Origin of the sequence: Corallococcus sp. NCSPR001, from assembly GCF_017309135.1 — a bacterium.
In the GTDB taxonomy this organism is placed as follows: domain Bacteria; phylum Myxococcota; class Myxococcia; order Myxococcales; family Myxococcaceae; genus Corallococcus.
Window position 1 is genome coordinate 5,133,509 of record NZ_JAFIMS010000002.1, and the last position, 56,315, is coordinate 5,189,823.

The window sequence follows — 56,315 nt, forward strand, 5'->3', positions numbered from 1 at the left end:
AAGGTCAACCTCCTGTCGGAGGTGTGCCAGGCGCCCGTGGAGACGCGGCTGGTCCTCACGCACATGGACACGCTGGACGGCTACGCGGACTTCGCGCAGCTCTTGCGCAAGAACGGCGTGCCGCTGGAGCTGGAGGTGCCGCCGCCCGGCAGGGAAGGGGAGCTGGGCGAGGCGCTCCAGCCCATGGAGAAGTACCTGGCGCTGGGGCTCACCTCGCTGTCTCCGGACGCGTTCGAGCGGCTGGCGTCGTTCTATTCGCGCGGCGGTGAGGCCTTCGCGGCGCTGGGGCGCTTCGTGTCCACGCTGCTGGAGGGCGGCTCGCTGGCGTACCCGCTGAAACTCCGGCGCGTGTACCTGTCCTCGGGCGGCACGGACGCCCAGCCCACGGGCGCGCTGGCGGTGCAGGCGGATCAACCCGCGGAGCTGCTCGTCCGGGACTACCGCTGGACGCACCTGCGCCGGTGCGCGGCCATCCTCGCGGTGGGGTGCCTGCCGGTGCTGCTGGCGTACGCGCACTTCTACCGGCTGCTGTTGCGCGCGCAGGACAAGCTGGACGCGTTCCAGGTGACGGTGCAGCGGCTGGAGGAGCGCAACCAGAGCGTGTCCGGCTCCGTGGTGGAGTCCCAGACGAACGACGCGGTGCGGGCCATGGAGGACCTCTGGGGCGCCACGCGCTACTGGCCGCCCCTGACCCACAGCTTCACGGACGAGTGGGCGGAGCTGCGCTCGCGGCTCGCGCGCAGCATCCGGTTGTCCTACCTGAAGCCGATGCTGGAGAAGTGCCAGGACCAGTGCCGGCGCTGCGCGAGCCAGATTCCCGGCTGCCAGCCCGCGCCCGTGTTCACCGGCCGCGGCACCCGCGCCCTGCCGCTGGTCGCCCCGGCGGCCCCGGTGGATGACGGCTGCCACATGGAGACGCTGTGCCGGCCGGAGGAGGTGCTCTACACGCTGGGAGTGCTCTACTCCTCGCGCAACGAGGACCTGGGCCAGTTCGTGCTGCGCAGCGTGCACGGCACGCACAAGAAGCAGCTGGGATGGACGGCGGAGGCCTTCGGGTTGAGCCTGGCGGGAGATGACCAGGCGCCAAACTGGCTGAACGCGATGGGCCTGGCGGAGCCGATGGTCGCCAACTACGTCATCGCCAGCGACAAGCCCTTCGACGAGAACGTCCCCTGGACGCGCTGGCCGTACTCCTGGCTCACCCTGGACGGGCTGTTGGGCCCGTGGCGCGAGCACTTCACGCAGCTCCAGGACACGCTGGCCGCGAAGGAGCTGGACCTGGCCCGCTGGCGCGCGCTGGCGGACGACCGGGCGCGCCTGCGCGCCACGCTGGCGGAGAGCGCGCCGTACAGCTCCGCCCGCAGGGTGATGGACCTCATCAACGCGTCGGACGCGGAGCCGGACGCAAGCCAGCTCAAGGGCGTGGGCAGCCTGCTGGACTCGCTGGACTGGATGCGCCAGAACCGCCAGACGCTGGAGGCCATCCTGCGCATGGAGGACGAAACCGACGCCGCCCTGCGCGCCGCCGCCCGCATGACGCCCGCGGAGCTGCTCACCCGCGCGGACGGCCTCTTCGCCCCCAGCGACGGTGACGCGCGCTACCAGGTGGAGGTCCTCCGGCGCGACTTCGAGTTCCGTCCCATGGACGTGTCGCGGCAGCTGCTGGACAAGGTGCTGCGCTCGCTGAAGGAGACGGGCCGCACGCCGTTCGACAGCAACTCGCTCAACCCGCGCACGGGGGAGACGACGTCGGAGGTCGCCACCGAAGGGGTGGGGGACGACGAAACGGAGTTCGCCAGCGGGACGGCCCCGGTGGTGGGCAAGGTGCTGGGCAAGGCCGCCTTCGAGGCGCAGCTGAGCCCGCTGGTGGACGAGTTCACGGAGCGGCTCGCCAAGTCCAGCCTGTCGCGCGAGGAGGCCGTGGAGCGCGCCACCTTCGTGCAGGGCAAGGTGCAGACCTTCGCGAAGCGCTACGGTCAGGACCTCTACGCGACATACCGGGGCTACCGCTTCCGCACCACGCCGCGAGGCTCGCTGGCCAGCGACCTGTCCGTGCTGCTGCAGCCGTCCTCGCCGCTGGAGGCGATGCTGCGCGACGTGGCCACCCGCGCTGGCGTGGGCCCGCTGGAGAGCGAGTACTACGCGCCCATGCGCGACGCGGTAGCGCCCTTCAAGCCGGTGGTGCAGCTGATGACGCCGGACAAGAGCGGCGTGCTCGTGGAGCTGGCGGCCTACACCACGCTGGTGTCGCAGCTTCAGCAGGAGCTGTCCGGGATGAAGCCCGCGGCCGCGAAGCCCGCCGCGCCCGCCACTCCGGCGGCGCCCGGGGCCGCGGGCGCGACGGCGTCCTCGGCGGGCTCGCAGCTGGCGGAGATGCTGTCGCCGGTGGGGCGCGTGGCGCTGGGCATGCTGCTGGAGGAGGAGGACTCGTACCTGCGCCGGGTGGACGCGTGGCTGGATCAGCACGGCCTGGTGGGCGAGTTCCGGCAGCCCTTCCGCCAGCCCTTCATCATCGTGCGCAACCGGGGCCGCGCGGAGCTGGAGCGCGTCATCGCGGAGCAGTGGACCTACCAGGCCCGCCGCACGCTGGACCCGCTGGTGAAGCGCTATCCGTTCAACCCCAGCGCTTCGCAGGAAGTGGACCCGGTGGAGCTGGAGGTGCTGCGCCGCAAGGACGGGGCCTTCTGGGGCTTCGTCACGCAGGTGCTGGCGCCCATCGTGGAGGAGCGCGGGACGGACTGGACGCTGCGCTATCCGCTGAAGTCCCGGCTGCTCCTGCCGCCGCGCATGCTCGGCGCGCTGGGCCAGCTGGGCCGCCTGTCGAAGATGTTGTGGGACGACGAGGGCAAGCCCCGTCCCATCCCCATGCAGGTGCGCCCGCTGCCGCTGCCGACCGCGCCCACGCCGGACAGCTTCGTCACGCTGTCGTACCTGAAGTGCGGCGGGGCGGCGTCGTTCGGCTTCAACCAGCGGCCGGCGTGGGGTGAGTTCCCCTTGAGCTGGTGGAGCCCGCAGCCGTCGTCCATCGGCGTGGAGCTGCGCTCGCCTCAGCGGGATGGGAAGCGCTACCGCTCCATGGAGATGTCGGAGTCGTCGTGGAACTGCTTCCGCCTGCTGGAGTCCGCGACGCTGACGGATCAGTCCAACGTGGTGTGGGTGCTGCCGGGCCGCGGGCTGGCGGCGAACGAGAAGGTCCTGGAGATCAGCTTCGGGTTGCGCGGCGAGCCTTGGGCGCCATTCCGTGGGGTGGTGCCATGAAGGGCAGGAGCGTGAGGCTGGCGGCGGGGCTGGTGACGGCGGTGGTGGCGGGCAGCTGCGCGGCGCCCAGCCTGACGGTGAACGTCAAGGCCCCGGCGGGCACCAACCAGGGCCGGCCGCTGTACATGCTCATCCGCACGGTGTCGAAGACGTCGATGACGGAGGGCTACGCGGACGTCGCGGCCAAGGTCATCAGCCCGGACGAGTCCGTGCTCCAGACGGTGGTCATCTACCCGAGCCGCACGAAGCAGGTGAAGATCCCCCTGCCGCCGGAGCAGGCGGTGGCGGTGAGCTTCCTCTTCACCACGCCCAACGGCGCGTGGCAGGCGCTGCTGGACGTGCCGGTGCCCAAGACGGTGGACATCGAGCTGCAGGAGAGCCGCATCCGCACGGACCTGCCCAAGGGCGTGCCGGCCCAGGAGTCCACGCCGGCCGCGCCCGAAGCGCCCAAGGCCCCGGATGCCCCCAAGGCGCCCGAGCCCAAGATGTCCCTGGCCTCGCCCCTGTAGGAGCGGCGGCTCAGGACGCGAGCGCGTCCAGCTTCGGCCCCAGCGCGTTGAGCGCGGACGTCACCCGGCCGTTCGCCGCCGTCACCGGCTTCGCGAAGGCGCCTCCCTGGAGCTGGGTGCCAATCGCGTCGAGAGGGGAGAGGAGCTGCGGCTTCTGCCCCGTGGCCTGCGTGGAGACGGAGTCCACCTGCGTCTGGGCGCCCGACTTCAGGCCCTCCGCGCGCTGCTCAAAGGCCGCGAGCGCCTGATCCGCCTGGGACGCGAGCGACGTCTCCGCGCTGGCGCGGGCCGTCTCCAGTGACGTCAGACCGGCCGTCACGGACGACTGGGTGGTGCCCAGGTGCGAATCCAGCCTGCCCTTCGCGGACGTCACCTGGCCCTCCGCCGAGTCGCGCGCGGTCTGCATGGCCTGCACCGCCGCGTCGATGCCAGAGCCCACCTGCGCGTCCAGGGCCTCCAGGCGCTGGGGCACCTGCGTGTCCAGCGGCGTCACCCGGGCGGCGACCTGCTGCTTCATGGCCTCAATTTGCTGCACGCCCTGGTCCTTCACGGTGCCGATCTGCGTGACGGCCGCGGCGACGATCTGGCCCACCTGCGCGGTGGCCTGCTCGATGCCCTGGAGGACGGACTGGGTGAGCGTGCCCATCTGCGTCACGGCCTGCGTGGTGGCCGTGTCGATCTGCGTCTGCGCCTGCGTCTGCACCGTCTCCACCTGCGAGATGATGGTGCTCTGCACCGCCTGGAGCTGCGTGCCGACTTGAGACGACAGGGTGCCCAGCTGCGTGGTGATCTGCCCCACCACCTGGCTGATGCCCTGCACCGCGGGGCTCACCAGCGGCTTGGGCAGGTCCGCGGCCGGGATGGCGTCCAACAGGCCCATGGCCCGCTCCAGCAGCGACTCCAACGAGCCGACGATCTGCTGGAACAGGGTCTGGAGCTGCTCCAGCAATTGCGGCAGCGACTCGAACAGCGCCATCACCTGCTGCTTGAGGGCGCTGATGGTCGCGACCAGGGTGTCCAGCGTGGTGAAGGCCGCCTCCAGCGTGGCCTTCAGCGGCGCCTTGACGGTCTCCACCGCCGTGAGCGCGCCCTGGACCACTCCGTCGATGGTGCCGCTCACCGTGGTGATGGCCGTCTCCACCTGCTTCTGCACCTGGTCGATGAGCTGCTCCACCGCCGTGAGCTGCGCGGTGACGCTGGCCACCTGGCCGGCGATGGTCTTGCCCAGCGTGTCCAGCGCCCCGTCCGCCTGCGTCTTGCCCGCGGTTAGCGACGGGGCGACCTGGGTGTCCAGCGGATCCACGATGGCGGCCGACGCAGCCGCAGCGGCCATCAGCTGATCCACCAGCGTCTTGCGCTGGCCCTCTAGCGCGGACTGCTGCTGATGGTGGGTGTCCTTTGCCGTTGCGCCCGCGCCCAGGATCTCCTGGTGCAGCGTCTTCAGCGCGCTCACGGGGTTCTTCACCGCCCCATCCAGCGTGGAGGTGAGCTGGGTGCTCCGGCCCGTCGCCGCGTCGCGCGAGGTGGTCAGCCGCACCAGCACCGCCGCCAGCGCCGCCGCGATGGTGGACCCCACGCCCGTGAGGTCCTGCGTGAGCTGCGAGCGGGTCTGCTCGATCAGCGCATGGCCCTGCGCGCGGCGGGCCTCCGTCTCCTCCTTGGACCCCTTGCGCTTCGCGAGCTTCGCGTCGAAGGACTTCTTGTCCGCGTCGCACTGCTGGGCCACCTGCTGCTGGAGCGCGGTGAGCTGGCCCTGCGACGCCTCCGCGGACGACTTCGCCTGGGCCTCCAGCCCCTGGCTCTTCGCCTTCGCCTCCTGACCCAGCGACTCCGCGTTCGTGCGCGCCGTGGTGCTGGAGGCGGTCAGCGCCTGCTGGTGACCCTCCACCTCCGAGGCCAGCGCGTCGAAGCGGGGGGAGGGGTCCGCCAGCGTCACGTTCGCCGCGTTCGCCTGCGTGAGCAACGCCCCCAGCGACGCGCTGATGGAGGGGCGCAGCGCGACGACCTGTTCCACGACGCCCTGGGCCAGGGTCTCCACCTCGCCCTTCGCGGTGGCGAGGCGCGGCGTGATGCCGGAGCCGAAGCCCTCCACGGTTGCCTTGTGCTTCGCCACGGTGGCGCGCAGGTCGTTCATTTCAGCCCCGCGAGCGCGGCCTTGGCTTCAGCGGCGGCGCCGGAGAGCGCGCCCGTCTGGCCATCCACGCCGTTGAGCGCGCCGGTGAGTTGGGCGCGGGATTCGGCGGCCTTGCCCTTCACCTGGGCCTCCGCGGCGGCGAGGGCCGCGCCCGTCTCCTCCGTGGCCGCGTTCAGCTTCGAGTTCACCGCCGCCGAGGACTCCTTGTACGCCGCCGTCGCGTCGCTCACCGCGCCTTCCACGCCCGCGGTGAGGTCGCCCTTCGCCGTCTCCACCTGCGGCGTCACGTCGTACGTGGGCGTGGTGGCGGCGGCGCCGGGGTTCTCCTTCGTCTGGATGAGGAGGTGCCCTTCCGACAGGCGGATGACCTCCGTGTCGTTGGAGTTCACCCGCCCCAGGTTCCACACCGGCTTGTTGTCCTGGAAGTCGTGCGTGAGCGCGGTCTGGTTCGTGCCGTTCTTGCCGAAGAGGAGCTGATCGCCCTGGCTGTCCTGGGGCATGCGCACGCCCTCGCCCCAGTCCAGGAAGCGGTGCAGCGCCGCGTGGTCGAAGTGCAACGCCACCAGCACCCGCTCGTTCTTGTACGGCGGGAAGTAGAACGTCCCCGGGAACTCACCGGGCTCCGCTGGCACGCTCACCGTCTTGTTCCACAGGGGGATCGCCACCCGGTAGTTCGTCACGGACGTCTTCTGATCATCCACCTGGAGATAGATGCGGTCCGTGGCCTCGCCGCCGGGGCTGTGCATCTTGCCCTCGACGTAGATGGGGTAGCGGGGCGGCCGGTACGCGGGCAGCTCCGGCACCGGATCCGACTTCTGCTCCAGCAGCACGGACAGGGAGACCGTGTAGCCCTGCATCGTCTCCTGCTGCCCGTCGTGCGGACCGGCCTGGAGCCCCACGCCGTCGAAGGCCAGCTCCGCGACGCGATGGTCCTCTCCCAGGCCCGTGAGGTCCGGGCTCCAGCGGCCTCCGTCCAGTTTGATCAACGCCCCCGGGTGCAGCGCGATGGGCGGCATGTCCAGGAACGACAGCCGCAGCCGCCGCTTGCGCACGCGCAGGCGGCCCTTCTCCAGCGACTGGCGCTGCTCCGCCTCCGCCGCGATGGGCGTGCGCACCAGCATGTCGTGCTGGATGCCCGCCACCGCCTGGGACTGCTCCAGCGCCACCGTGGTCGCCCCGGCCCCGAAGCCGTTGAGCACCCGCGTGCTGTGACGGATGACGGGCGGCAGCTCCACGTCCACGCGCGACACGTGCTTGCCGCTGAGGCCGGTGACGGTGCCCGTGGCCGGCTTCTTCGCGGAGAAGGTGTACGTGTCCTTGGGGCTGTCGTAGGTGAGCACGCCGCCGCGCGTGTCCACGAACCAGAGGACGAAGTCGTAGAAGCTCGCGGCCGCGTGGTCGTCGCCGATGCCCAGGCACACCATCGCGTGCTTCTCCTCCAGCGCGTCCCAGTCGTACGTGAGCAGCAGGCCGCCGGGCTTGTGCGCGTCCAGCAGCTCCGACAGCTTCTTCGCCGTGTGCAGCTCCACCGGGCGGTGCTGCTTCCAGAGCACGCGCGCGGGGTCCTCGAAGGTGACGGTGTACTGGCGGAAGGCCACCGCCACGCTGTCCTTGTTGCCGTGCGCGGTGCCTGCGACGCGCTTCTCCGTGACGATGCCCTGCACCACCAGCGGCGTGGACGGAGGGTCGAAGACGCCGGACAGCGCCAGCCGCACCCGCACCAGGTCCGGCTTGCTGAACGCGGTGAACAGCGCCGCGTCCGCCTTCTCCAGCGCGGTCCAGAACGTCAGCTCGCAGCGGAAGCCGGTGGGCGTCATCCGCAGGGAGAAGTCCCGCACCTGGCCGCCCGGGATGGCGAACGCCTGCTCGCCCGCGGTGACGGTCAGCTCCAGCTTCAGCTTTTCGGAGAAGGGGAGCGCCATGCCGTGTTCACCGGGCCTTCGCCTGGACCTCCTCGCGGGTCAACGCGCCCCGGGCCTCCAGCGCGTCCATCATCGCGCGCATCACGCGCGCCTGCTGCGCCACCATGCGCTCCAGGTCCGCCACCTGCTGCGTGAGCGCCTCCACCTTCGACGCCAGCTCCACGTCGCGCACCACCGGCGGCGGCGTGGGGGGGCGCGGCGGCGCGGGGGCCTCCGCCTGCTGCGGCGGGGCCAGCTCGAAGGTGGCCTCGTCCATGCCGAAGGAGAGCGGCGTGGCGGCCGTGGAGGTGATTTCGCCGTGGTAGTGGTGCCGGATGGCGCGCTCGATGGAGGACGCCGTCGCCACCACGACCTGGAGCTTCTGGCCGGAGTGGAAGGCCAGCTCCTGGAGCGACTCCACGTTGGTCGGATCCGAAGTGGCCACGGTGAGCGTCTTGGTGGCGGCGTCGTAGGCGATGGGGAAGACGGTGTAGCGCTCGGCGATGTCCACGCGCAGCGCCTGGAGGGCGTTCGGTACGGGGACGTGCGTGTCCAGGTCCACGGTGGGGATGGCCAGCTGCCGGGACAGGGCGTGCACCATGGAGCTCTCGTCCACGACGCCCATCTGCACCAGGGTGAGGCCCAGCCGGCCGCCCCACTTGCGCTGCTCGGCGAGCGCCGTCCGCAGCTGGGTTTCGGTGAGCAGACCGGCGTCCATGAGGATCTCGCCCAGCCGCCGCTTGCGGTTGGGGCCCGGGCCGGGGGGAACAGAAGGGGGAGGAGTCACGGCCGGGCAGCATATCAGCGCCGGACACTCCCCAGGCCTTCGGTGGGTCACAAACAGGCCAGGGGGGCGGGGATGGGATAGCCTTCCCCCCATGGTGCGAAGCCGAAGCGTCCTATTCGCCGCAGTCCTCGTCGCCTTCACCGCCGGGTGTGCCTCCCAGCGCCTGTCCGGCGCGGACCTGGACCGGGTCCAGCGGCCCGCCTTCATCTCCCGCATCGAGGATGGCGCGGGGCCCAAGAGCAAGGTGTTCCAGGAGGACAGCGCGTACTCCGACAAGCTCAAGAAGCTGGAGCCCAAGGAGGCGGATCGCCGGCTCACCGTGAAGCTCCAGCAGGCCGTGACGCGCTTCGAGCTCTCCGAGCGCCTGCGCGTCACCACCCTGTCGCGCCTGCCGGAAGAGGCGCCCTGGACGGACGCGGTGGACCCCGCCCGGGTGGCCTCCGCGCTGGAGAGCTTCCTGGTGGAGGAGGTCCCCGCCAACGCCCCGGACTACGACTTGATGGCCCCGCTGGGCGCGGACACCATCGTGGAGTTCGTCATCCAGGACTACGGCATGCGCAGCGATGACGGGCACGCCGGGGCCTACCTCAAGGGGTACGGGCGCATGTTCCGGCTGGACGGGCGCTCGGAGCTGTGGCGCCGGCCGTTCGACCTGGACGCGGTGGAGCAGGGCGCGCAGCACCTGGATCCGTTCAAGGTCGGCAAGGAGCCGGAGCTGTTCCGCCTGGCCATGACGGACCTGCTGGACAAGGTGGCGGACATGTTCGTGAAGGACCTGACGCCCAAGAACCGCAAGGGCGCGGCCCCCTCGGGCAGCACCGCGCCGGACACCGTGCCCTCCGCCGTCACCCCGTCGCCGGCTCCCGCGCCCACGCCGCCCGAGCAGCAGCTTCCGCCGGGCGAGCTGCCGGATCCGGACGCCTAGAAGAGGGCGTGCTCGGCCAGCAGCACGCCCAGCCCCACCGCGAAGCTGATCAGCGTCACGGGCACCCCCACGCGCAGGTAGTCCACGAAGCCCATGCGGACCTTGCCGCGCGCGGCCTCGAAGACGATGAGGTTGGCCACGCTGCCCACCAGCGTGAGGTTGCCCGCGAGCGTGGAGCCCAGCGCGAGCACGTGCCACGCCAGCTCCGGCTCCTGCATGGCCGGCACCCACGCGCGCGCGAGCATCACGAAGGGCACGTTGCTGAAGAGGTTGGACGCCACGAGCGTCAGGAACGCGAAGCCCAGCGTCTCGCGCCAGGGCGGCCCGGCCATCAGCGGGGCGAACAGATGGCGGATCTCCTCCGCCCAGCCCGCCTTGTTCACCCCGTGCACGACGACGAAGAGGCTGGCGAAGAAGAGCAGCAGCACCCAGTCCACGCGCTCCAGGGCCTCGCGCGGCTCGTGCCCGGACAGGGACATCACCAGCACGCCGCCCGCGAGCGCGCTCCAGCTCATGGGCAGCCCGGCGAAGAACGCCACCACCACGCCCAGCAGGCCTCCCAGCCCCAGCGCGAGCAGCCGGCGGTCCACCTCCAGCGGGGGCGGGTGCGTGTCGAAGCGCGCGGTCGGCAGCGCCTTGCGGAACATGTAGAGCAGCGCCACGGCGACGACGGCGGTGGAGAGCACCGCGGGCAGCGCCATGTACGCGGCGAACCGCGCGTAGCCCAGGCCGGACGCGCCTTGAATCAGCATGTTCTGCGGGTTGCCGGTGAAGGTGGCCACGGAGCCGCTGTTGCTGCCCATGCACACCGCCAGCAGGTACGGCGCGGGCGGCAGGCGCGCGTCCGCCACCACCACCAGCACCAGCGGCGTGAGGAACAGACACACGGTGTCGTTGACGAGGAACGCGGACAGGAACGCGCTCACGAACGTCACGGCCACCAGGAGCAGCCGCGGCGTGTGCGCGACCTTGAGGGCCTTGGCCCCGGCGGCGCGGAAGAAGTTCGCCTGCGCCAGGTACACGGCCAGCAGCATCATCCCCAGCAGCAGGACGAGCGTGTCCATGTCGATGGCCTGCTGGCCCCGGTCCGCGCTGTGGCCGAAGACCTCCGCGGGCGTGACGACCCCGGCGACGACCATCAGCGTGGCGCCCAGCAGCGCGCCTCCGGGACGGTCCAGCTTGATGAAGGGCAGCCTCGCCCCGGCGATGAAGATGTACGTGAACAGGAAGATCGCGAGCGCCACGGGCGCGGGACACTAGGGTTCGCGACGCAAGCGCGTCGAGGTCCCCCGGGCCCGCCTGTCCAGCAGGGAATCGGGCCGGCTACTGTCGGGTGCGAATGTGGGTGATGGGCCCCCAAAAGACCGACGCGGGAGGTCCTGACGCGCGTTGTCCTTCCGGGTACACGTCTGTACAGTGGCCGGCCCTATGAAGCCCGAGAAGGAAACCGAGGCCTTCTCCGGCCCGCGCCGCACGCCGTGGTCGGGGGCTCGCGGGCTGGACGCCGTCCTCCAGGGATGGCGGACGGACCGGCAGGTGTGGCCGAACATCGTCCACGACGCAGTGACGCCTGCGCGCTCCGGCGTGTTCGCGCCGCTGCCGGAGGGGCTGTCCCCCCAGGTCCGGGACGCGCTCAAGCGCCGCGGTGTCGAGCAGCTCTTCTCCCACCAGGCCGAAGCCTTCGAGCGCGCCCGCGACGGGGAGAGCCTGGTCATCGCCACGCCCACCGCGTCCGGAAAGAGCCTCTGCTACAACCTGCCGCTGCTGGACCGCTTCGCGCGCGAGCCGGAAGCGCGCGCGCTCTACCTGTTCCCCACCAAGGCCCTGTCGCGCGACCAGGAAGAGTCGCTGCGCGCGTTCATGCGCGAGGCGGGCCTGGGCCACGGCGCCATCACCTTCGACGGTGACACGCCGGGGGACGCGCGCCGGGCGGCCCGGGAGCGCGCGGGCGTGGTGCTCACCAACCCGGACATGCTGCACACGGGCATCCTGCCGCACCACGCGAACTGGGCGCGGCTGTTCTCGAACCTGCGCTACGTCGTCATCGACGAGCTGCACACGTACCGGGGCGTCTTCGGTTCGCACCTGGCGAACGTGCTGCGGCGGTTGCAGCGGGTGGCGCGGTTCCATGGGGCTTCGCCCACGTTCATCCTGGCGTCGGCGACCATCGGCAATCCGAAGGCGCACGCGGAGCGGATGCTGGGGCGTGAAGTGGCGCTCGTGTCGGAGAGCGGGGCGCCGTCCGGTGAGCGCCGGGTGATGGTCTACAACCCGCCGGTGGTGAACGCGGAGCTGGGCATCCGCGCCAGCTATCTCAAGAGCGCTGTGCGGCTCACGTCGGACCTGGTGCGCGCGGGCGTGTCCACGCTGCTGTTCGGCCAGTCGCGCAACAACGTGGAGGTGATGCTCAAGTACCTCCGCGACCGGTTCGTGGAGGAGAAGCTGGATCCGTCGCTCATCCAGGGCTACCGGGGCGGCTATCTGCCGGGCACCCGGCGCGCGACGGAGGCCGCGATGCGCGCGGGCGAGGTGCGCTGCGTGGTGGCCACCAACGCGCTGGAGCTGGGCATCGACATCGGGTCGCTGGACGCCGTCGTGTGCGCGGGCTACCCGGGCTCGGTGGCGGCGCTGGCGCAGCGCTTCGGCCGGGCGGGCCGGCGCGGCATGGGGAGCCTGGCGCTGCTGGTGACGTCCAGCTCTCCGTTGGATCAATACTTCGCGGCGGATCCGCGCGCGCTCACGGGAGCACCGGTGGAGCACGCGCGGATTGATCCGGACAACGTGGAGATATTGGTCCAGCACCTGAAGTGCGCGGCGTTCGAGCTGCCCTTCGAGGAAGGGGACTCCTTCGGCGACGTGCCTGTGGAGAACACCACGGAGGCGCTGGATTTCCTCACGCAGCACCAGGTGGTGCACCCGTCACAGGCGCCGGAGGGCGGGCGGCGGATGTTCCACTGGTCTTCGGACGCGTATCCGGCGCACCACGTGTCCTTGCGCAGCGTGGGCTGGGACAACGTGGTGGTCATCGAGCGCGGCACGGACAAGACGCTGGCGGAGATGGACTTCCGCTCGGCGCACACGCAGCTGCACGAGCAGGCCATCTACCAGCACGACTCCGAGCAGTACCAGGTGGAGCTGCTGGACCTGGAGAACCACAAGGCCTTCGTGCGCAAGGTGGCGCCGGACTACTTCACGGACGCGATGACGAACGTGCGCGTGAGCGTCATCCAGGAGGACCAGGGCGCGCCGCTGGGGCCCTCGCTGCACGCGGGGCTGGGCGAGGTGTCCGTCATCGAGAAGGTGGTCGGCTACAAGAAGATCAAGTTCCACACGCACGAGAACGTGGGCTACGGCGACGTGCGGCTGCCGGAGATGCAGATGCACACGTCGGCGCTGTGGCTGACGGTGCCGGAGGCGGTGGTGCGAACGATGGACGCTCCGAGGCCCGCGGTCATCGACGCGCTGCGAGGCCTGGGGTCCGCGCTGCGCACGGTGGCGTGCGTGGGGTTGATGAGCGACCCGCGCGACCTGGGACGGACGCTGGGCAGCAAGGACGAGCCGGACGGTCCGCCGCGCAAGGAAGGCGGCGTGGGCTTCGATCCCACGCTGTTCCTCTACGACAACGTGCCCGGCGGCGTGGGGCTGGCGGCGCGGCTGTACGATCAGCGCGAGGAGTTGCTCCTGCGAGGGCGCAAGTTGCTGGAATCGTGCCCGTGCGAGGACGGGTGTCCGGCGTGCATCGGGCCGGCGGCGGGTGGGCAGCCGGGGAGCGCGCCGTCGGGGTCGCATCCGCGCAAGCGGCTGGCATTGGACCTGCTGGCGGCGCTCGGCGTCGCCGGGGTGCAGTGAGGAGCACGGGCGCGGCATGGACCTGAAGCGCAAGCTGTCCCGACTCACCAACGCGGGCCCCGGCAGTCAGGCCCGGGCGCCCGTGAACACCGTGGCGGTGGCTCCGGTGGTGGAGGCGCGCGCGCAGGACGCGGCGGCCGAGGCGAGCTCCCCGTCGGCCGTGGTGACCCGGGCGCACGAGGACGGCGCCGCGGCGGTAACGCACCTGGAAGAAGCGGGGACGACCACCATCGCGGAGGTGCTGGTCCAGGCGCTGCGCAAGCGCTTGTCGATGGACGGGGAGGGTGAGCCCGCCCTCGACGTGGAAGCGACGGACGGAGGCCGGGCGCCCGAGGCTGCGTTGGAGAACGTGCTCACCGCGCGGACGGAAATCTCCGACCGCGAGGCCACTCGGGCGGAAGGCCTCGTGGACCTGCGCGAGGAGGCGCGGCGGCGGTTCGCGGCGAAGCGGGGCGGCGCGGTGGACGGCCCCGCGGATGCACGGGTGGAAGCGCTGCGCCAGATGCTGTCGTTCTGGGCGGAGCGTCAGGGCACGGCGTCCGCTCGGAAGGCGGTGGCGCCGGTTCCCGAGCCGCGCGCATTGCCGGTGGAGGCACGGGCGACGCCGCACGGCACGGTGCACGTGGCCGAGCAGGTGTATTCGCCGGACCACCGCCACGGCACCGCGCCCGTGGCGGCGGCGCTCGACGTGGAGGCGCGGCTGGTGGCGGGGCTGGCGCTGCATCCGGAGCTGGAGTCGGTGGACTTCACGCGGATGCTGATGCTGGACACGGAGACGACGGGGCTCGCGGGCGGCACGGGCACGGTGCCATTCCTGGTGGGCCTGGGCTGGTTCGAAGGCCGCTCGATGCGTGTGCAGCAGCTCTTCCTGAGGCGCATGGGAGAAGAGGCGCCCATGCTGCGCCTGCTGGCCGAGCGCATGGCCTCGTCGTCCTGCCTCGTCACATACAACGGCAAGAGCTTCGACTGGCCACTGCTTCGCACGCGCTTCGTGCTGAACCGGGTGCCGGTGCCGAAGGAGCTGCCGCACCTGGACCTGCTGCACTGCGCGCGGCGCGTCTTCAAGCACCGGGGCGAGGGCGCGCGGCTGGTGCACCTGGAGTCCAAGGTGCTGGGGCATCACCGGATTGGGGACGTGGACGGTTCGCAGATCCCGGAGCTGTACTTCCGCTTCCTGCGAGGCACGGACGGTTCGGAGCTGGTGCCGGTGCTGGAGCACAACCAGAAGGACATCCTGCTGCTGGCGGCGTTGATGGGCGACCTCGTGCGCCGCTTCCAGTCGGAAGGCACGGAGCAGCAGGACCCCCGCGACCTGTTGGGCTTTGCGCAGGTGGCGGAGAGGGCAGGGGACGCGGCGCGGGCGCTGACGTTCGCGAAGGCCGCGGCGGAGAGCGGAGGCCCGGTGGGAATTGAAGCGCTGACGCTGGCCTCGCGCCTCTGCCGCCGCTCGGGGGACTGCGAGACGGCGGTGGCGCACTTGCAGCGGGCGCTCACGTTCGCGAAGCCCGGGCAGGGAGCGGTGCTGCACCTGTCCCTGACGAAGCTCTACGAGCACTCCCTCAAGGACCTGCCCCGGGCCCTGTACCACGCCAGGCTCGCCGCCCCCGTGGAGTTGCCCGAGGACCACCAGCTCCGCATGGAACGCCTGGAGCGCCGCCTGTCGCGTCAGGGCGCCTGAGCGTCAGGCGTTCCCGTGTCGAGCAGGGCTCCGGCGTCTCGGGAGTCCATGAAGGGCAGGGGATGCGGACGGTCCGGGTCGAAGGACGGCGAGACGCCGGGGTCGGCCTTCTCCATGACGCCGCCGTCCGCGACAGGGACGTACGGCTCCATTCCATCCAGGAGCCGGCGCAGGATGCGGCCATCACGGCTGATGGCATACCGCCCCCCTGAGTCGAGTCCCGGCCGGGACCCGACGCATGCCAACGGGTCCACATCAATGCGAACGAAGACAATGTCTTCACTCTGGATGACCCTGAAGACATGCGAAGTGCGCCGTTCGGTGCAGGGCATGTCAGGCCGGTCCGGAGGCAGATAGTCGTCCGCCGCCAGGGTCAGGGCGCGGAGTACGGCTCCATCCAACACGACGGGCTGGTCGGCAGTGCCGACCTGGAGCGGCGCCTGTTCGAAGAACTGCGGGAAGACAATCGAACGGTCATCCTCCACCGGGTCCGTGCCCGCCACGAACGCACGTGCACACCCAGCGGCGACGAGTCCCAGCAGCAACAATGACGCGCTTCGCTTCATCTTCCGCGCTCCTTCATTTCGCGCTGGATGCGATACCGCTCGCCGTCCAGCCACTCCACGCGGCCGATGATCTGCCGACCCCATCCATCATCGCCCCGCAGCCATCGCAACAACTCTCCGGTTGCGGGGATGTACTGGAAGAACCCATCACACGGAGGGTGCTCCAAGCCATCGGACAAGGAGAAGAAAGCGACGATGGAAAGGGGAATCTCGCCCGCGTGCGTCTTCACGGACACACCATGCTCGATCGCCATGTCGACGATGAACCGGATGTCGCGGTCCGACAACACGTTGTCGTAGGGGTGGTTGTGGAGGACGAAGACGTAGCCCAGGCTGTTCGGGGCATAGCGCGCGTCGTCTACGCTCGACGGGAGGTCGCAGGTGCGCTTCTGGGGATCGTCGTGCATCGCTCCCGCGGCGAGCATGCTCATCTCGTACTTCCGGTCCGGCGTGTAATACAGCCATGCGCAGTACTCGCGAGAGAGGCGCCAACGCAGCTGGAAGTTCTGCCCGGTCGGTCTACCCGCGGTGGCTTGCGGCTTGCCGAGGATCAGGGGACACGCGGCTTGCAGTGCGTCCGAGAACGAATCGAATGGTCCGAAGGCGGGCAGGGGGCCCGGGATGCTCGCAAGCGGAGCCCCGTTGGAGGCCTGAACGACGCCCGGGATGGGACGTGGGCCTCCGCAGCCCAGCGCAGGGATTGAGAGCAGCGCGACAAGGGCCGCCTCACGGCAGCGCATCACGCAGGCGCGGGAACCACGAGACGAGCAGCCGCTGCGTGCCCAGCTTCACCGTGGCCCGGCCCCATTCGCCGTCGATGAAGACGCGCTTCTTGCCGTCACGCTCGTAGGTGCGTGACGGCACTCGCGCCCGGACCAGCACCGCCCCGTCCGGATACGCCCCGGCCCGCCGCTGCGCCTTCGCGAACTGGAGTGACGCCTCCGGACCTTCCACCTGCTCGATGACCGCCTCCAGCGGTTGGGGCATGTCCGGCATCTGGAACTCCAGCGTCATCCCCGGCGCCAGCTCCGGCCGGTAGTCCTCCGTAAACAGCACGTGGAGTGAGGGCAGGACCCTCCGGTTCAGCAACGCCGCCACGGGCTGCCCGGCCTCCATCTGGGCCCCCTTCGTCACCGCCACCCGGCCCACCAGCGCCTCCATCGGCGCTACCACCTCGGTCGCCCCCGACGCCGTCTCCAGCCGTGCCAGCACCTGCCCGGCCTTGACCTGCTCGCTCAGCCCCACGTCCACCGACACCACCCGCCCCGCGGTCGGGGCCGGAACGTCCACCCATTCCCCCTGCTGGAGCATCACCGGGCCTCGCGCCGTCCGGTCCACCCGCACCATCCCCGCGAACACCCCCAGCGTCACCACCGCTCCCACCGCGCTCAAGGCCCACGCCCGCCGTGAAAAGCGGGACTCCGGCTTGGGGGAGGAGGGGACAGGTGACGGAGGGGATTCGGGCCGTGGATCCATGCGCGCAACAGGATGATCCATCCCGGCCTCTCCGCGCCAGGACTGGTTGGAACGAGGGATTCACCGCCAGGCCTTCAACCGGATCCCCGAAACTTGACGGACCTGCACGCCTGCTCGCCCTACAGGGATGTATCCCTGCATCGTCCCGGGGCGCCTTGTGCCATGCTGTGCGCGCCTCGTGGATTCCTCCTTCCTCAAATTCGGGTCCCTGGTCCTCGCCGGCCTCCTCGCCCCGGGCGCGTTCGCGGCTGAAACGACGCGCGAGGAACAGGTGCGCGCGGAGCTGGAACGCCAGCTGCGCGACATGGTCCCCGAGTCCCCCTCCGAAGTGCAGGTGCTCTTCGCGGGCTTCAAGCCAGAAGACGGCTACCGGCTCGTGGAGACCGACTTCCTCCTGGATGGTGAACCGCTCGCCGTCCCGGGGCTGGACGAGCTCAACGCGCCCGGCGTCCACCGGCTCGCGAACCTGAAGGTCGAACCCGGCGAGCACACGCTCGTCTCGCGCGTCACGTACACCAACGGCTCCTGGAGCCTGTTCAGCGAGACCAACGGCTTCCTCTGGAAGATCACCGCCTCCGTCGGCTTCCAGACCCAGCGCGGCCTGCGCGTCGTGGTGAAGGCGTCCCCCAGCGTCGTGCCCAACGCGCCGGATCCGCGCCTCAAGCTCAAGCTCACCCACGCCGTCACCGCGGAGATGATCCAGCCGCTGAAGGACGAGCCCGCCGTCGTCACCGCGACCCCGCCCGTGAAGCCCGCGCCCGTGGATGCCGGCGCCCCGGTGAAGGTCGCCCAGCCCACGCCGCCGCCGGACGCGGGCGTGAAGCCCACGACGACCGTCGTCTCCGTGACGCCGCCCGTGGAGCGCCCGCCGGTGGCCGCCAGCCGCCTGCGCCTCCAGGTGACGTCGAAGAAGCCCACCCACGCCACCGCCTTCGTGCGCGGCCCGGGCGAGCCCCTGAAGCTCACCGTGCCCGGCAAGAAGCCGCAGGACGTGCCCCTGTCCGCGGGCGAGTACACCGTGGACCTCATCGCGGATGGCTTCCTCGCGCAGACGCGCCAGGTCGTGCTGGCCGCCGGGGCGGACACGTCGCTCGCCTTCGCGCTGGTGCCCGCGCCCAAGGCCGCCAAGGCCGCCAAGGTGCAGGAGGGCCGCATCGAGCTGCCCCAGCCCCTGAGCTTCGAAGAGAAGAAGCCCATGCCCGCCAAGGCCGCGCTCACCGGGCTGGAGCTGGCGGTGGACCTGCTCGTGCGCGACCCGAAGGCCCGCCTGCGCGTCGAGGGCCACACCGACTCGCGCGAGGTCCCTGAGCCCGCGCGCCAGAGCCTCTCCGACGCCCGCGCCCGCGCCGTGGCGGACATGCTGATCCGCGCCGGCGTGGCCCCGTCCCGCGTGGAGGCCGTGGGCCTGGGCGACCGCAGCCCCAAGGCCCCCAACCTGATTCCCCGCGGCCGTGAGCTCAACCGCCGCGTGGAGCTGGTGCTGCTGCGCCCCTGAGCCTTGAGGTTGCTTCAGGGCTCCTCTAGCGTCCCGGGCGTTCTTCGCCAAAGGGACGCGCGATGCCTCGCTACGAGTTCACGGAAGGCAGCTCCAGCAAGTTCTGGGAGATCACCCTGGAGGGCACCACGCTGACCAAGCGCTGGGGCCGCATCGGCACCGACGGCCAGGAGAAGGTCGAGGAGTTCGACTCCAAGGCCGAGGCGAAGAAGGCCTACGACTCACAGATCCGCGAAAAAGAAGGCAAGGGCTACGCGCTCGCCGACGGCGGAGAGGCCACCGCCGAGTCCGCCGTCAACCCGGACCTGGAGGCCGCCATCCTCGCGAAGCCCGACGACGTGAAGGGCTATCTCGCGTACGCCGAGTGGCTCAAGGGCGAGGGAGACCCGCGCGCCGAGCTGATCCTCCTCCAGCACTCCTCGCTGGAGGCGCCCGCGGCCACGCGCAAGAAGGTGGCGAAGCTCATCGAGGACCACGCCAACGAGCTGCTGGGCGAGTCGCTGATGGAGGCCGTCTCCGACGAGACCCTCAAGCTGGAGTGGCACCTGGGCTTCATCCGCGAGGCCCGCCTGGGCCAGGTGGACTACGACTCCTCGGCGAACATCCCGGACCTGCTGGCCGAGCTGCTGGCCCACCCGTCCGCGCGGTTCCTGAGCCGGCTGACCCTGGGCATGGCCAACTTCGACGGCGAGAACGATTACGACGAAACGCTCGAAGTGCTGGCGAAGGCGAAGCCCGCGCCGCCGCTGCGCTCGCTGTTCATTGGCGACTTCGAGTTCCCGGACGAGACGGAGATCTCCTGGACGCAGGTGGGCGACCTCAAGGCGCTCTACAAGGTCTACCCCCAGCTCCAGGAGCTGCGCGTGCGCGGCGGGGAGATCGGCTTCGGGAAGATCGACCTGCCGGAGCTGCGCTCGTTCACCGTGGAGACCGGTGGCCTCCACCAGGGCGCGGTGAAGGAGATCGTGAAGGCGAAGTGGCCGAAGCTGGAGTCGCTGGAGGTCTGGTTCGGCCAGGAGAACTACGGCGCGAGCGGCGGGGTGAAGGACCTCAAGCCGCTGCTCGACGCGGAGGGCGTGCCGGCGCTGCGCAAGCTGGCGCTGCGCAACTCCGAGTTCACGGACGAGCTGTGCGCGGCGCTGCCCAAGTCGAAGATCCTCGCGCAAATCGAAGCGCTGGATCTGTCCATGGGCACGATGTCCGACGCGGGCGCGGACACGCTGGCCCAGAACGCCAAGGCCTTCGCGCACCTCAAGACGCTGGACGTCACCCAGAACTTCCTCACGAAGGCGGGCCAGAAGACCGTGGCCAACATCGCGAAGTCCGTGGCGAGCGGCAACCAGCGCGAGCCCTACGACGAAGAGTCGCGCTACGCCGCGGTGGGCGAATAGCCCGCTTCCATGCCGCCGTTCCTGATCATCGGCAACCCCGGGAACAGGCGCGTCACGCTCTTCCAGGAGGCACTGGTCCGCGCCGGTCTTCCGCCCGCGCACGTGGTGGCGTGGGAGACGGTGGCCCGCACGCCTGACGTGCTCCTGGAGCTGCCCGATACGGAGCGGCTTGTCCGCATCGACGCGGCGGGAGAGGACGCGGCGGTGGAGCGCCTGTTCCTCCAGCGCGGCTTCGCGGATGCGCTCGCTGCCGGCTGCGACACCGTAACGCCTGAACAGTTGGATGCATTGCCGGATGAACACGGCCGCGTGCTCTGTCCCCGGCAGCACCACCTGGGCTTCCTGCGAGTGCTGGAGGACCTGACCACGCGGTTCGCGCAGCGCCCCCGCTGGCGCGTGCTGTCCTCGCCGAGCGCCATCGCGGACCTGTTCGACAAGCGCATCACGTCACGCCGGTACGCGGACCTGGGTATCCCCGTGCCGCCGTTCCTGGACGTGGCCCCGGGCACGACACCGGAAGCCCTGCGCCACGCCTTGCGCGAAGCGGATTTCCGCGAGGCGTTCGTGAAGCTGTCCTGCGGCTCCTCCGCGTCGTGCCTCGCCGTGTACCGGCCGGGTCGGGGGCAGGGGACGCTGCTCACCAGCCTGCATCGGGGCGCCACCGGCTGGTTCAACTCCCTCAAGGTGCGGCGGGTGACGGACGCGCGAGAGGTGGACACGGTGCTCGCCTTCCTCCTGCGCGAGGGCTCACAGGTGGAGGAGTCCCGGCCCAAGGCGCGGCTGGGCGGGGACATGTTCGACTGCCGCGTCGTCACCGTCCGCGGCGAGCCCGTCTTCACCGTGGTGCGCCAGAGCCGCCTGCCCATCACCAACCTGCACCTGGGGGGCTACCGGGGAGACCTGGACGCGCTCCACGCGGCGGTGCCTCCCGGTGAAATGGAGGCCGCGATGGAGAGCTGCCGCGCCGTGGCCCGCGCGCACGACTGCCTCCACGTGGGCATCGACCTGATGTTCGAGGACTTCTTCCACGGCCACCGCGTGCTGGAGGCGAACGCCTTCGGGGACCTGCTCCCCGGCCTCACGCGAGACGGTCTGTCCGTCTACGACTGGGAGATCCGCGAAGCGCTGCGCTGAGCGCCGCCCGTCCACAGCCGCGTCGCCGGCACGCGCTCCAGCAGCCCGGAGCCGAACACGCGATCCAGCTCCAGGTACTCCAGGTGCACGTAGCCGATGTGACACCCGCACGTGTCCTTCGAGCATGGGCGCGGCTTCAACGCCGCGTCGAAGTCTGGCGCGTAGAGGTTGCCCAGCGGCTCCTTGATGAAGTGGCACCGGTACGCGGTGCCGTCACCGTCCACGGACAGCACGGACTCGCCGCCACGGCAGGCCCGGCCCCGGCTGGGGTGGCGCGTGTTGTTCACCGGGAAGAGCGGATCGATGCGGGTGAAGCGCTCCACGTCCTCGGGCGTGTACGCGTCCAGGCCGTCCTTCACCGCGTTGATCCACAGGTACGTGTCCTCGGGGAGCTCGCGGCGCAGGGCCTCGGCTTCGTCCGCGAAGCGCCGGAAGCCCACCATGCCCGCGCTGTGCCGCACGCCGTGCTCCGACAAGTGCTGGCACTGAGCGAGGAAGCGCGCACGCTTCATCCACTCCGGATGGTACGTGGCCCAGATGCCCAGCTTCTCCGTGCGGCAGTCCGTGAGCCAGTCCAGCCGGCAGGAGAGGTTCGTCTGCACCGCCGCGCGCTCCACGTGGGGCAGGTGCGTCAGGCGCGCGAGGGCCTGCTGATACCAGGGCCAGATGAGCGCCTCGCCCCACGGCGTGAAGAACACGGACACGGTGTCCTGCGTGCGCGCCTCCACCCACTGGAGGAACCGCTCCAGGTCCGCGCGGTCCTTCGTGAGCTCCTCCTCGCTCTGCTTCCACTTGCCGAAGGGGCAGTACTCGCAGCCGTAGTTACAGCCGGACAGCGGGCCCCGGTAGAGCACGGTGAGCTTCATCGCCAGGAGTACTCCGCCATGCGCGCGCGCACGGCCTCCGAGTCCAGCCACGGGCCAATCAAATCCGAGCGCTCCACGCCCGCCGGAGTGAGCTGGAACACGCCGTCCACGTCGCGCGCCAGCCCGTGCGCCTCCAGCTCCGCGAGCATCGGGAAGTCCGACTGCGCCTCCGTGCCGAAGCGCTGGCGGTACACGCCCGGGTCCACGCCCTCCGCCAGCAGCGACAGCACCAGGTGCCGGTGGCGCTGCTCGGCCGCGTCCAGCACGAAGCCGTAGCGCACCTCCCCGAACGACGCCGTATCCCGCTCGCTGTACGCCTGGATGATGCCGCGCACCTCGCGCGAGGCCACCGCGTACTCGGACGAGTAGTGCACCGCGCCCGCGTACGAACGCGCGCCCACGCCCAGGCCCACCATGCCGTCCTCCTGGCAGCGGTACACCGCGCCCCGAGCCGCGGGCGCATGCGCCGCGCGGAACATCCGCATGGACACCTGCGTGTAGCCGCGCGACAGGAGGAAGTCCCGGCCGGTCCGGTAGAGCGACAGCCGCAGGTCGTCCCACGCGCGCGACTTCTTGCCCAGGAAGGTGAGGGGCCGCACGTAGAGCGGGTAGAGGTACAGCTCCTCCGGCGCGTACCGCAGCGCCGCCTCCAGCGAGTGGAGGAACGTCTCCACCGTCTGGCCCTCGATGCCGTAGATGAGGTCCAGGTTGAGCGTGGGGAAGCCCGCGCTCCGCAGCAGGTCCAGCGTGGCCTCCACCTGCGCCGTCTTCTGGGGCCGCTTTACCGCGGCGACCTCGGACTCCAGGAAGCTCTGCACGCCCATGCTCACCCGGTCCACGCCCCGGGCCTTCAAGAGCGCCACCTTGTCCGCGTCCACCGTCTCCGGCGACACCTCCACGGACATGGGCACATCTCGAGGATCCACGCCCAGCTCCGCCGCCAGGTCGAACACCGTCTCCAGCCCCGCGACGTCCAGCAGGGTGGGGGTGCCACCGCCAATCGCGGCCCGCGCGAACGTGGCCGGCCCCAGCGCCTCCTTCACCCGGCGGGCCTCGCGCTTCAGCGCGGCGAGCCACGCTGCGACGACGTCCTCCTTCGGGCCCGCGGCGGTGAAGAGGTTGCAGAACCCGCAGCGCATCTCGCAGAACGGGACGTGCAGGTAGAGGAACAGCGCGTCCCGCCGCTCCTTCGCCCAGACGTCCTCCAGCGGCAGCGCGGGCGTGAGCGGGCGGTAGGCCGTCTTGTGCGGGTAGCCGTAGAGGTACGCCACGTACGGCGTCCCTTCGAGCATCGACTCCAGGCGCGTCATGGCTGGGAGTCTACCGGCAGCACGAACTCACCATAGGGCACCGTCCACACCACCGGGTGCCCCAGCCGGTGTCCCGTGTAGCCGTCCTCGCCGTACGCCGTGCCGTGGTCCGAGCACACGATGCAGAACGCCGGGCCGCGCCGTCGCAGCGCCTGGAACAGGGGTGGCAACTGGCGGTCCACGTAGGCCAGGGCCGCCGCGTGCGTGGCCTTGGAGTCCTCCGTCGCCCCGGGCACGTAGTGCCGGTTGGGCTGGTGCAGCGCGGAGACGTTGATGAACAGGAACACCCGCCGCTCCCGGGGCAGCGACTCCAGGATTTTCACTGCGAGTGATGCCTGATTTTCCGTGGATTGGGGGTCGGTGACGCCCAGCTCCGGGGCCCAGTGCGCCTCGGAGAAGAGGCTCGGGAGGACGCGGCCCAGGGGGTTCTTCTGGTTGAAGAAGCCCGTCCCGCCAATGCACACCGTGTGATAGCCGCGCCCGGCCAACCCGGTGACGAGGTCCGGCGCGTCCAGCACGCAGGTGCCGGGGCCCGTCGTCTCGCTGCCCTCGAAGCGCAGGGCGAACGGGCGAGCGTGCCGGCCCGGGGTGACGGGGGTGGGGAGGAAGCCCGCGAAGAAGGCCTGGTGCGCGGCGTAGGTGAAGCTCGCCGGGGTGTGCCGCTCCTCCCACCGGCCGCCGGGCAGCAGCGCGGCCAGGGTGGGGGTGCGGCCTGCTTCCAGCTCCTCCCGGGCCACGTCGTAGCGGAGCGTGTCCAGCGTGAGGAGGAGCAGGTCGTGCGTGCCGACCAGCGCGTTCAGGTCATGCATGCGGACCGGTGGGGCGGGGAGGGGACCTCATCGATGGGAGGTCCCATACCCCGCCTTGGGACGGCGGGACTACGACATCGGGATGGTCGGGGCCGGGGGAAGCGAGTCGGTCGGGTTGCGCGGCTGCGCCGGGGTGGCGGCCTCGGGCGGCATGGACTCCAGCGGGCGGCGCGCGGCGTTGGGGCGCTGCGGGTCCACCGTGGAGTTGTAGAGCGTCGTGGCGAAGGTCTGCTGCCCGCCCGTGGACAGCGTGCGGAAGGCGCGGTCCAGCGCCTGCTGGCCGCCCTGCAGGCCCTGGCCCAGGGTGCGATCCACCAGCGCGCGCGCCTGCTGCTCGTTGAGGCGCGCCGTGAACGGGCCGGTGCCGGACGCCGCCGCGTCGTCGCCGGAGAAGGCGCCGCGCGCGATGGCCGCCGCGTTCGGATCCGTGAAGGTCAGCTCGTAGCTCGTCTCCGGGGGCTGGCCGGGACGCGTGGTCGTGGTCGCCACCACGGAGTCGTTGATGGCCGTGCGCGCCCGGCCGTTGCCGTCCGCGCCCACCTGCATCTGCGTCGTCTGCGTGCTGCCCGCCACGTTGCGGTCCGTCTGGCGCACGGTCTGATCCCCCGCGCCGTCCGCCGTGAGGCGCGTCTGGCGCTCGGAGGTGGCCACGCTCTGGCCCAGCACGCGCCCATCGCGGGTCTGATCCAGCGAGTCCGTGCGCTGCACGTTGCTCACGCCCGGACCGTTCTCACGGGGAAGCTGGCCGGTGCGCATGAAGTCGTCATAGGCCGCGCGGCCCTCCGGCGTGCGGATGTTGAAGTCCGCGGACTGCGAGTGACCCAGGCGCTGATCCTGCCGGCCCTCCAGGCCGCGGATGTTGGTGGCGTCCCGCTGGCGGCCGTCGCTGGTCACCGTGGCGCGCACGGTGTCCTCCGACGTGCGCTGCACCTCGAAGCGCTGCGTCTGGGTGCGGTCGTAGGACGTGCTCAGCCCCAGCCGCTCCCCCACCTTGCCCGGACCCGCGCGCAGGCCTGCGTTGAAGCCCGCCTGGCCCTGGACCTCCGCCCGGGCGCGGGTGCCCACCGGCCACGTCTCCGGGGCGGCGGGGTTGGGCAGCTCGCCATTGCGGATGGCCTCCGTGGCGGCCTGGCGCGGCACCTCCACGCGCAGGCTGCCCTGCAGTCCGAACGAACCGCCAGCGCTCACCGGACCCAGCCGCGTCGGCACGCCGCCCCGGGGCGTCGAGGCGCGGTTGCCCACCTGGCCCTGGGCCTCCAGGACGAAGTTGTCACCCTCCGTCGTCACCCGGGCGCGGCCCGAGGGGCGCAGCGCGGCGGCGGGCGAGAACGCGTCCCGGTTGCGCTCCGTCGCGGCCTGCTCCGCGGCTGACGGCTGCGCGGGGGCCTGCTCCTGCGGCGCGCTCGCGGGCCGGTGGGCGGGGACCGTCGACTGCGTCGGCTGGAAGGTCGGAGTGGGACGGTTCGGATTGATGGAAGTCATGGGTAATGAGGTTATCGGCCTTTCCGACGGCTTGTTTCCGCTCAGGGTGTGGCTCTGACACTCTTGAATCCTGAGCATTTCCAGCCACTTCCACCCATCCAGGACCACCTGGGCCTACTCGAAGAGGACGCCCACGGCGCAAAAAGCACGCCCTATTGCAACTGAGTGGCAAGGACTTGAAATACGGCAGTAATGCGTATTACAGGTTTTTCTCACTTTGAAGGGAGTGCACGACATGCAGAACATGCGGAAGCGGTTCTCGACGTCTCGTGGTGGCTGGCGGCCGGTGACGGCGCTGGTGCTGGGCTGCACCCTGGCGGTTCCGGCTGGCGCGCTCGCTGCGGAGCGCACCCCTTCATCGGCCACGCGGGCTCCGGCGGCGCCGGGCGCGGCGGTGGCGACGGCGCTCCAGGCGGGGGGCACCACGCTGGCGACGCCGTCCGGGTGGGTGTTCCACCAGACGGCGCGGCCGGTCAGCGGCCTGCGCACGCTGGACGTGGTGCGGGACACCGGCGTGCAACTGCACGTCTGGCGTGAGCGGCAGGCGGACGGCACGGAGCGCGCCTTCTCCGCGTACACGCGCGGCGGCTCGGAGCTGCTGGGCCGCGTGCAGCAGGAGGAGTACCTCATCCGGTTGGCGGAGGCGTCGTTCGACCCGCTGGCGCGCACCGCGCCGCTGTTGGGCAACGCGCTGGTGGCGGACCGGAACAACACCCTGTCGCTGGTGCAGTTCCACGGCACGCCGCTGCCGGAGTACCGGGAGACGATCGAGAACGCGGGCGGCAAGGTGCTGCGCTTCCTGTCGGACCACACGTACCTGGTGGAGATGCCGTCGGAGGTCCGCGCTCGCGTGACCCAGCTCCCGGCCGTGCGCTGGGTGGGGGACTACCATCCGGAATGGCGCCTGGAGCCGGTGCTGCGGGACGCGCTGCTCGGACGCACGGCGGCGCTCTTGCCCCAGCGCTACTCCATCATGCTGGGTGAGGGCGGCGCGGCCCGCCAGGCCCGTGTGACGGCGTTGGTGGAGCGGCTGGGCGGCAAGGTGGACCTGGTGGAGCCGGGCGGTCTGCGCGTGGAGGCCACGCTCAACCAGGAGCAGCTGGCCTCGGTCGTGCGCGCCAACGAGGTGCAGTTCATCGACCGCTGGGGCGGCCCTGGCGAGGTGGACATGGACATCGTGCGCGCGACGGGCGGCGCCAACTACGTCGAGGGGCTCAAGGGCTGGAACGGGCAGGGCGTGCGCGGGGAGATCTTCGACACCGAGCTGCGCACCACCCACCGCGAGTGGCCCACCGCGCCCATCATCCACAGCACGGGCACGTCCGGTTCGCTGCACGGGACGGCCTGCTACAGCCACAACTTCGCCAAGGGCGTGGATCCGCTGGCCAGGGGCCTGCTGCCGGGCGGGCAGGGCATCTTCTTCCTGTACTCGGAGGCCACGCAGTTTGGCGGCACCAAGTCCCGCCTCGCGATGAACCAGGAGCTGCTCAACCCGAGCGGCCCCTACCGCGCGGTGTTCCAGACCTCCAGCGTGGGCAGCACGCTGACGACGTCGTACACAACCCTCTCCGCGGAGGTGGACGACTACCTGTTCAAGGCGCCCATCCTCAGCACTCAGTCGCAGAGCAACAGCGGCACGCGCAGCTCCCGGCCGCAGGCGTGGGCGAAGAACATCGTCTCCGTGGGCGGCATCCGGCACTACAACACGCAGACGCGCACGGATGACCGCTGGTCGTCGGGGGCGAGCATCGGCCCGGCGGCGGACGGCCGCATCAAGCCGGACCTGGCGTTCTACTACGACAGCATCCGGGGCGCGTATGGCTCCTCGGACAGCGCCTACACGGAGTTCAGCGGCACCAGCTCCGCCACGCCGCAGACGGCAGGCCACTTCGGCCTGCTGCACCAGATGTGGCACGAGGGCGTGTGGGCGGGCCACGGCAAGAAGGCGGACGTCTTCACCAGCCGCCCGAAGATGGCCACGGCCAAGGCGCTGATGATCAACGGCGCGTCCAAGTACAACTGGCTGGCGGGCGGCTCGAACGCGGACATCGACCGCAACAAGCAGGGCTGGGGCACGTCCGACTTGAAGCGCCTGTACGACCGCGCGGCGAAGACGTTCGTGGTGGACGAGACGGACGTCCTCGCGCCGCTCGGGAGCAAGGCGTACACCTTCACAGTGGCCAGCGGTGAGCCGGAGCTCAACGTCACGATGGTGTACACGGATCCAATGGGCACGGTGGGCGCGGCGCGGGCGCGCATCAATGACTTGTCCCTGCGAGTGACGGCGCCCAACGGCACCGTGTACTGGGGCAACAACGGCCTGACGGCGGGCAACGTGTCCACGTCCGGCGGCGTGTCCAACAAGGTGGACACCGTGGAGAACGTCTTCCTCGCGAGCCCGGCCGCGGGCACGTGGAAGGTGGAGGTCCTGGCGGACGAGGTGGTCCAGGACGCCCACACTGCGACGACGGCGGTGGACGCCGTCTACGCCCTGGTGGTGAGCGGCGTGAACCTCGCGTCGAAGCTGCCGTAGTCGTCGCCGCGCGCGGGCTCCGGTGTCTCCGGGGTCCGCGCCGTCACGGTCAGGTGCATCTCATCCACCCGTTGACTCCTCTCTCAACCAGAATGCGCGGTTGCCGCTGCGCAGCGCACGCTCCAGGAACTCCGCGAAGCTGGATGCGATGCGCTCCATCTCCTCCGGGAATGTCTCATGGAAGGCGTCGAACAGCGGGTATCGGCCCGCCTCGCGCTGGGTGTTGTCCAGGACGACGTAGTCGGAGTCTTGCATGTCCACCAGCGTGAAGATGGACGGCGCCCCGTCCCGGTCCTCATCGCTGGATCGGATGACCAGGCGGGCGTGGCGGATCTCCGCGAGCGGCAAGACGCGGTAGAGGGCATCGGCGCGTGGCGCGAAGAGCGTGCACCCGTCGCAGTGCAGGTAGAAGGCACGCAGGTCCTCGTCCAGATCCCAACCGACGCGCGCCTCGAAGGCGGCCAATTTCGCGGGCGTCGCGGGCGTCGCGGGCGCGTTGGGGAAGTGGATCCGGGAGACTTCGGCCAGGAGTGGATCCATGGGCATGGCCGTCAATCCAGCCAGAAGAAATCATCGCCGCTGGCCAATGCCTTCTCCAGGAACTCTCCGAACGACGGCGCGATGATTTTCGTATGGCCCGGCTCCGGGAACGTGCCGTGGTACCCGTCGCGCATGGGGTATGGGTCCGTGCGCTGCGTCACGTCGACCAGGACGAAGTCCGTGTCCTGAAGGTCCACGAGCGCGTACCAGTCGGGTGGCCCGTTCGCATCCTCGTCTCGCCCTTGAATTGCCACCCGTCCGCGGCGCACCTGGATAAGGGGAAGGATCCAGAAGTTGGTGTCTGGCCAGGGCTTGAAGAGCGCGGCTCCGTCGCAGTGCAGGTAGAAGGCGCGGAGGTCCTCATCAAGCGGCCAGCCCACGCGTGCCTCAAACGCGGCGACTTGCGCGGGTGTGGCGGGCGGGTTTGGGAAGTGGTGTTGGGAAATCTGGGCCAGCAGGCGCTGCATGTTCGTGGGCATGGCGGCGCGCTCAATCCGCGTACGGGCGCGCAGGGCCGGGCGTCAGCCACTTCCCTCCGGGCGCGTAGCAGGCCGGGTACTCGGTGTTGATGGTGGTGTGAATGTCGTCGGGAACCGGGAGGATGTTTCCCGGCGCCGTTGGATCCCCTCCATGGAGGAAGTCGCGCAGATGGTGCCCGGGCCACGCGCGGCCTGCGGTATTTGGCCAGGTGCCCAGCTCCTTCGACCACTCCTCACGAAAGCGAATGCGGGACCGCGACCACACCCTCCGCAGACTCTCGGGGTCGGCCACCTTGGGGTAGTCGCAGCAGCAGTGGGTGATGGCAAGGCGGCCGCCGGCCTCCGCGGGCATGAAGAGGTAGCGCCCCTGCCAGTCCCCCTTGATATCGGCCAGCCACATGCAGCCCATGAGCGGGTAGCCCTGAGCTGCGCACTTCGACTCGCACCGGGACAGGAACGCGGCGCTGCACTGCCAGGGCCCGTAGTAGATGGTCGTACGGAGTTGCCCTCCATCCGGCGTCCTGACGACCGACCCGACCCACTTCGCGCGCGCCGGACTGCCGCCCCCACCGACAGTGGCCGAGCCGCACCCGACGAGAGCGAGGATTACGGCTGCGTTCGCGAGGCCGCGGAGGGTAGAGGTGGCTGCCATTGCACTCCATGACAACACGGCGAAAGAGGTTGGTCAGGCACGCAGTGGCGGTCAGTGTTCAGCGGGCTTCGCGGGGGCCTGCTGCTGGACCACGGGCTTCGAGGCGCGTTGGAGGACGGGCAGGGACGGGCTCAGCGTGCCCAGGTAGAGCCGGCCGTGGAAGCCCGTCTCGCCCGGCGCGTCGAAGAGGGCGACCTTGCGCGGCGTGTTCGGCTCCTGGCGTCCTTCCGCCGACGGGTTGATGCCGTGCACGTCGCAGTCCACCTGCTGCCAGACGTTGAAGCGGCAGGCGTAATGAGCGCCGCGCGCGAAGCCCACGTCCAGTGCCTTCACGGACGAGGAGGGCAGGGCGGCCGAAAGGCGGTGGCCCATGGGTTCGAACTTCGAATCCCAGTTCACGCCGCCGGTGCGCACGTGCACGTCACCCGCGAGCACCAGCATCCACGCGTCCGGGTTCTCCTTGCGGAAGGCGATGAGGTTCGCGGCCATCTCCTCCTCACGCGCGTTGCCCGCGGCCTGCTTGGAGTCGAACGCCACCACCGACACGGCATGGCCCTGGGCCCGCAGGCGGCGCGCGGCCTCCAGCAGGTGGATGACGCCCGCGCTGCTGCGCCCGTCCTGATCCACGCGCCGGAAGAAGTCGCTCAGCACGAGCAGTCGCTCCAGGTCCGCGTTCGTGCCAGCGCTGGTGAGGTACTCGTCCAGCGCGCCTTGATCCACGGACGGCACGGACAGGGCCAGCGCCACGGGGAGCTTCTTCGCGGTGGCGTCGCAGAGCATCCGGGCGGCGGCGTCCGGCAGCTCGCGCGTGCCCATGGGGTCCGCGACCAACACGGTGCTCCCCTGCGTGAGCAGCGCGTCCACACCCTCCACGGGGTCGCCGCAGCGGGGCGCGGCTTCGGGCGTCTCTGGAGTCCAGCCCGCGACCTTCACATCACGCACGGGGATGGAGGCCTTGCCGCCGACCAGCTCCAGGGAAGGGACCATCTCCAGGCGTTGGAGCAGCTTGCGCTCCTGGGGCAGGTCCCGGATGCCGCGGCGCAGCTTGAAGCCCTCCATCTGGGGGACGCCCTCGAAGGTCTCGTGGGCGAACACCTCGCGGAAGTGGTTGTAGTAGTGGTCGTTGGTCCGCTGGCTGCCCGGCTCGGGCGTCTGCTGTGTGACGGCGTCGTCCGCTTCCCGGTACTGGAGGCGGAAGATGCGCACGATGGACTGGCGCGGGCCGACCTCTTCGGGGCGCACGAGATAGCGTTCGAAGGTGCGGTTGCCGCGCACGTTCACGCCGATCTCCCAGGACTGGGAGTACAGCTCATGTGTGGTGTTGTTCTCGAAGATGTCCAGGCGCTGCTCTTCCAGCAGGCGGCGGGCGACGAACATCGCCTCGTCCAGGGGCACCAGGTACACGCGCTCCACGGTCGGGATGGGCTCCGTGTCCAGCGGATCCCCATCCAATCCGCGCGAGATGCCCGTGCACCCCGTCACGCACAGAAGCCCCAGCGTCCAGTGCCACCGCATGGTCCTGTCCCCTTTCGTGAAAGGGACAGCCCAAGGCAGGCGCCATCCCCGGACGCCTGAGTCTAGCACTCCGGGTGAGGGAATTGCGCCCCCGGTGTCAGTGCTCCGCGTCCGCGGGCTTCTTCACACCGCCATCCTGCTGCTGCTGGGCCACGGGCGCGGCGCGCTGGATGACCGGGGGCGAGGCGTTGAGTGCTCCCACCCAGAGCCGGCCGTGGAAGCCCGTGTCGCTGGGCCTGTCGAACAGGGCCACCTTGCGCGGCGTGCCCGGCTCCTGGCGCAGCTCCGCGGTCGGGCTGAGCGCGAAGACGTTGCAGTCCACCTGCTCCCAGACGTTGAACCGGCAGGAGAACTGCGAACCTCGCGTGAAGCCCACCTCCAGCGCCTTCACCGGCGACTCCGGCAGCGCCTTCGTCAGCCGCCAGCCCAGCGGCTCGAAGTCCTTGTTCCAGCTCACCGGCTTCGTGCGCACATGCACGTCACCCGCGAGCGCCAGCAGCCACGTGTCCGGGTTCGCCTGGCGGTACGCGATGAGGTTCTTCGCCATCTCCGCCTCGCGCGCGTTGCCGGAGGCGTTGTTCGAATCGAACGCGAGCACCGTCACCGCGTGCCCCTGCGCGCGCAGCCTCCGGGCCTGCTCGATGAGGCGGAGCAGGGCGCCGCTGCTGCGGCCGTCCTGGTACACGCGGCGCCAGAACGAGCTCACCACCAGCAGCCGCTCCAGGTCCGGGCCGTGGCCCGCGCTCGCCAGGTAGTCGTCCAGCGCGCCCTGGTCCTCCGACGGCATGGACAGCGCCAGCGCCACCGGCAGCTTCTTCTCCACCGCGTCGCACAGCATCCGCGTGGCGATCTCCGGCAGCTCGCGCGTGCCCAGCGGATCTCCCACCAGCACCGTGTTCCCGGCCGTGAGCAGCGGCTCCACGCCCTGCAGCGGCTCGCCGCACTTCACCGGCGGCGGCTGGGCCGTGTCGTCATCCCAGCCCTCCACCTGCACCGCGCGCACGGGCGCCGTCGTCCTGCCACCCACCAGCTCCAGCGACGGCACCATCTCCAGCTTCGCCAACAGCTTGCGCTCCAGCGGCAGGTCGCGCGTGCCGCGCACCATCTTGAAGCCCTCCATGTCCGGCACGCCCTCGAACGTGAAGCGCTCGAACGTCTTGCGGGAGAGGTACTTCTCCTCGTCCTGGATGCGCTCGTTGAGCCACTTGGGCTTCACCTCGATGTTGGTGTCCTGCTCGCGGTAGCGCAGGCGGAAGACGCGGATGACCGACTGGCGGGGCCCCAGCGACGCGCCCTTCACGAAGTAGCGCTCGTAGGTGCGGTTGCCGGGGAGGTTCACCCCGGGCTCGTGCGCGGATGTGTAGAGCTCGTTGTGGTCCGCGCGCTCGAAGACGTCGTAGCGCTGCTCCTCGAAGACGCGCCGCATGGTGAAGAGGGCCTCGTCCAGCGGGACCAGGTACACCGTCTCCTCGGTGGGGACCTCCTCATCCTCCGGCGTGTCGTCATGGAGGTCCTTCGTCAGGCTCGCGCAGCCTCCGACGCACAGTGACAGTCCCAGCAACCAGTGCAACCGCATGGCATGACCTCCGGCCCACCCGTCGTGCTCGATGTTGCTCGCGACGGGGGTGCGGCGTCCCGGCTCCCACGGCCAGGACGACGGGAATCAGTCTACCGGGAAACGCACGCAGAACACGTCTGTCAGGCAGGACGGGTGGGAGCGGCTCCCTGGCCCGTGAGCGACCGGACGACATCCAGCGCGTGCTCGGCGTGCTTCTTCACCTGGATCTGCGAGTCGAACGCGTAGCGGATGGTGCCGCCCTTGTCCGCGACGAACGTCACCCGCCCGGGCAGGAGCCCCAGGAAGTTGGTGCCCACCCCGAAGGCCTTGCGCGCCGCGCCATCCGGGTCGCTGAGAAGGCGGAAGGGGAGGCGGTACTTCGCGACGAACTTCTCGTGGGACTCCGCGGAGTCGCTGCTGATGCCCACCACGTCCGCGCCCGCGTCCGTGAAGTCCTGGTACTGATCCCTCAGGCTGCAGGCCTGGACCGTACATCCCGGGGAGTCGTCCCTCGGATAGAAGTAGATGACCATCGCCTTGTCGCCCAGCAGGTCTCGCAGGCGCACCGGCGCGCCGCCCGGCCCCTGCAGGGTGACATCCGGAACCGCATCCCCTTCTTTCAGCATCTTGGCCATGAAAATCCCAATCCTCCCGGAGCGGGAGCATGGACCGCGCATGGCGTGACCCGCAAATCAATCGGGCGGCGCGACGCGGCGGGCGTTCCGGCTTCCGTGCCCTGGCGGCATCGCCCAAGATGGCGCTCCTCCGCATCATCCCCCGCGTTTTCTTCCGCAAGAGGAGGGGAGCATGTCCTTCCACCCCCGCGGCCTTCTGGCCGCGCTCGCGCTGTTCTCGCTGTCCGGCCCCGCGCTCGCGCAGGCCCCCGCCGCGCCGCCCAAGCCGCCCGCGAGCCCCGAGGATGAGCGCGCCGCGTCCCTCCGGGCGCGCTTCACGAAGTACGAGGTGCGCATCCCCATGCGTGACGGCGTGAAGCTCTTCACGACGTTCTACGTGCCCAACGACGCGAGCCCCCAGAAGCGCTACCCCGTGCTGCTGACGCGCACGCCGTACTCCGTGGGGCCGTATGGAGCCGGCCGCTATCCCAGGACGCTGAGCCTGCCCGGCTTCGAGAAGGAGGGCTTCATCTTCGCCTTCCAGGACGTGCGCGGCCGGTTCATGTCCGAGGGTGAGTTCGTCAACGTGCGCCCCCACCGCGACACCAAGCGCGGCAAGGAGGTGGACGAGAGCAGCGACACATACGACACGCTCGACTGGCTGGTGAAGCGCGTGCCCCACAACAACGGCAAGGTGGGCATGTGGGGCGTGTCCTATCCGGGCTTCTATTCGTCCGCGGGCGCCATCGATTCGCACCCCGCGCTCAAGGCCGTGTCGCCGCAGGCGCCCATCGCGGACTGGTTCTGGGACGACATGCACCGGCATGGCGCCTTCAACCTCCAGCTCGCGTTCAGCTTCTTCTCCAGCTTCGGCAAGCCCCGCCCCGCGCCCACCGACGACACGGACTGGAAGCCCTTCGACTTCGGCACCCCGGACGCCTACCAGTTCTTCCTGGACCTGGGCCCGCTGTCCAACGCGGACGCGAAGCACTTCCACGGCGACATCGCCTTCTGGAAGGACTTCGTCGCGCACCCCAACTACGACGCCTTCTGGCAGGCGCGGAACCTGCTGCCGCACCTGAAGAACATCAAGGCGGCGGTGATGGTGGTGGGCGGCTGGTACGACACGGAGGACCTCTACGGGCCGCTGCGCACGTACGCCGCCATCGAGAAGCAGAACCCCGGCATCGCCAACACGCTGGTGATGGGCCCCTGGCCCCACGGCGGCTGGATGCGCTCGGAAGGCACGTCGCTGGGGGACGCGGACTTCGGCTTCCCCACCAGCGCCCAGTACCAGGACCTGGTGCTGGCCTTCTTCAAGCAGCACCTCAAGGGCGGCCCGGACGCGGCCGTGCCGGAGGCGTTCGTCTTCGAGGGCGGCGCCAACCGCTGGCGCCGGCTGGACGCCTGGCCGCCCAAGGGCACGAAGGAGGCGCGCCTGTACTTCCAGCCCCAGGGCGCGCTGACGTTCCAGGCGCCCAAGGCACCAGCGCCGTCGTTCGACGAATACGTGAGCGACCCGGCCCGGCCCGTGCCGTACACGCAGGACCTGAACCCCGGCTGGTCCAAGTCGTACATGACGGAGGATCAGCGCTTCGCCTCGCGCCGGCCGGACGTGCTCACGTACCAGACGGAGCCGCTGACCCAGGACCTCACGCTCGCGGGCCCGCTGGAGGCGGAGCTGTGGGTCTCCACGACGGGCAGTGACGCGGACTGGGTGGTGAAGCTGGTGGACGTGAACCCGGGGAAGGTGCCCGGCTGGACGAAGGAGCAGGAGCACTCCGGCGAGCGCGACCGGGGCGCGCAGCAGACGCTGGTGCGCGGCGAGCCGTTCCGCGGCCGCTTCCGCGACAGCTACTCCCAGCCCAAGCCCTTCACACCCAACGAGGTGACGAAGGTGCGCTTCGTCATCAACGACGTGTTCCACACCTTCCAGCGCGGCCACCGGCTGATGGTGCAGGTGCAGTCGAGCTGGTTCCCCTTTGTCGACCGCAACCCGCAGACCTTCGTGCCCAACATCTTCGAGGCGAAGCCCACCGACTTCGTGCGCGCGATGCACCGGCTGCACCACACGGCGGCCCAGCCCAGTGCGTTGAAGGTGAACGTCCTGCCCGCGTTGGACGAGTAGATCCCCGGTCCACTCGCGCGCGGTCTGCTAGGCTGCGCGCCCGCCACCAGATGACGGGAGGGACATGACCGGTCACGACCGGCCCGGCGCCGGGCGGGTGTTGCTCGACGGAGAGGTGGGGGAGGGGGGCGGCCACGTCCTCCGCTCCGCGCTGTCCCTGTCGCTCATCACCGGCCGTCCGTTCCAGCTCAGCGGGCTGCGCGAGCACCGCGACCCGCCGGGCCTGCGTCCCCATCACCTGGCCTACGTGCGCGGCGCGGAGGCGCTGAGCGGCGGCACCAGCGAAGGCGCCGTCGTGGGCTCCACGGAGCTGCGCTTCACCCCCGGCCCGGTGCGCGCGGGGGACTACCTGCTGGAGGCCGGCGCGTCCGGCAGCACGCCCCGGCTCTTCCAGTGCCTGGTGTACCCGCTGGCGCTCGCGGGCGGCGGACGGCTCACGCTGCGAGGCGCCACGCACCTGAGGGCCGGGCCCAGCTTCCACGCGCTCGTCGGCGCCTGGCTGCCGGTGGCGCGCGCGTACGGGCTGCCCGTGCAGCTGTCGCTCACCCACGCGGGCTTCCTGCCGGAGGGCGCGGGCGAATTCACCGCGGAGGTGGGCGCCCCGGCCGAACCGCCCGTGCGCGTGGATCTGCCCGCGCGCGGCGTGCTGCGCGAGGTGCGGGTGATGTCCTTCGTGGGCGGGCTGCCCTTCGCGGTGGCGGAGCGTCAGTCCCGCGCCGCAGTGGCCGCGCTGCGCGAGCGGGGCATCCTGGCGGAGGCGGACAACCGGCCGCTGGCGGTGACGCGCTCACAGGGCTCCGCGACCTTCGTGCTGGCGCAGTTCGAGCACACCGTGGCCGGCTTCACGTCCCTGGGCGAGCGGGGCCTGGACGCCGAAGGAGTGGGGCGCGAGGCGGCGGAGGCGCTGACCCGCTTCATGGAGACGGGCGGCGCGCTCGACGAGCACCTGGCGGAACAACTGCTGCTGCCGGCGGCGCTCCTGGCGTCGGGGAGGCTGGGGGCGGTGACGCCGGGCACCACGCGCTTCACCGCCGCGCGCATCACCGACGCGCTGACGGTCCAGGCGGAGGTGCTGCGGCGCTTCCTGCCGGTGCACGTCCAGGTGGAGCCGGGCGGGAGCGTGGAGATCCGCCCGGCGTGAGGAGGGCTTCTTAAGCCTCGTCCTCGGTGGCGTTGCCGCGGGCGCCGAAGGTGTTGGCGTCCGACATCTCGCGCACGGTGCCGCGGTAGGCGCGGATGGCGAAGGGCGCGGCGACGAGGAAGACGATGCCCACGAGGCCAATGGCCATCCAGGGGATGGGCGTCTCCTTGATCTGCACGTCCTTGCCGTAACCGTTGAGGTTGTTGCCCATGGCGCGCGCCTTGGCGGCGTCCTTCTCTTCCTGGGTCAACTCCTTGCGGTTCTGGAACTCCTGGGGCTGCCGGCGCTGGGGCTGCGCCAGGACAGCGCCGCCCCAGACAAGGGCGAGGACGAGGACAAGCCGGGGGAGGGAGGGGGAGGGCATGGGCCTTCAGCCTAACAGAGCCTCCCGGCGCGGGTGAACAGGGGTTGCTTCGCCCGGCCCGGGGCGTTACGCGCGCCGCATGCTCCGCCTTCCCTTCCTCCTGCTGACGAACCTCCTCCTGGGGCTGCGGCTGCTCCTGGGCCTGCCCTTTCGTCTGATGGCGGCGCGCAAAAGACCCACGTGGATCCGCTTCCGGCTCGCGGGCGAGCTCCCGTACCGCCCGCGCCCCGTGCAACGGTTCCGTATCGGCGGCGCCGCGCCGGAGCCCGCCACGGTGACCTCACTGGAGGCGTTGGGCCATGCACTCAAGGTGCTGGCCGCGGACCCCAAGGTCGAGGGCATCCTCCTGGAGCTGGAGGGCCTGGCCATCCCGGACGCGAAGCGCGAGGCCCTGCGCACCCTGCTGTCGGACTTCCAGGCCGCCGGCAAGCGGGTGGTGTCCTGGGCAGTGATGGTGGACACGGACGGCTACCCCGTGCTGGGCGCGGCGGACGAGGTGTTGCTCGCCCCCATGGGCCGGGTGGAGTTGGTGGGCTACGCCGCCGAGGCCACCGTGCTGGGCGAGGCCTTTGGACGGGTGGGCATCCACGCGCACTTCGCGCGGCGCGGCGACTACAAGACGGCGCCGGAGCTCTTCACGGACGGCAAGGTGTCCGACATCCAGCGCCAGACGCTGGAGTCCTTCCTGGACGAGCGCTACGCCGTGCTGGTGGAGGCCATCTCCCGCGACCGGGGCAAGACGCCGGACGAGGCCCGGGCGCTCATCGACGCGGGGCCCTACAGCGCGAAGCGGGCGGTGGAGGCGGGGTTGGTGGACGGGCTGGTCCACGAGGCGGACCTGGGCGCGCACCTGGGGCTGGAGGCGAAGAAGGACGAGGAGCCGCCAGTCCCCACCTATGACGCGTACCTGGCGACGCTCGCGTTCCCGCCGGTGAAGTGGCGCCGGCTGCGCCGCAAGCCCCGGCTGGCGGTGGTGGACGTGGCGGGCATCATCATCCCGGGCAGCGGCGGCGCGGGCCGGTTCGCGGCGGCGGACTCGGTGGTGAAGGCGCTGCGCAAGGCGGGCAGGGATCCGCGCGCGAAGGCCGTGGTGCTGGCGGTGGGCAGCCCCGGCGGATCCGCGCTCGCGTCCGAGCAGATTCTGGAAGCCGTGAAGCGCGTGGCGAAGCAGAAGCCCGTCATCGCGTACGTGGATCAGATCTGCGCGAGCGGCGGCTACATGGCGGCCATTGGCGCGAAGGAGATCTGGTCCGCGCCCCACGCCGTGGTGGGCTCCATTGGCGTGTTCGTGGGCAAGTTCGAGTACGGGGACCTGCTGGAGAAGCTGGGCATCCACCGCACCACGCTGGCCCGGGGCGAGAACGCCGCGTTCTTCTCCTCGTCGCGAGGCTTCACGCCTCAGGAGCGCGCCGCGCTGGAGCGCGAGGTGGAGGAGAGCTACCAGTCCTTCCTGGAGCTGGTGGCCCAGGCACGCGGCCGGACGAAGGAGGAGATCCACCAGCGCGCGGAGGGGCGCGTGTACTCGGGGCTGCGCGCGAAGGAGGCGGGGCTGGTGGACCGCATCGGCGGCTTCGAGGAGGTCTGCCGCCACGCGCTGGAAGAGGCGCGCGTCCCGTCGGACGACTTCGAGCTGGTGCGCTACGGCGGCGCTCGCGCGAAGCTGTCGTTGCTCAAGCTGTTGATGGGCGCGACGCACCCGACGACGTATGCCTTCTGCACCGCGGCGTGGAGCCTCCAGCGTCGGGGGTGAGTTCGCGGTTCACGGGACAGCCGTTGCGGATCCCGGGCGAACGCTCCCCGCCCGGAAACCGCACATTGCGGTCCATGAAAACGAACCCGTACGCAGCACTCCCCGCCGTTCCCGCGTTCCACCTCACCAGCACGGACATCCAGGATGGACAGCCGCTGCACCCGGACCACCGGAGCGCGCAGTCCGAGACGGGCGGCAAGGACATCTCGCCGCAGCTGAGCTGGTCGGGATTCCCGGCCGCGACGAAGAGCTTCGCGGTCACCGTCTTCGATCCGGACGCCCCCACGCCGAGCGGCTTCTGGCACTGGGCCGTGCTCAACATCCCGGCGGACGTCAGCACGTTGCCGCGAAACGCGGGGAGCCCCGACGCGAAGCTCCTCCCTCGGGGCGCGGTGCAGCTCCCCAACGATGCCCGCCTCGCGCAGTACCTGGGCGCCGCGCCGCCGCGAGGACACGGACCGCACCGCTACTACGTCGTCGTGCACGCACTCGATGTGGAGGCGCTCCCCATCCCCGCGGAGGCCACGCCCGCGTACCTCTCGTTCGTGCTCTTGGGTCACACCCTGGCGCGCGCTACGCTCGTCCCCACCTCCGTCACGCCCTGAACCATGCGCCGGCCCTCGCCCATTGAACGCACCGCCAGGCTCCTGGACACGACGGCGGCGATGTACCTCAAGATCCGCCAACGTGAGGCCGACCCCGTCTACGCGGGGGTGGAGTGGCTCTCCGCCGGCCTGATGTACATCCAGCGGGGCGAGAAGGTCTTCCACCAGGGCGATGGGCCCGTGCACGTCCGGGCCGGTGAGTTCATCTGGATCTCACCGGGGACCCGCCTCCAGGTGCGCAACGTCCCGGACGAAGGAGGGGAGTACCAGGCCGAGGGCATGCTCATCGCCCCGGAGCTCCTCCTCCAGGCGGAACCCAAGGCAACGCCGGGCGCCTCGCGGGTCCAGCGGCTGCGCGCCGAGGAGCTTCCCCGGCTCGTCGAAGCGCACCACCGCTGCATCGAGGCGCTCACGGAGAAGTTCCCGGAAGGCGTCGTGCGAGCGCGCGTGCTGGAGCTCATCGCCTGGCTCCGGGACCTGAACATCGACGTGAGCGCGTCATCGAGCGCGCGGCTCGGCATGAAGCGCCTGGTGTCCCGGGATCCGTCACGGGCGTGGACCCTCACGGAGGTCGCCAGGAAACTCGCCATGAGCGAGGACACGCTCCACCGGAGGCTGACGGGCGAAGCCACGACGTTCAGCAAGCTCCTGACGGAGGTCCGGATGGACCACGCCGTCTCGCTGCTCTGGACGACCGACCTGCCGGTGGGACACGTCGCCATCGAGGCGGGGTACACCTCCGCCTCGCGGTTCGCGACCCGCTTCCACGAGCGCTTCGGCATGCTCCCCTCGAAGCTCCGCGCGAAGCGGCCCCAGGCGCGTTGAGTCACGCCCTTTCACGGAGAGAATGGGCCCTTTAGCATGCGCGGCATGGCCCGCTCCTGCCCGGTCTGCCCCAGTCAGTCCCTGAACGTCGTCCAGGCCTCCGACGTGGAGGTGGACGTCTGTCCGCGCTGCCACGGCATGTACTTCGACCGGGGGGAGCTGGAGCGCTTTCCGGACCGGCCGTCGCTCAAGCCGCTGCTGACCGCGGCACGGCAGGCCGCGTCGCGCTGCCGCACGGGCGGACACCTCATCCCACGGGCCATGGCCGTCTGTGCCACCTGCCGCGGCGAGCCCCTGGGCTGTCCTGGCTGTGGCGCTCGGCTGGCGATGGTCAACGCGCGCGTGTGCAACGTGGACCTGTGCACGCACTGCGGCGGCACCTGGCTGGACGCGGGCAAGTTCGAGGCCCTGGAGAACGCCGAGGTGACGGCCCCCAAACCCACGCCTGCGACGGCCAGGGGCTGGGAGGTCGCCCCGGCGACGGATGGGGGCGCGGATCCCTGGAAGGGTCCAGGCTCCACGGCCGCGCTGCCGCCGTCGGACTCGCCCACGGGCGGCCTGGGCGTCCTCTCCCCGCTGGCCTGCGTCCATTGCGGCATCCAGGTCTCCGTGCCCCAGGCGTTCGCATTCAACGGAGACCTCTACTGCCGCGAGCACCGCCCCAAGGGCGCCGTGTCCGGCAACAGCCTCCCGAAGGACAAGGACCCGTCCAACTACCCGAACCTGGAAGACGCGTCGGACGGCGTCGACCTGGTGGACGTCGTGACCTGGATCTACCGGCTGCTGCGCCGCTGACCGTTCGTCCGCGGGAGCACCGACGGGGCGGACGTCCGGGCATTGCCGGCCCCGGAGCCGGCGTCTACCCTGCCGCGCCAGTGATGACCCGCCTCGCCCCCCTGAGCCTCCTGCTGCTGGGCACCGCCTGTGCCACCACCTCCCGCGAACCGGCCTCGGTGGCGGAGGCGTACGCGAAGGCCCTGGAGGAGAACCGGCTGTCGGACGCCTACCGCCTGACGACCGGCACCCCGGAGGGCGAGGGGGCCTTCCTGGACGAGTACTCCGAGGAAGCCGCCCGGAAGGAGCGCGCCGCCGCCGTCCGGGCAGGGACGGGCGTGCTGGAGGCCCGGGCCCCGTCCGTCACGCTGGCCCGCCAGGGAGAGGACTGGCGCGTGGTGGAGTCCCGCCCCGCGGACGTGCCCCGGGCGGCGCTGAAGAAGTTCCTGGATGAGGTGGACTCCCGCGACTGGAAGGGCGCATGGGGCCTGCTCGCCTCGCCGCTGAGGGCCCGGTACACCCCGGAGCGCCTGAAGGAGGACTTCGAGCGGGAGCCCCTGGCGAAGGAGCGCCTGCGCCGCGCCCGTCTGGCCCTCAACACCCACGTGCGCGTGGCGGCGGGCGAGGCCCTGTTCCCCCTGGGCGGCGAGCGCGCCGTGCGGCTGGTGCTGGAGGATGGCGAGTACCGGGTGGCGGCCATCGAATGACGGCCAGAAGCCGGGCACGAGCCGGGGCGCGTGGAAGGCCGGGCGGGCTCCGGAGATGTGCGTTAAACGACGTTGACAGCCCCCGGAGTGCTGGCAATCTCCGCCCCCCTTCGAGCGTGCAAACGCCCGTTTTCAAAAGGTTTCAGGTGTTCCGATGAGCGTGTCCCAGGCCGATGTGATGACGGCCATGTCGAAGGTGATCGATCCCGAGCTGCACGTCGACCTGGTGAAGGCCGGGATGGTGAAGGACGTGCGCGTCACCGGTGACACGGTGAAGCTGAAGATCGAGCTGACCACGCCCGCGTGTCCCATGAAGGGGAAGATCCAGGCGGACGCGGAGGCCGCGCTCAAGGCGGTGCCAGGCCTGAAGTCCTTCGACATCGAGTGGGGCGCCCAGGTGCGCGGCGTCGCCGGTGGCTCCGGCGGGGCCCTGCTGCCGGGCGTGAAGAACATCCTGCTCGTGGGCGCCGGCAAGGGCGGCGTGGGCAAGAGCACGGTGGCGGTGAACCTGGCCACGTCGCTCGCGCAGCACGGCGCCAAGGTGGGCCTGCTGGACGCGGACTTCTACGGCCCCTCCGTGCCGCTGATGACGGGCACCGCGGACAAGCGCCCGGTGAGCCCCAACGGCAAGACGCTGGATCCGCTGGTCGCCCACGGCCTGAAGATCATGTCCATCGGCTTCCTGGTGGAGGCGGATCAGGCGCTCATCTGGCGCGGCCCCATGCTCCACGGCGCCCTCATGCAACTGGTGCGCGACGTGAACTGGGGCGAGCTGGACTACCTCATCCTGGACCTGCCCCCGGGCACGGGCGACGTGGCGCTGACCTTGTCCCAGTCCGTGCGGGCCGCGGGCGCGGTGCTGGTGACGACGCCGCAGGACGTGGCGCTGGCGGACGTGGTGCGCGCCAAGCAGATGTTCGACAAGGTGCACATCCCGGTGCTGGGCATCGTGGAGAACATGAGCCAGTTCATCTGCCCGCACTGCAACAAGAGCACGCCCATCTTCAACCACGGCGGCGGCCACAAGGCGGCGGAGATGTTCGGCATCCCATTCCTGGGGGAGATCCCGCTCGACCTCAAGGTGCGCGAGGCGGGAGACTCCGGCGTGCCGGTGGTGGTGGGGCACAAGGACAGCCCGGAGGCGAAGGCCTTCCAGGACGTCGCCCGTGCGGTCGCGGGCCGCGTGTCCGCGCAGTCCATGAAGAGCGTGCCTCTTCCGGTGATGCAGGCCCGGTAGGACCCAACCGAAGCGCAAGGAGACCGCATGGCCCCGGCCGGCAACGACGACCTCCCGCCTGATCCGCTGTTCGATGACGACTCGGAGCAGCAGTCCGGCCGCGAGGGCCGCTCGGGCGGCTTCGTGCCGGACTTCGTGCGGCGCATGGCGGTGGCCGGCATGGGCGCGGTCTTCATGGGCGAGGAGGGCCTCCGGGCCCTCGCCGGCCAGCTCAAGCTGCCCAAGGAGGCGCTGGGCTTCCTCCTCTCCCAGGCGGAGAAGACCAAGGACGACATCAGCCGCGTCGTCACGGAGGAGCTGCGCCGCTTCATGCAGTCGGAGAAGCTGCGCGACGAGTTCCTCAAGCTGCTCTCCGGCATGACGGTGGAGGTCAAGGCGCAGATCCGCCTGATTCCGTCGGAGAAGGCGGAAGAGGCGCCCGCGCCGGAGCATCCCCCCAAGGCCCACAAGAAGGCCGCGGAGGCCCCCACCGCGCGCGTGGTCATCACGGACGTGAACGCGCGCCGTCCAGCCTCCAAGCGCTCGAAGCGGGAGTAGGGACGTGGCGGAAGAAGCACCGCGCCGCACCTGGCGTACGCACCCCCTGCCCAAGCGACTGGCGCTCATCGCCATCGTCGCGCTGGGCCTGTGGCTGTGGAAGGCCACGGACCTGCCGGAGCGTCAGCTCATCTTCCAGTTCACCGGGGACGGCTGGAGCAGCGTGCGCGCCGTGGACCTCCAGGTGCTGGACGACGAGGAGCACATCCTCAAGCGAGAGGAGCGCTTCTTCGCGAACGGCCCGCCCCCGGAGGTGACGTTCAAGATGCGGCTGCCGGAGGGCACCGTCCGCGCGCTCCTGTTCGTGAAGGTGGAGGGGCGCGAGCCGCGCGTGCGCCTGGAGGAGCGGCTCACGGTGGGCGAGGGTGAGGCCATCGTCCGCCAGCTGCGCCTCCCCGCCACCAGTCGTTGACCGGCGTTGACCCTCCTGGGGCCGTGCGTTATGGCCGCCGGCACAGGAGAGAAGACGCCATGGCTACGGAACACATCGTCGTCGTCGGAGCAGGGCAGATGGGCGCGGGCATCGCGCAGGTGGCGCTCCAGGCGGGCCTGCGCGTGTCGCTGGTGGACGTCAACAAGGACGGGCTCGCCAAGGGCGCGGACCGCATCAAGGCGGGCCTGAAGAAGCTGGTGGAGAAGGGCAAGCTGGACGCGGCGAAGCAGCAGGCCGCCGAAGCGAACCTGGCCACCTTCACCAGCGCCCGCGACGCGAAGGACGTGGACGTCGCCATCGAGGCCGTCACGGAGAACGAAGACCTCAAGCGCCGCATCTTCCTGGAGCTGGACGAAGTGGTCCGCCCGGGCGGCATCCTCGCCACCAACACCTCCTCCATCCCCATCACCCGCATCGCCGCGGCGACGAAGCGCCCCGAGGCCGTCATCGGGATGCATTTCATGAACCCGGTGCCGGTGATGCAGCTGGTGGAGCTCATCCGCGGCGCGGCCACCAGCGATGAGACGTACACGACCATCCGCACGATGGCCGAGCGCATGGGCAAGACGACGGTGGTCTCCAAGGACTACCCGGGCTTCATCGTCAACCGCATCCTCATCCCCATGCTGAACGAGGCCTGCTTCGCGCTGATGGAGGGCCTGGGCACCGCGGAGGACATCGACACCGCGATGAAGCTGGGCACCAACCAGCCCATGGGCCCGCTGCAGCTGGCGGACTTCATCGGCCTGGACACGGTGCTCTACATCGCCGAGGTGCTCCACAAGGGCCTGGGTGACTCCAAGTACCGCCCGTGCCCGCTGCTGCGTCAGTACGTGGACGCCGGCTGGTACGGCAAGAAGTCCGGCCGCGGCTTCTACAAGTACTAGCCCCCTTTCAGGAGCCCACACGCACATGGACTACCAGAACATCAAGCTCGAGAAGGACGGCGCGCTCGCCATCCTCACCGTGGACCGGCCCAAGGCGCTCAACGCGCTCAACAGCGCCACGTTCCACGAGATGGAGCACGCGCTCAACTCGCTGAAGGAGGACACGCGCGCGCTCATCGTCACCGGCGGCGGCGAGAAGTCCTTCGTCGCGGGCGCGGACATCGCGGAGATGTCCACCATCAGCGCCGCGCAGGCGCGTGAGTTCTCCGCCCTGGGCCACCGCGTCTTCGAGCACCTGGAGAACCTGCCCATCCCCACCATCGCGGCCGTGAACGGCTTCGCGCTGGGCGGCGGCCTGGAGCTGGCCCTGGGCTGCGACCTCATCTACGCGTCGGAGAAGGCGAAGCTGGGCGTGCCGGAAGTCACCCTGGGCGTCATCCCGGGCTTCGGCGGCACGCAGCGCCTCACGCGCCTCCTGGGCCGCGCCCGCGCCAAGGAGCTGCTCTTCACCGCGGACCGCATCGACGCGGCGAAGGCGAAGGAGATCGGCCTGGTGCTGGAGGTGCTGCCCCCGGATCAGCTCATGTCCCACTGCCGCGCGGTGGCGGAGAAGATCCTCAAGAACGGCCCGCTCGCGGTGGCCCAGGCCAAGCGAGTGGTGGAGTACGGCGCGGACCAGGACCTGCGCGCCGCCAACGAGCTGGAGCGCCAGGGCTTCGCCGTCCTCTTCGGTTCGGAGGATCAGCGCGAGGGCATGGCCGCGTTCCTCGCCAAGCGTCCGGCCCAGTTCCAGGGCAAGTGACGTGAAGCACGCGGTCGCGGCCGGGAGCCTGCTGTGCTTCCTGGCCGCGCCGCCGGCCCGGGCGGAGGGGGCTCCCGAGCAGGAGCCCCACGCCCCGGCCCTGGTGTCCTGGAAGCGCACGCTGTGTCTCTACACGCTGTGCTTCCTGGAGCCCGCCATCCCGGACCTGCGCCGCGAGTGGGGCGACGGCGCCCACTGGGTGCTGTCCTGGCCCATCCACCCGTGGGCCTCGCCGCCCCTGGACATCCCTGGAGCCCTGGGCCCCACGCTCATCCTGTCGCCCTTCGTGGAGCCCCAACTGCGGCTTGGGCCGTCCACCTTCCGCCTGCTCGCTGGCGGACGCGTGTATGTCTTCCCGGACGCGTACCGCTTCGGCGTGCTGGCCGAGGGAGCGGGCGTGTGGGGCGGAGACGGGAAGGGCGGGGTGGCCGGGGTGGGGCTCACCTACGACTTGATTGAAAGGCACCGGGACACCCAACCCTGGACGGTGTCGGTGGTGGTGCGCAGGACGTGGACGGACGCGGGGGCTCGCACGGACGTGTCCTTCGACGTGACGGTGCCGCTGGCGATGTTCTTTGGGACCCGGATTCCCCCTCCCGGGGACGCAGGGGCGTCTTCGGAGTAGCCCCCGGGCGGACCCCGTACTATGGGAGGTCCACCATGAACTTCGAGCTGACCGACATCCAGCGCGAGATCCAGCGGCTGTGCCGCGAGTTCGCCGCCAAGGAGCTCATCCCCAACGCCCGCAAGTGGGACGAACAGCACGCGTGGCCCACCGACGCGGTGAAGAAGCTGGCGGAGCTGTCCCTCCTGGGCATCGCGGTGCCGGAGGAGTGGGGCGGCGCGGGCCTGGACAACGTCTGCTACGCCATCGCCATGGAGGAGATTTCGCGCGGCTGCGCCTCCACCGGCGTGATCATGAGCGTGAACAACTCGCTCTACTGCGATCCGGTGTCCAAGTTCGGCACCCCCGAGCAGAAGGAGCAGTTCCTCAAGCCCTTCGCCAGCGGCCAGAAGATCGGCTGCTTCGGCCTGACGGAGCCGGAGGCCGGCAGCGACGCCGCCGCCCAGAAGACCATCGCCGTGAAGCGCGGCGACGAGTACGTCATCAACGGCTCCAAGAACTGGATCACCAACGGCCCCAAGGCCGACGCCATCGTCCTCATCACGATGACGAACAAGGAAGCGGGCAACAAGGGCATCACCGCGTTCCTCGTGCCCACCGACACGCCGGGATTCACCCGCGCGGAGCCGGACAAGAAGATGGGCATCAGCGCCGCCTGGTCCTGCTCCATGTTCTTCGAGGACATGCGCGTCCCGGAGAAGTACCGCCTGGGCAAGGAGGGCGAGGGCTTCAAGGTCGCCATGTCCACCCTGGACGGCGGCCGCATCGGCATCGCGTCCCAGGCGCTGGGCATCGCGCGCGCGGCCTTCGAGGAGGCCGTCCGCTACTCCGGTGAGCGCAAGACCTTCGGCAAGCCCATCCGCGACCACCAGGCCATCCAGTTCATGATCGCGGACATGGCCATGGAGATCGACGCGGCCCGCCTGCTCGTGTGGCGCGCGGCGCTCATGAAGGACAAGGGCGTGCGCCACAGCCCGGAGAGCGCCATGGCCAAGCTCTACGCCAGCGAGATGGCCAGCCGCGTGGCCAACAAGGCCCTGCAGATCCACGGCGGCATGGGCTACTCGAAGGAGATGGACGCCGAGCGCCACGTGCGCGACGCGCGCATCACCGAAATCTACGAGGGGACGAGCGAGATCCAGCGCATCGTCATCTCCACCAACCTGCTGAAGGAGTAGTCACCCGGTCATGAAGCGCGCGCTCCTCCCCGTGCTGTTCCTGTCCCTGGGCCTGGCCTCTCCGCTGGCGCTCGCCCAGGGCTCGTCGAAGAAGAAGGCCACGCCCGCTCCCGCGACGGCTCCGGCGACGCCCGCGCCCAAGAAGGACGACGGGCTGGACGTCAGCAGGCTGCCCTTCACCCCGGACTCCATCCGCCAGGTGATGGCCCACCACATGCCTCGCATCCAGGAGTGCTACGAGGACCACATGGTGGAGAAGGACAAGAAGGTGGAGGGCAAGCTGCTCACCACCTTCACCATCACCGCCGAAGGCACCGTGCGCAGCGCCAAGGTGGACAAGTACGGCAGCACGCTGAAGGACGCGGGCCTCAACGACTGCGTGGTGGCGGTGCTGTCGTCCATGGACTTCCCCAAGCCCCCGGACGGCCGCGACCACCCCATCGAGTACCCGTTCAACCTCAAGGCCATCGATTAGCGCTCAGGACACCCGCGCCCGTGAACTTCGACCTCACCGAGACCCAGACGCTCATCCGTGACACCGCTCGCAAGTTCGCCCGCGAGCGCGTGGCCCCGCACGCCCGCGCCGCGGACCGCGAGGAGCGCTTCGACCCGGAAGTCTTCAAGGCCCTGGCGGAAGTCGGCCTGCTGGGCGTGAACCTTCCGGGGAAGTACGGCGGCGCGGAGGCCGGCGTCGTGTCCTACGCGCTGGCCATGATGGAGATGGCCGCCGCGGACGCCTCCGTGTCCGTGGCCATGGCCGTCACCAACATGTGCGCGGAGCTCATCCACGCGGTGGGTACCGACGCGCAGCGGGAGAAGTACGTCACGCGCATCACCTCCGGTGAGGCCATCGTCGGCGCGTTCGCCCTGAGCGAGCCGCACGCGGGCTCCGACCCGGGCGCCATGCGCACCACCGCCACGAAGCGCGGCGACAAGTACGTGCTCAACGGCAGCAAGCAGTGGATCACCTCCGGCGCCTACGCGGGCGTCATCGTCGTGTGGGCCCGCACGGGCCAGGCCGGCAACAAGGGTCTGTCCTGCTTCATCGTGGAGGGCGGCGCCAAGGGCCTCCACGTGGGCAAGCACGAGGACAAGATGGGCCTGCGCGCGTCCAACACCGTGGGGCTCACCTTCGAGGACTGCGAAGTCCCCGCGGAGAACCTCCTGGGCAAGGAGGGCGACGGGTTCCGCCTGGCCATGATGGCGCTGGACGGCGGGCGCATTGGCATCGCCGCGCAGGCGTGCGGCACCGGCCGCGCCGCGCTGGAGGCCACCGTCTCCTACACCAAGGACCGCAAGGCCTTTGGCCAGGCCGTGGCGGACCTGCAGGCCCCGCGCTTCATGATGGCGGACATGCGTACGCAACTGGATGCGGCGGAGCTGCTGACCCTGCGCGCCGCCGCCCTCAAGGAGGCCGGCCAGCCGTTCACCCGCGAGGCCTCCATGGCGAAGCTCTTCGCCAGCGAGATGAGCAACAAGGTCGCGGACAAAGCGGTGCAACTGCACGGCGGTTACGGTTACATCGACGAGTTCCCGGTCGAGCGTTACTTCCGGGACGCGCGCGTCCAGACCATCTACGAGGGCACCAGCGAGGTGCAGCGGATGGTCATCGCCCGGGAAACATTCCGGCGCGAGGGGTAGCGCTCCGCTTGTCCCACACGGGGCGAGCGGGCAGGGGGCACCCGCCGGGTAGGACAGATGCGGACCCGGCCGGGCGTTCATAGAACACGGATCACCACTTGGCGCAGCGCCCCCGCTTGACTCCCGGAAACTCAGGTGTCTAGGGTGCGCGGCTTCCAACCAGCCTTGCGTTCCCATTCAGGGGACACCCGCGGTTTCCCGTCGCTCCCCGCAGGCGGCCGCGCACCCATTCAAACAGGGGGCAGTTGTACCGTTCCAAGGACTTCCCATTCATGCAGCAGAACGTGAACCAGCAGATCGACGGCGGTGACGAAGACTTCGCGGCGATGTTCGAGGCCTCGCTCAAGGAGCGTGGCGGCGACGGAATCCTGAAGGAAGGCGAGATCGTCAAGGGCACGGTCGTGCAGGTGACGAAGGATTTCGCGATCGTGGACATCGGCTACAAGTCCGAGGGTCAGGTCCCGATCTCCGAGTTCACCAATCCCCGCGGGGAAGTCACGGTCAAGGCCGGCGACCCCGTCGAGGTCCTCCTGGAGAGCCGCGAGAACGACACCGGCATGGTCGTCCTCTCCAAGGAGAAGGCCGACAAGATGCGCATCTGGGACGAGATCTCCGCCGCGTGCGAGCGTGATGAGATCGTCAAGGGCACCATCGTCGGACGCGTGAAGGGCGGCCTCTCCGTCGACATCGGCGTGAAGGCGTTCCTCCCCGGCTCCCAGGTCGACATCCGCCCTGTGCGCAACCTTGACCAGTACATCTCGAAGGAATTCGAGTTCAAGGTCATCAAGTTCAACAAGAAGCGCGGCAACATCGTCCTCTCTCGCCGCGTGCTGCTGGAGAAGCAGCGCGAGGAGATGAAGAAGGAGACCCTCAAGAACCTCAAGGAGGGTGCGGTCCTCAAGGGCGTGGTCAAGAACCTCACGGACTACGGCGCCTTCATCGACCTCGGCGGCATCGACGGCCTGCTCCACATCACCGACATGTCCTGGGGCCGCATCGGTCACCCCAGCGAGATGTTCAACGTCGGTGACGAAGTGCGCGTCGTCGTCCTCAAGTTCGACCCCGCGCAGGAGCGCGTCAGCCTGGGCCTCAAGCAGATCCAGGAGGACCCGTGGCACCGCGCCGACGAGAAGTACCCCGTCGGTACCCGCGTCGCCGGCAAGGTCGTGTCCATCACGGACTACGGCGCGTTCATCGAGATCGAGCAGGGCGTGGAGGGCCTGGTGCACGTGTCCGAGATGTCCTGGACCAAGCGCCTCAAGCACCCGTCCAAGATCCTGGAGGTCGGCCAGACGGTGGAGGCCGTCGTCCTCGACATCGATCCGAAGGCCAAGCGCATCGCGCTGGGCATGAAGCAGATCGAGCAGAACCCCTGGACGCTGCTCGAGGACAAGTACCCGATCGGCTCCGTCATCAAGGGCCAGATCCGCAACGTCACCGACTTCGGCGTGTTCGTCGGCGTCGAGGAGGGCGTGGACGGCCTGGTGCACGTGTCCGACATCTCCTGGACCCAGCGCATCAAGCACCCGGGCGAGATGTTCAAGAAGGGCGACGAGGTCGAGGCGGTGGTCCTCAACATCGACGTCGAGAACGAGCGCTTCAGCCTGGGCATCAAGCAGCTCCAGCCGGACCCCTGGGAGACGCTGTCCGAGCGCCTGCCGGTGGGCAGCCGCGTGAAGGGCAAGGTCACCAAGGTCACCGACTTCGGCGCGTTCGTGGAGATCGAGCCGGGCATCGAGGGCCTCGTCCACGTCTCCGAGCTGAAGGAAGAGCGCGTGGAGAACCCCCGCGACGTGGTGCAGGAGGGCCAGGAGGTCGAGGTCAAGCTCATCGACATCAACACCCCGGACCGCAAGGTGGCGCTGTCCATCAAGGCGCTCATCGGCGAGGGCGAGGACTACCGCGAGTACCTGCGCAAGCAGGCCGAGGGTTCCAAGGCCCGCCTGGGCGACGTGATGGCGAGCAAGCTGAAGAAGTAATCAGCCCCACGTCTTGAAGTGGATGGCGGCCGGGTTCCCCTGCGGGAGCCCGGCCGTTTCCATTTGATTCGCCCGAAACCGCCCGTGATAAGTCGCATCCCAACCTTTCCAGCGGTTCCGGTTCCCCTCTCAAGGAGACAGTTCCATGGCTCGTGAAGTCGTCATCGTGGGCGCGGCCCGTACCCCCATCGGCTCCTTCCAGGGAGCGCTGTCCAAGCTCACCGCCCCGCAGCTGGGCGCCATCGCCATCAAGGCGGCGCTGGAGCGCGCGGGCGTGAAGCCGGAGGCCGTGCAGGAGGTCATCATGGGCTGCGTCCTGCAGGCGGGCGTGGGCCAGGCCCCGGCACGTCAGGCGGCCATCTTCGCGGGCCTCCCGGACTCCGTCCCGGCCGTCACGCTGAACAAGGTCTGTGGCTCCGGCCTCAAGACGGTCATCGCCGCGGCGCAGTCCATCGCCCTGGGTGACGCGGACGTCATCGTCGCGGGCGGCATGGAGTCCATGTCCAACGCGCCCTACCTGAGCCACACCATGCGCGGCGGCTCGCGCATGGGCAACGTGGAGTTCAAGGACGCGATGATCTCCGACGGCCTCTGGGACGTGTACGGCAACGTCCACATGGGCAACTGCGCCGAGGAGTGCGCCACCTCCCAGGGCATCAGCCGCGCGCAGCAGGACGAGTTCGCGCTGGAGTCCACGCGCCGCGCCATCCAGTCCCAGAAGGAAGGCCTGTTCACTGCGGAGATCGTCCCCGTGCAGATCCCCGGCAAGAAGCCGGATGAGTTCACCACCGTCTCCGAAGACGAGGGCCCCAAGAACGCCAAGCCGGACAAGATCCCGGGCCTGAAGCCGGTGTTCAAGAAGGACGGCACCGTGACGGCCGCCAACGCGTCCTCCATCAACGACGGCGCCGCGGCGCTGGTGCTGATGAGCGAGGAGAAGGCGAAGGCGGAGGGCCGCACCATCCTGGGCCGCATCAAGGGCTACGCGCAGGCCGCCCGCAAGCCGGTGGAGTTCACCATCGCGCCGGCGGACGCCATCAACACGCTGCTCAAGAAGCAGAACGTGACGGCCAAGGACGTGGACCTCTGGGAGATCAACGAGGCCTTCTCCGTGGTGTCCATCGCGAACAACAAGATCCTCGGCCTGGATCCGTCCAAGGTGAACGTGCGCGGCGGCGCGGTGGTGCTGGGCCACCCGATTGGCGCGTCCGGCGCTCGCGTGCTCGTCACGCTGCTCCAGACGATGAAGGACCAGGACAAGAAGCGCGGCGTGGCGTCGCTCTGCATCGGCGGCGGCGAAGGCATCGCGCTGATGGTCGAGCGCTGAAAAGGACACCGCCCGCATGAACAAGGTCTACGCGAGCGCGGATGAGGCGGTCGCCGACATCCCGGACAACATCACCCTCATGAGTGGTGGGTTCGGGCTGTGCGGCAACCCCGAGAACCTCATCACGGCCCTGCACAAGAAGAACGTGAAGGGCCTCACCATCATCTCCAACAACTGCGGCACCACGGAGCTGGGGCTGGGCATCCTCCTGCAGAACAAGCAGGTGAAGAAGATGGTCGCCAGCTACGTGGGGGAGAACAAGGAGTTCGAGCGGCAGTTCCTCTCCGGGGAGCTGGAGGTGGAGTTGAACCCCCAGGGCACGCTCGCGGAGCGCATCCGCGCCGGGGGCTGCGGCATTGGCGGGTTCTTCACGCCGACGGGCGCGGGCACCCAGGTGGCGGAGGGCAAGGAGTCGCGCATGATCGACGGGCGCCTCCACGTCCTGGAGACGCCGCTGAAGGCGGACTTCGCCATCGTCCACGCCTGGAAGGCGGACACCTGGGGCAACCTGGTGTTCCACAAGACGGCTCGGAACTTCACGCCCATGATGTGCATGGCCGCCAAGGTCACCATCGTGCAGGCGGAGCACATCGTGCAGCCGGGCGAGCTGGACCCGGACATGGTGCACATCCCGAGCATCTTCGTGCACCGCATCGTGCAGGCGCAGAACCTCCAGAAGTGGATCGAGCGGCGGACCGTCCGCAAGAAGGCGTCCTGAGCCATGCCCCTGACTCGTGAACAGATCGCGCAGCGCATCGCCCAGGAGCTGAAGGACGGCTTCTACGTGAACCTGGGCATCGGCATCCCCACGCTCGTGCCCAACTACATCCCGCACGGGGTGGAGGTGGTGCTCCAGTCGGAGAACGGCCTGCTCGGCATCGGGCCGTATCCGGAGGAGGGGAGCGAGGACCCGGACCTCATCAACGCGGGCAAGGAGACGGTGACGGTGGTGAAGGGCTCCGCCTTCTTCGACTCCGCGCTGTCCTTCGGGATGATCCGCGGCGGCCACATCGACCTGGCCGTGCTGGGCGCCATGGAGGTCAGCGAAGAGGGTGACCTGGCCAACTGGATGATCCCCGGCAAGATGGTGAAGGGCATGGGCGGCGCCATGGACCTGGCCGTGGGTGCCAAGCGCATCTACGTGGCCATGGAGCACGCCAACAAGGACGGGCAGCCCAAGATCTTGAAGAAGTGCTCGCTGCCGCTGACCGGCCTCAAGTGCGTGCACCACATCGTCACGGACCACGCCTTCATCGACGTGACGCCGGAGGGCCTGGTCCTGCGCGAGCTGGCACCCGGACTGACGGTGGAACGGGTGCAGCAGCTCACCGAGCCGAAGCTGAAGATCGCGCCCGACCTGCGCGAGATGAAGTTCCAGGCCTGAAGTAGGGTGCTAGGGTGCGCTTCCGTTTCCCAGTGTGGGACGGAAGCCACCTTTCCCCGGGGAACGGAGCACCGCATGGCTGACACCTCGGAGAAGCCTGTCCCCGCGCCTCGCGCGCACCGCATCGACCATGAGCTGCCCGTGGCGTACCGCACGGTGGCGGGCTTCGTGACGGATTGGGCGGTGAACCTGTCGCGCGGCGGGCTCTACATCAACACGCCGCAGCCGCTGCCGGTGGGCACGGTGGTGCGCCTGTTGGTGTCGCTGCCGGGCGCCAGCTTCCCGGTGGACCTGTCCGGGAAGGTGACCCGCACCAACCCCCAGGGGACGCCGGGGTCCGAGGTCCCGGGGATGGCGGTGGAGTTCCTGGACGTTGACGACGAGAAGCGGTCGCGCATCGAAGCGTTCGTGGAGCGCCTGCGGGAAGCCCTGCCGGCGGACGAGCGTGGCAGCGCGACCCGGAAGTAGGGCGGCCCCTCCCAGGCGGCCCCCTCGAGTGCGCCTGCGATGACGACGCTGCCCGAATCCCCCATTGAACTGACGATTGAGCGGCTGGGCCAGCTGGGCGAAGGCGTGGCCCAGTGGGAGGGGCGCACCGTGTTCGTGCCGGGCGCGTTCCCCGGCGACACCGTGCGTGTCCGCCTGGAGGCCCAGGGCAAGGTCCTGCGCGGCCTGCTGGGCCAGGTGCTGATGGACGGGGCGGAGCGCGTGTCGTCGCGCTGCGTCCTGTCCGACGCGTGCGGTGGCTGCGACTGGCTGGAGCTGTCCGTCCCGGCGCAGCGGTCCGCGAAGCAGGAGATCGTCCTCTCCACGCTGGAGCACCTGGGCCGCCTGAAGCGCTCGGCCTTCACCGTGCGGCCGTTGATGGTGGCGCCCCGGGACTGGGGCTACCGCCGCCGCGCGGTGCTGCACGGGGCGGGGAAGGGGGCGCTCGGCTACTTCGGCCGGCGCACGCACGAGCGCATCCCGGTGGACGTCTGCCCCGCGCTCACGCCCGTGCTCACGGCGCTGCCCGGGAAGCTGGCCCCGCTGCTCAAGCCGCTGGCCAGGGACACCGAGGAGGTGCTCCTGCTGGCCGAGGGCGACAAGGCCGCGTTCGCGGTGAACATGAGCGGCCCGGTCACGGCGCGGCACCTGGAGGCGGCGGAGGCCGCGGCGCGCGCGCTGCGGTTGGAGGGCGCGGTGCTGGTGCCCAAGGAGGGCTCGGCGCGGCTCATCGGCCGGCCGGTGCTGCGCTCGCTGTCCCCGCTGCGCCCCGAGGTGCCGGTGTACCTGCGGCCGGATGCGTTCGCGCAGGCGCACGCGGAGGCCAACGTGGGGCTCGTCACGGCGGCCCTGTACGAGCTGGGCGCGAAGGAGACGGACGCCGTGCTGGAGCTGTACTCCGGCAACGGCAACTTCACGTTCCCCCTGGCGGGCACGGCCGGGTCGGTGCTGGGCGTGGAGTCGTCCCCGGTGGGCGTGGAGCTGGCGCAACGGAGCGCTCGCGAGGGCAGCGTGTCCAACGTGCGCTTCGTCCAGGGCGACGCTCGCAAGGTGTGCGACGGGCTGGTGGCGGAGGGGCGTTCGTTCGACCTGTGCCTCGCGGATCCGCCGCGCGCCGGGGCTCCGGGCCTGGCGAAGTGGATGCGCGCGTTGAACGTGCGCCGGGTCGTCTACGTGGCGTGCGACCCGGCCTCGCTGGCGCGCGACGCGGCGGGGCTGGTGGACGCCGGTTACAAGCCCGTGGCGCTCCAGGTGGTGGACATGTTCCCGCAGACGCACCACGTGGAAGCGGTGATGTCGTTCGAACGGGGAGCCTGACGCGCCATGGACGCCCGCATCGTCGAGTTCGCCGAAGTGCTTCGCCAGAACGGCGTGCGCGTCAGCACGTCCGAGGTGCAGGACGCGCTTCGCGCCACCGCGGAGGTGGGCCTCGAGGACCGGGGGCTGTTCCGCTCCGTGCTGCGCACCACGCTGGTGAAGCGCGAGCTGGACGTGGAGACGTTCCGCCGCGCGTTCGACTTCTTCTTCTCCGGCGCGGCCCGCACGTTCGAGGCACTCGACAAGTCGCTGGCGAAGCAGCTGGAGGAAGAGGGCTACCTGGAAGGCGACCTCTTGAAGATGGTCATCTACCAGATGAACCTGCTGGCGCCGGAGATGTCCCCCCTGGCGCAGGCCATCCTCGCGGGTGACCGCGCGCGGCTGGCGCAGATCTTCCGGCAGGCGTCGCTCCAGCTGGACCTGGGGCAGCTGGAGAGCCCCCTTCAGACGGGGTTCTTCACGCGGCGGATGCTCGCGGGCGCGGGCATGGAGCGGGCGCGCTCCGACCTCAAGTCGATGGAGGACGAGCTCAAGGCTCGCGGGCTGCACACCGAGGGCGTGGAGATCGTCTCGCGCCACGTGGCCGCGGCGATGCGCAAGATTGAAGAGGCCGCCCGCGCGGAGGTGAAGCGCCAGTCCGAGGCGCGCATCCGCCGCCGCACGGACACCGTCACGGAGAAGCCGCTGCACCTGCTCACGCAGGCGGAGGTGGACCAGATGGAGGCCG

50 protein-coding genes (2 of these 50 running past the window's edge) are annotated in these 56,315 nt (G+C 70.2%); 32 read left to right on the plus strand and 18 right to left on the minus strand.

The features are described 5' to 3' along the window. Together JYJ93_RS22880 and JYJ93_RS22885 are read left to right on the plus strand one after the other, a co-directional pair. Positions 1-3,258: the 3' portion of a type VI secretion IcmF C-terminal domain-containing protein gene (locus JYJ93_RS22880; protein ID WP_206794624.1), read on the plus strand. Its footprint begins 573 nt before the window's first position; the window shows 3,258 of its 3,831 coding nt (coding positions 574-3,831); its start codon lies off the left edge, out of view; the stop codon is at positions 3,256-3,258. Further along, positions 3,255-3,767 carry a hypothetical protein gene (locus JYJ93_RS22885; protein WP_206794626.1) on the plus strand — a complete coding sequence of 171 codons (513 nt, stop codon included), beginning with the start codon at positions 3,255-3,257 and terminating at the stop codon, positions 3,765-3,767. Before JYJ93_RS22880 ends, JYJ93_RS22885 begins: the two co-directional genes overlap by 4 nt. Positions 3,768-3,777: 10 nt before the next feature. Here the strand turns inward: JYJ93_RS22885 and JYJ93_RS22890 are convergent, their stop codons facing one another. Genes JYJ93_RS22890 through JYJ93_RS22900 form a run of 3 tightly spaced genes read right to left on the minus strand, consistent with a single transcriptional unit; the run spans position 3,778 to position 8,589 of the window. Then, positions 3,778-5,901: a hypothetical protein gene (locus tag JYJ93_RS22890; protein WP_206794629.1), complete on the minus strand. Its 2,124-nt coding sequence runs from the start codon at positions 5,899-5,901 to the stop codon at positions 3,778-3,780. Further along, positions 5,898-7,823, minus strand: a complete 1,926-nt coding sequence (locus tag JYJ93_RS22895) for a hypothetical protein (RefSeq protein WP_206794630.1) — start codon at positions 7,821-7,823, stop codon at positions 5,898-5,900. Before JYJ93_RS22895 ends, JYJ93_RS22890 begins: the two co-directional genes overlap by 4 nt. A 7-nt stretch (positions 7,824-7,830) precedes the next feature. Continuing rightward, entirely contained in the window at positions 7,831-8,589 is a 759-nt protein-coding gene (locus tag JYJ93_RS22900) for a general secretion pathway protein GspE (RefSeq protein ID WP_269012421.1), read from the minus strand. A 91-nt stretch (positions 8,590-8,680) separates the two neighbouring features. Here JYJ93_RS22900 and JYJ93_RS22905 point away from each other — a divergent pair, with 91 nt between their 5' ends. Beyond that, positions 8,681-9,514: a hypothetical protein gene (locus JYJ93_RS22905; protein ID WP_206794632.1), complete on the plus strand. Its 834-nt coding sequence runs from the start codon at positions 8,681-8,683 to the stop codon at positions 9,512-9,514. Here the strand turns inward: JYJ93_RS22905 and JYJ93_RS22910 are convergent. Beyond that, a complete protein-coding gene (locus JYJ93_RS22910) occupies positions 9,511-10,758 on the minus strand; it encodes an SLC13 family permease (RefSeq protein WP_206794634.1) in 1,248 nt (415 codons plus the stop codon). The genes JYJ93_RS22905 and JYJ93_RS22910 overlap by 4 nt on opposite strands. Positions 10,759-10,942: 184 nt before the next feature. Here JYJ93_RS22910 and JYJ93_RS22915 point away from each other — a divergent pair, with 184 nt between their 5' ends. Both JYJ93_RS22915 and JYJ93_RS22920 read left to right on the plus strand, forming a co-directional pair. Continuing rightward, entirely contained in the window at positions 10,943-13,363 is a 2,421-nt protein-coding gene (locus tag JYJ93_RS22915; protein WP_206794636.1) for a DEAD/DEAH box helicase, read from the plus strand. Positions 13,364-13,379: 16 nt separating this feature from the next. Then, entirely contained in the window at positions 13,380-15,041 is a 1,662-nt protein-coding gene (locus JYJ93_RS22920) for a ribonuclease H-like domain-containing protein (RefSeq protein WP_206794638.1), read from the plus strand. Here the strand turns inward: JYJ93_RS22920 and JYJ93_RS22925 are convergent. From JYJ93_RS22925 to JYJ93_RS22935, 3 genes are all read right to left on the minus strand, one after another. Continuing rightward, on the minus strand, positions 15,029-15,607 hold the full coding sequence (locus JYJ93_RS22925; RefSeq protein ID WP_206794640.1) for a hypothetical protein: 579 nt from the start codon (positions 15,605-15,607) through the stop codon (positions 15,029-15,031). The genes JYJ93_RS22920 and JYJ93_RS22925 overlap by 13 nt on opposite strands. Continuing rightward, a complete protein-coding gene (locus tag JYJ93_RS22930) occupies positions 15,604-16,038 on the minus strand; it encodes a hypothetical protein (protein WP_242543900.1) in 435 nt (144 codons plus the stop codon). The genes JYJ93_RS22925 and JYJ93_RS22930 overlap by 4 nt, the downstream gene beginning before the upstream one ends. A gap of 295 nt (positions 16,039-16,333) precedes the next feature. After that, positions 16,334-16,990, minus strand: a complete 657-nt coding sequence (locus JYJ93_RS22935) for an acetyl-CoA carboxylase biotin carboxyl carrier protein subunit (protein ID WP_269013131.1) — start codon at positions 16,988-16,990, stop codon at positions 16,334-16,336. 271 nt (positions 16,991-17,261) lie between these two features. Between JYJ93_RS22935 and JYJ93_RS22940 the strand changes: the two genes are divergently transcribed. From JYJ93_RS22940 to JYJ93_RS22950, 3 genes are all read left to right on the plus strand, one after another. Then, entirely contained in the window at positions 17,262-18,578 is a 1,317-nt protein-coding gene (locus JYJ93_RS22940) for an OmpA family protein (protein ID WP_269012420.1), read from the plus strand. 62 nt (positions 18,579-18,640) lie between these two features. Further along, positions 18,641-19,969 (plus strand): WGR domain-containing protein, encoded by a 1,329-nt coding sequence (locus JYJ93_RS22945; protein WP_206794646.1) that lies wholly within the window; start codon positions 18,641-18,643, stop codon positions 19,967-19,969. 9 nt (positions 19,970-19,978) lie between these two features. Beyond that, the gene (locus tag JYJ93_RS22950) at positions 19,979-21,103 is read left to right on the plus strand and encodes an STM4014 family protein (RefSeq protein ID WP_206794648.1); all 1,125 of its coding nucleotides are present in this window, start codon (positions 19,979-19,981) and stop codon (positions 21,101-21,103) included. Here the strand turns inward: JYJ93_RS22950 and JYJ93_RS22955 are convergent. The 4 genes from JYJ93_RS22955 to JYJ93_RS22970 form a co-directional block, all read right to left on the minus strand. Further along, positions 21,070-21,969 (minus strand): STM4011 family radical SAM protein, encoded by a 900-nt coding sequence (locus JYJ93_RS22955; protein ID WP_206794650.1) that lies wholly within the window; start codon positions 21,967-21,969, stop codon positions 21,070-21,072. The genes JYJ93_RS22950 and JYJ93_RS22955 overlap by 34 nt on opposite strands. After that, a complete protein-coding gene (locus tag JYJ93_RS22960) occupies positions 21,966-23,279 on the minus strand; it encodes an STM4012 family radical SAM protein (protein ID WP_206794652.1) in 1,314 nt (437 codons plus the stop codon). The genes JYJ93_RS22955 and JYJ93_RS22960 overlap by 4 nt, the downstream gene beginning before the upstream one ends. Beyond that, complete coding sequence (locus tag JYJ93_RS22965; protein ID WP_206794653.1) at positions 23,276-24,088, minus strand: STM4013/SEN3800 family hydrolase; 813 nt, start codon at positions 24,086-24,088, stop codon at positions 23,276-23,278. Before JYJ93_RS22965 ends, JYJ93_RS22960 begins: the two co-directional genes overlap by 4 nt. Before the next feature lie 69 nt (positions 24,089-24,157). Next, the gene (locus tag JYJ93_RS22970) at positions 24,158-25,570 is read right to left on the minus strand and encodes a hypothetical protein (protein WP_206794655.1); all 1,413 of its coding nucleotides are present in this window, start codon (positions 25,568-25,570) and stop codon (positions 24,158-24,160) included. Between the two features lie 235 nt (positions 25,571-25,805). Between JYJ93_RS22970 and JYJ93_RS22975 the strand changes: the two genes are divergently transcribed. After that, positions 25,806-28,103, plus strand: a complete 2,298-nt coding sequence (locus tag JYJ93_RS22975; protein WP_206794657.1) for a S8 family serine peptidase — start codon at positions 25,806-25,808, stop codon at positions 28,101-28,103. Positions 28,104-28,163: 60 nt separating this feature from the next. Here the strand turns inward: JYJ93_RS22975 and JYJ93_RS22980 are convergent, their stop codons facing one another. The 6 genes from JYJ93_RS22980 to JYJ93_RS23005 form a co-directional block, all read right to left on the minus strand. After that, positions 28,164-28,649 carry an SMI1/KNR4 family protein gene (locus JYJ93_RS22980; RefSeq protein ID WP_206794659.1) on the minus strand — a complete coding sequence of 162 codons (486 nt, stop codon included), beginning with the start codon at positions 28,647-28,649 and terminating at the stop codon, positions 28,164-28,166. A 5-nt stretch (positions 28,650-28,654) separates the two neighbouring features. Further along, positions 28,655-29,122: an SMI1/KNR4 family protein gene (locus tag JYJ93_RS22985; RefSeq protein WP_206794661.1), complete on the minus strand. Its 468-nt coding sequence runs from the start codon at positions 29,120-29,122 to the stop codon at positions 28,655-28,657. Between the two features lie 10 nt (positions 29,123-29,132). Continuing rightward, positions 29,133-29,531 (minus strand): hypothetical protein, encoded by a 399-nt coding sequence (locus JYJ93_RS40220; RefSeq protein ID WP_242543901.1) that lies wholly within the window; start codon positions 29,529-29,531, stop codon positions 29,133-29,135. Between the two features lie 294 nt (positions 29,532-29,825). After that, complete coding sequence (locus JYJ93_RS22995) at positions 29,826-31,289, minus strand: hypothetical protein (protein WP_206794665.1); 1,464 nt, start codon at positions 31,287-31,289, stop codon at positions 29,826-29,828. 97 nt (positions 31,290-31,386) lie between these two features. Beyond that, positions 31,387-32,865, minus strand: coding sequence for a hypothetical protein (locus tag JYJ93_RS23000; RefSeq protein WP_206794667.1), 1,479 nt, complete (start codon positions 32,863-32,865; stop codon positions 31,387-31,389). A 122-nt stretch (positions 32,866-32,987) separates the two neighbouring features. Then, positions 32,988-33,482: a peroxiredoxin gene (locus JYJ93_RS23005; protein ID WP_014396984.1), complete on the minus strand. Its 495-nt coding sequence runs from the start codon at positions 33,480-33,482 to the stop codon at positions 32,988-32,990. Positions 33,483-33,654: 172 nt separating this feature from the next. Here JYJ93_RS23005 and JYJ93_RS23010 point away from each other — a divergent pair, with 172 nt between their 5' ends. Together JYJ93_RS23010 and rtcA are read left to right on the plus strand one after the other, a co-directional pair. After that, positions 33,655-35,589: a CocE/NonD family hydrolase gene (locus JYJ93_RS23010; RefSeq protein ID WP_206794669.1), complete on the plus strand. Its 1,935-nt coding sequence runs from the start codon at positions 33,655-33,657 to the stop codon at positions 35,587-35,589. A 64-nt stretch (positions 35,590-35,653) separates the two neighbouring features. Next, positions 35,654-36,730 (plus strand): RNA 3'-terminal phosphate cyclase, encoded by a 1,077-nt coding sequence (gene rtcA, locus JYJ93_RS23015; protein WP_206794671.1) that lies wholly within the window; start codon positions 35,654-35,656, stop codon positions 36,728-36,730. Positions 36,731-36,740: 10 nt separating this feature from the next. Here rtcA and JYJ93_RS23020 read toward each other — a convergent pair whose 3' ends face one another. After that, positions 36,741-37,094 (minus strand): hypothetical protein, encoded by a 354-nt coding sequence (locus JYJ93_RS23020; protein ID WP_206794672.1) that lies wholly within the window; start codon positions 37,092-37,094, stop codon positions 36,741-36,743. Between the two features lie 79 nt (positions 37,095-37,173). On the opposite strand from JYJ93_RS23020, the gene sppA reads away from it, so the two are divergent. The 21 genes from sppA to JYJ93_RS23125 all read left to right on the plus strand — a co-directional run. Next, the gene (gene sppA / locus JYJ93_RS23025; RefSeq protein WP_206794674.1) at positions 37,174-38,844 is read left to right on the plus strand and encodes a signal peptide peptidase SppA; all 1,671 of its coding nucleotides are present in this window, start codon (positions 37,174-37,176) and stop codon (positions 38,842-38,844) included. Between the two features lie 74 nt (positions 38,845-38,918). Then, on the plus strand, positions 38,919-39,449 hold the full coding sequence (locus JYJ93_RS23030) for a YbhB/YbcL family Raf kinase inhibitor-like protein (protein ID WP_206794676.1): 531 nt from the start codon (positions 38,919-38,921) through the stop codon (positions 39,447-39,449). A 3-nt stretch (positions 39,450-39,452) separates the two neighbouring features. Beyond that, entirely contained in the window at positions 39,453-40,274 is an 822-nt protein-coding gene (locus tag JYJ93_RS23035; protein WP_206794678.1) for an AraC family transcriptional regulator, read from the plus strand. 45 nt (positions 40,275-40,319) lie between these two features. Next, entirely contained in the window at positions 40,320-41,069 is a 750-nt protein-coding gene (locus tag JYJ93_RS23040; RefSeq protein WP_206794680.1) for a zf-TFIIB domain-containing protein, read from the plus strand. Positions 41,070-41,152: 83 nt separating this feature from the next. Then, the gene (locus JYJ93_RS23045; protein ID WP_206794682.1) at positions 41,153-41,755 is read left to right on the plus strand and encodes a hypothetical protein; all 603 of its coding nucleotides are present in this window, start codon (positions 41,153-41,155) and stop codon (positions 41,753-41,755) included. 154 nt (positions 41,756-41,909) lie between these two features. After that, entirely contained in the window at positions 41,910-42,992 is a 1,083-nt protein-coding gene (gene apbC, locus JYJ93_RS23050; RefSeq protein WP_120551469.1) for an iron-sulfur cluster carrier protein ApbC, read from the plus strand. A gap of 27 nt (positions 42,993-43,019) precedes the next feature. Further along, entirely contained in the window at positions 43,020-43,529 is a 510-nt protein-coding gene (locus JYJ93_RS23055) for a hypothetical protein (protein ID WP_206794684.1), read from the plus strand. 4 nt (positions 43,530-43,533) lie between these two features. Continuing rightward, a complete protein-coding gene (locus JYJ93_RS23060) occupies positions 43,534-43,941 on the plus strand; it encodes a hypothetical protein (protein WP_206794686.1) in 408 nt (135 codons plus the stop codon). Between the two features lie 59 nt (positions 43,942-44,000). Further along, positions 44,001-44,849, plus strand: a complete 849-nt coding sequence (locus JYJ93_RS23065; protein WP_120621141.1) for a 3-hydroxybutyryl-CoA dehydrogenase — start codon at positions 44,001-44,003, stop codon at positions 44,847-44,849. A 25-nt stretch (positions 44,850-44,874) separates the two neighbouring features. Then, complete coding sequence (locus tag JYJ93_RS23070) at positions 44,875-45,651, plus strand: enoyl-CoA hydratase-related protein (RefSeq protein WP_206794688.1); 777 nt, start codon at positions 44,875-44,877, stop codon at positions 45,649-45,651. A gap of 1 nt (position 45,652) precedes the next feature. Further along, positions 45,653-46,276, plus strand: coding sequence for a hypothetical protein (locus tag JYJ93_RS23075; protein ID WP_206794690.1), 624 nt, complete (start codon positions 45,653-45,655; stop codon positions 46,274-46,276). A gap of 35 nt (positions 46,277-46,311) precedes the next feature. Next, positions 46,312-47,454 (plus strand): acyl-CoA dehydrogenase, encoded by a 1,143-nt coding sequence (locus JYJ93_RS23080; RefSeq protein WP_206794692.1) that lies wholly within the window; start codon positions 46,312-46,314, stop codon positions 47,452-47,454. A gap of 10 nt (positions 47,455-47,464) precedes the next feature. Then, a complete protein-coding gene (locus JYJ93_RS23085) occupies positions 47,465-47,929 on the plus strand; it encodes an AgmX/PglI C-terminal domain-containing protein (RefSeq protein WP_206794694.1) in 465 nt (154 codons plus the stop codon). Between the two features lie 20 nt (positions 47,930-47,949). Next, positions 47,950-49,095 carry an acyl-CoA dehydrogenase family protein gene (locus JYJ93_RS23090; RefSeq protein ID WP_206794696.1) on the plus strand — a complete coding sequence of 382 codons (1,146 nt, stop codon included), beginning with the start codon at positions 47,950-47,952 and terminating at the stop codon, positions 49,093-49,095. 272 nt (positions 49,096-49,367) lie between these two features. Continuing rightward, positions 49,368-51,074, plus strand: coding sequence for a 30S ribosomal protein S1 (locus tag JYJ93_RS23095; protein ID WP_120552356.1), 1,707 nt, complete (start codon positions 49,368-49,370; stop codon positions 51,072-51,074). 145 nt (positions 51,075-51,219) lie between these two features. After that, the gene (locus JYJ93_RS23100) at positions 51,220-52,401 is read left to right on the plus strand and encodes a thiolase family protein (protein ID WP_206794699.1); all 1,182 of its coding nucleotides are present in this window, start codon (positions 51,220-51,222) and stop codon (positions 52,399-52,401) included. 16 nt (positions 52,402-52,417) lie between these two features. Then, positions 52,418-53,119 (plus strand): CoA transferase subunit A, encoded by a 702-nt coding sequence (locus tag JYJ93_RS23105; protein ID WP_206794701.1) that lies wholly within the window; start codon positions 52,418-52,420, stop codon positions 53,117-53,119. Positions 53,120-53,122: 3 nt separating this feature from the next. Then, positions 53,123-53,785 carry a CoA transferase subunit B gene (locus tag JYJ93_RS23110; protein ID WP_014397005.1) on the plus strand — a complete coding sequence of 221 codons (663 nt, stop codon included), beginning with the start codon at positions 53,123-53,125 and terminating at the stop codon, positions 53,783-53,785. Positions 53,786-53,860: 75 nt separating this feature from the next. Beyond that, on the plus strand, positions 53,861-54,253 hold the full coding sequence (locus JYJ93_RS23115) for a TIGR02266 family protein (RefSeq protein WP_120563245.1): 393 nt from the start codon (positions 53,861-53,863) through the stop codon (positions 54,251-54,253). Positions 54,254-54,292: 39 nt separating this feature from the next. Further along, positions 54,293-55,588, plus strand: coding sequence for a methyltransferase domain-containing protein (locus JYJ93_RS23120; RefSeq protein ID WP_206794703.1), 1,296 nt, complete (start codon positions 54,293-54,295; stop codon positions 55,586-55,588). A 6-nt stretch (positions 55,589-55,594) separates the two neighbouring features. Continuing rightward, positions 55,595-56,315, plus strand: the 5' portion of a protein-coding gene (locus tag JYJ93_RS23125) for a VWA domain-containing protein (protein WP_206794705.1). The gene runs 677 nt beyond the window's last position; 721 of the gene's 1,398 nt are visible here — the first part of the coding sequence; the start codon lies at positions 55,595-55,597; its stop codon lies beyond the right edge, outside the window.

What these genes read in the sequence shown, in the direction of transcription:
- JYJ93_RS22890 (WP_206794629.1), bottom strand. Translation starts at nt 5,901, where the DNA reads ATGAACGACCTGCGCGCCACCGTGGCGAAGCACAAGGCAACCGTGGAG.
- JYJ93_RS40220 (WP_242543901.1), bottom strand. Translation starts at nt 29,531, where the DNA reads ATGGGCTGCATGTGGCTGGCCGATATCAAGGGGGACTGGCAGGGGCGC.
- JYJ93_RS22945 (WP_206794646.1), top strand. Translation starts at nt 18,641, where the DNA reads ATGCCTCGCTACGAGTTCACGGAAGGCAGCTCCAGCAAGTTCTGGGAG.
- JYJ93_RS22960 (WP_206794652.1), bottom strand. Translation starts at nt 23,279, where the DNA reads ATGACGCGCCTGGAGTCGATGCTCGAAGGGACGCCGTACGTGGCGTAC.
- JYJ93_RS22955 (WP_206794650.1), bottom strand. Translation starts at nt 21,969, where the DNA reads ATGAAGCTCACCGTGCTCTACCGGGGCCCGCTGTCCGGCTGTAACTAC.
- JYJ93_RS23045 (WP_206794682.1), top strand. Translation starts at nt 41,153, where the DNA reads ATGACCCGCCTCGCCCCCCTGAGCCTCCTGCTGCTGGGCACCGCCTGT.
- JYJ93_RS23095 (WP_120552356.1), top strand. Translation starts at nt 49,368, where the DNA reads ATGCAGCAGAACGTGAACCAGCAGATCGACGGCGGTGACGAAGACTTC.
- JYJ93_RS23030 (WP_206794676.1), top strand. Translation starts at nt 38,919, where the DNA reads ATGAAAACGAACCCGTACGCAGCACTCCCCGCCGTTCCCGCGTTCCAC.
- sppA (WP_206794674.1), top strand. Translation starts at nt 37,174, where the DNA reads ATGCTCCGCCTTCCCTTCCTCCTGCTGACGAACCTCCTCCTGGGGCTG.
- JYJ93_RS23040 (WP_206794680.1), top strand. Translation starts at nt 40,320, where the DNA reads ATGGCCCGCTCCTGCCCGGTCTGCCCCAGTCAGTCCCTGAACGTCGTC.
- JYJ93_RS23120 (WP_206794703.1), top strand. Translation starts at nt 54,293, where the DNA reads ATGACGACGCTGCCCGAATCCCCCATTGAACTGACGATTGAGCGGCTG.
- JYJ93_RS23005 (WP_014396984.1), bottom strand. Translation starts at nt 33,482, where the DNA reads ATGGCCAAGATGCTGAAAGAAGGGGATGCGGTTCCGGATGTCACCCTG.
- apbC (WP_120551469.1), top strand. Translation starts at nt 41,910, where the DNA reads ATGAGCGTGTCCCAGGCCGATGTGATGACGGCCATGTCGAAGGTGATC.
- JYJ93_RS23115 (WP_120563245.1), top strand. Translation starts at nt 53,861, where the DNA reads ATGGCTGACACCTCGGAGAAGCCTGTCCCCGCGCCTCGCGCGCACCGC.
- JYJ93_RS22950 (WP_206794648.1), top strand. Translation starts at nt 19,979, where the DNA reads ATGCCGCCGTTCCTGATCATCGGCAACCCCGGGAACAGGCGCGTCACG.
- JYJ93_RS22980 (WP_206794659.1), bottom strand. Translation starts at nt 28,649, where the DNA reads ATGCCCATGGATCCACTCCTGGCCGAAGTCTCCCGGATCCACTTCCCC.
- JYJ93_RS22905 (WP_206794632.1), top strand. Translation starts at nt 8,681, where the DNA reads ATGGTGCGAAGCCGAAGCGTCCTATTCGCCGCAGTCCTCGTCGCCTTC.
- JYJ93_RS23105 (WP_206794701.1), top strand. Translation starts at nt 52,418, where the DNA reads ATGAACAAGGTCTACGCGAGCGCGGATGAGGCGGTCGCCGACATCCCG.
- JYJ93_RS23000 (WP_206794667.1), bottom strand. Translation starts at nt 32,865, where the DNA reads ATGCGGTTGCACTGGTTGCTGGGACTGTCACTGTGCGTCGGAGGCTGC.
- JYJ93_RS23070 (WP_206794688.1), top strand. Translation starts at nt 44,875, where the DNA reads ATGGACTACCAGAACATCAAGCTCGAGAAGGACGGCGCGCTCGCCATC.
- JYJ93_RS23035 (WP_206794678.1), top strand. Translation starts at nt 39,453, where the DNA reads ATGCGCCGGCCCTCGCCCATTGAACGCACCGCCAGGCTCCTGGACACG.
- JYJ93_RS23065 (WP_120621141.1), top strand. Translation starts at nt 44,001, where the DNA reads ATGGCTACGGAACACATCGTCGTCGTCGGAGCAGGGCAGATGGGCGCG.
- JYJ93_RS22970 (WP_206794655.1), bottom strand. Translation starts at nt 25,570, where the DNA reads ATGACTTCCATCAATCCGAACCGTCCCACTCCGACCTTCCAGCCGACG.
- JYJ93_RS22925 (WP_206794640.1), bottom strand. Translation starts at nt 15,607, where the DNA reads ATGAAGCGAAGCGCGTCATTGTTGCTGCTGGGACTCGTCGCCGCTGGG.
- JYJ93_RS23010 (WP_206794669.1), top strand. Translation starts at nt 33,655, where the DNA reads ATGTCCTTCCACCCCCGCGGCCTTCTGGCCGCGCTCGCGCTGTTCTCG.
- rtcA (WP_206794671.1), top strand. Translation starts at nt 35,654, where the DNA reads ATGACCGGTCACGACCGGCCCGGCGCCGGGCGGGTGTTGCTCGACGGA.
- JYJ93_RS23020 (WP_206794672.1), bottom strand. Translation starts at nt 37,094, where the DNA reads ATGCCCTCCCCCTCCCTCCCCCGGCTTGTCCTCGTCCTCGCCCTTGTC.
- JYJ93_RS22920 (WP_206794638.1), top strand. Translation starts at nt 13,380, where the DNA reads ATGGACCTGAAGCGCAAGCTGTCCCGACTCACCAACGCGGGCCCCGGC.
- JYJ93_RS22895 (WP_206794630.1), bottom strand. Translation starts at nt 7,823, where the DNA reads ATGGCGCTCCCCTTCTCCGAAAAGCTGAAGCTGGAGCTGACCGTCACC.
- JYJ93_RS23100 (WP_206794699.1), top strand. Translation starts at nt 51,220, where the DNA reads ATGGCTCGTGAAGTCGTCATCGTGGGCGCGGCCCGTACCCCCATCGGC.
- JYJ93_RS22995 (WP_206794665.1), bottom strand. Translation starts at nt 31,289, where the DNA reads ATGCGGTGGCACTGGACGCTGGGGCTTCTGTGCGTGACGGGGTGCACG.
- JYJ93_RS23080 (WP_206794692.1), top strand. Translation starts at nt 46,312, where the DNA reads ATGAACTTCGAGCTGACCGACATCCAGCGCGAGATCCAGCGGCTGTGC.
- JYJ93_RS22930 (WP_242543900.1), bottom strand. Translation starts at nt 16,038, where the DNA reads ATGAGCATGCTCGCCGCGGGAGCGATGCACGACGATCCCCAGAAGCGC.
- JYJ93_RS23085 (WP_206794694.1), top strand. Translation starts at nt 47,465, where the DNA reads ATGAAGCGCGCGCTCCTCCCCGTGCTGTTCCTGTCCCTGGGCCTGGCC.
- JYJ93_RS22985 (WP_206794661.1), bottom strand. Translation starts at nt 29,122, where the DNA reads ATGCCCACGAACATGCAGCGCCTGCTGGCCCAGATTTCCCAACACCAC.
- JYJ93_RS22965 (WP_206794653.1), bottom strand. Translation starts at nt 24,088, where the DNA reads ATGCATGACCTGAACGCGCTGGTCGGCACGCACGACCTGCTCCTCCTC.
- JYJ93_RS23055 (WP_206794684.1), top strand. Translation starts at nt 43,020, where the DNA reads ATGGCCCCGGCCGGCAACGACGACCTCCCGCCTGATCCGCTGTTCGAT.
- JYJ93_RS22975 (WP_206794657.1), top strand. Translation starts at nt 25,806, where the DNA reads ATGCAGAACATGCGGAAGCGGTTCTCGACGTCTCGTGGTGGCTGGCGG.
- JYJ93_RS22885 (WP_206794626.1), top strand. Translation starts at nt 3,255, where the DNA reads ATGAAGGGCAGGAGCGTGAGGCTGGCGGCGGGGCTGGTGACGGCGGTG.
- JYJ93_RS22915 (WP_206794636.1), top strand. Translation starts at nt 10,943, where the DNA reads ATGAAGCCCGAGAAGGAAACCGAGGCCTTCTCCGGCCCGCGCCGCACG.
- JYJ93_RS23110 (WP_014397005.1), top strand. Translation starts at nt 53,123, where the DNA reads ATGCCCCTGACTCGTGAACAGATCGCGCAGCGCATCGCCCAGGAGCTG.